The sequence below is a fragment of the Sphingobium anseongense genome (assembly GCF_037725245.1).
GTDB lineage: Bacteria > Pseudomonadota > Alphaproteobacteria > Sphingomonadales > Sphingomonadaceae > Sphingobium.
The window spans coordinates 230,687-286,211 of record NZ_JBBJUL010000002.1; the positions used below are offsets into that span (position 1 = coordinate 230,687).

Annotated in this window: 59 protein-coding genes, 1 tRNA gene and 1 pseudogene (2 of these 61 cut by a window edge); 15 read left to right on the forward strand and 46 right to left on the reverse strand. The window is 63.4% G+C overall.

Annotated elements, in window-relative coordinates; translation table 11 throughout:
- The 4 genes in view from WG908_RS03345 to WG908_RS03360 are tightly spaced (at most 4 nt apart) and all read left to right on the forward strand, a layout consistent with a single transcriptional unit that may run on beyond the window.
- A protein-coding gene (locus WG908_RS03345) for a monovalent cation/H+ antiporter subunit D (protein ID WP_340185154.1) crosses the window boundary here: on the forward strand, positions 1 to 87 show its final stretch. Its footprint begins 1,437 nt before the window's first position; 87 of the gene's 1,524 nt are visible here — the last part of the coding sequence; the start codon falls outside the window, past its left edge; its stop codon occupies positions 85 to 87.
- Between the two features lie 4 nt (positions 88 to 91).
- Positions 92 to 583, forward strand: coding sequence for a Na+/H+ antiporter subunit E (locus WG908_RS03350; protein ID WP_340185155.1), 492 nt, complete (start codon positions 92 to 94; stop codon positions 581 to 583).
- The gene (locus WG908_RS03355) at positions 580 to 849 is read left to right on the forward strand and encodes a K+/H+ antiporter subunit F (RefSeq protein WP_340185156.1); all 270 of its coding nucleotides are present in this window, start codon (positions 580 to 582) and stop codon (positions 847 to 849) included. The genes WG908_RS03350 and WG908_RS03355 overlap by 4 nt, the downstream gene beginning before the upstream one ends.
- Positions 846 to 1,295, forward strand: coding sequence for a Na+/H+ antiporter subunit G (locus tag WG908_RS03360; protein WP_340185157.1), 450 nt, complete (start codon positions 846 to 848; stop codon positions 1,293 to 1,295). The genes WG908_RS03355 and WG908_RS03360 overlap by 4 nt, the downstream gene beginning before the upstream one ends.
- Here the strand turns inward: WG908_RS03360 and WG908_RS03365 are convergent.
- The 4 genes from WG908_RS03365 to WG908_RS03380 are packed head-to-tail and all read right to left on the reverse strand — an operon-like array spanning position 1,273 to position 6,845.
- Entirely contained in the window at positions 1,273 to 2,787 is a 1,515-nt protein-coding gene (locus WG908_RS03365; protein ID WP_340185158.1) for a Ppx/GppA phosphatase family protein, read from the reverse strand. The two genes, WG908_RS03360 and WG908_RS03365, sit on opposite strands and share 23 nt — an antisense overlap.
- Before the next feature lie 4 nt (positions 2,788 to 2,791).
- The gene (locus WG908_RS03370) at positions 2,792 to 4,927 is read right to left on the reverse strand and encodes an RNA degradosome polyphosphate kinase (RefSeq protein ID WP_340185159.1); all 2,136 of its coding nucleotides are present in this window, start codon (positions 4,925 to 4,927) and stop codon (positions 2,792 to 2,794) included.
- Between the two features lie 17 nt (positions 4,928 to 4,944).
- Positions 4,945 to 5,571 carry a P-loop NTPase family protein gene (locus WG908_RS03375; RefSeq protein ID WP_340185160.1) on the reverse strand — a complete coding sequence of 209 codons (627 nt, stop codon included), beginning with the start codon at positions 5,569 to 5,571 and terminating at the stop codon, positions 4,945 to 4,947.
- A complete protein-coding gene (locus tag WG908_RS03380) occupies positions 5,568 to 6,845 on the reverse strand; it encodes a heavy-metal-associated domain-containing protein (protein WP_340185161.1) in 1,278 nt (425 codons plus the stop codon). The genes WG908_RS03375 and WG908_RS03380 overlap by 4 nt, the downstream gene beginning before the upstream one ends.
- 90 nt (positions 6,846 to 6,935) lie before the next feature.
- On the opposite strand from WG908_RS03380, the gene purM reads away from it, so the two are divergent.
- Together purM and purN are read left to right on the forward strand one after the other, a co-directional pair.
- Entirely contained in the window at positions 6,936 to 8,027 is a 1,092-nt protein-coding gene (gene purM / locus WG908_RS03385) for a phosphoribosylformylglycinamidine cyclo-ligase (protein ID WP_340185162.1), read from the forward strand.
- A 93-nt stretch (positions 8,028 to 8,120) separates the two neighbouring features.
- Positions 8,121 to 9,071, forward strand: coding sequence for a phosphoribosylglycinamide formyltransferase (purN, locus tag WG908_RS03390; RefSeq protein ID WP_340185163.1), 951 nt, complete (start codon positions 8,121 to 8,123; stop codon positions 9,069 to 9,071).
- On the opposite strand, the gene dapE is transcribed toward purN, so the two are convergent.
- A complete protein-coding gene (gene dapE, locus WG908_RS03395) occupies positions 9,068 to 10,204 on the reverse strand; it encodes a succinyl-diaminopimelate desuccinylase (RefSeq protein ID WP_445326653.1) in 1,137 nt (378 codons plus the stop codon). The genes purN and dapE overlap by 4 nt on opposite strands.
- Positions 10,205 to 10,260: 56 nt before the next feature.
- On the reverse strand, positions 10,261 to 10,404 hold the full coding sequence (locus tag WG908_RS03400) for a hypothetical protein (RefSeq protein ID WP_340185165.1): 144 nt from the start codon (positions 10,402 to 10,404) through the stop codon (positions 10,261 to 10,263).
- A 49-nt stretch (positions 10,405 to 10,453) separates the two neighbouring features.
- Between WG908_RS03400 and WG908_RS03405 the strand changes: the two genes are divergently transcribed.
- A complete protein-coding gene (locus WG908_RS03405) occupies positions 10,454 to 11,239 on the forward strand; it encodes a hypothetical protein (RefSeq protein ID WP_340185166.1) in 786 nt (261 codons plus the stop codon).
- A gap of 97 nt (positions 11,240 to 11,336) precedes the next feature.
- On the opposite strand, the gene WG908_RS03410 is transcribed toward WG908_RS03405, so the two are convergent.
- On the reverse strand, positions 11,337 to 11,858 hold the full coding sequence (locus WG908_RS03410) for a MarR family winged helix-turn-helix transcriptional regulator (RefSeq protein WP_340185167.1): 522 nt from the start codon (positions 11,856 to 11,858) through the stop codon (positions 11,337 to 11,339).
- 169 nt (positions 11,859 to 12,027) lie between these two features.
- Between WG908_RS03410 and WG908_RS03415 the strand changes: the two genes are divergently transcribed.
- Positions 12,028 to 12,102, forward strand: a tRNA-Gln gene (locus tag WG908_RS03415).
- Between the two features lie 612 nt (positions 12,103 to 12,714).
- Here the strand turns inward: WG908_RS03415 and WG908_RS16525 are convergent.
- Both WG908_RS16525 and WG908_RS03425 read right to left on the reverse strand, forming a co-directional pair.
- Positions 12,715 to 13,776 (reverse strand): annotated as a pseudogene (locus WG908_RS16525) (recombinase family protein); the annotation flags it as partial.
- Positions 13,773 to 13,982: a hypothetical protein gene (locus tag WG908_RS03425; RefSeq protein WP_340185169.1), complete on the reverse strand. Its 210-nt coding sequence runs from the start codon at positions 13,980 to 13,982 to the stop codon at positions 13,773 to 13,775. The gene WG908_RS03425 and the pseudogene WG908_RS16525, both read right to left, overlap by 4 nt.
- A 160-nt stretch (positions 13,983 to 14,142) precedes the next feature.
- Between WG908_RS03425 and WG908_RS03430 the strand changes: the two genes are divergently transcribed.
- Together WG908_RS03430 and WG908_RS03435 are read left to right on the forward strand one after the other, a co-directional pair.
- Complete coding sequence (locus tag WG908_RS03430) at positions 14,143 to 14,919, forward strand: hypothetical protein (protein ID WP_340185170.1); 777 nt, start codon at positions 14,143 to 14,145, stop codon at positions 14,917 to 14,919.
- A gap of 33 nt (positions 14,920 to 14,952) precedes the next feature.
- The gene (locus tag WG908_RS03435) at positions 14,953 to 15,801 is read left to right on the forward strand and encodes a hypothetical protein (RefSeq protein WP_340185171.1); all 849 of its coding nucleotides are present in this window, start codon (positions 14,953 to 14,955) and stop codon (positions 15,799 to 15,801) included.
- A gap of 5 nt (positions 15,802 to 15,806) precedes the next feature.
- Here WG908_RS03435 and WG908_RS03440 read toward each other — a convergent pair whose 3' ends face one another.
- From WG908_RS03440 to WG908_RS03460, 5 genes are all read right to left on the reverse strand, one after another.
- A complete protein-coding gene (locus WG908_RS03440; protein WP_340185172.1) occupies positions 15,807 to 16,814 on the reverse strand; it encodes a phage exclusion protein Lit family protein in 1,008 nt (335 codons plus the stop codon).
- A gap of 59 nt (positions 16,815 to 16,873) precedes the next feature.
- A complete protein-coding gene (locus tag WG908_RS03445) occupies positions 16,874 to 17,905 on the reverse strand; it encodes a Fic family protein (RefSeq protein ID WP_340185173.1) in 1,032 nt (343 codons plus the stop codon).
- Positions 17,906 to 18,042: 137 nt separating this feature from the next.
- Complete coding sequence (locus tag WG908_RS03450) at positions 18,043 to 18,969, reverse strand: hypothetical protein (RefSeq protein ID WP_340185174.1); 927 nt, start codon at positions 18,967 to 18,969, stop codon at positions 18,043 to 18,045.
- Between the two features lie 27 nt (positions 18,970 to 18,996).
- Complete coding sequence (locus WG908_RS03455; RefSeq protein ID WP_340185175.1) at positions 18,997 to 19,305, reverse strand: hypothetical protein; 309 nt, start codon at positions 19,303 to 19,305, stop codon at positions 18,997 to 18,999.
- Between the two features lie 56 nt (positions 19,306 to 19,361).
- Positions 19,362 to 19,514 (reverse strand): hypothetical protein, encoded by a 153-nt coding sequence (locus WG908_RS03460; RefSeq protein ID WP_340185176.1) that lies wholly within the window; start codon positions 19,512 to 19,514, stop codon positions 19,362 to 19,364.
- Between the two features lie 145 nt (positions 19,515 to 19,659).
- Between WG908_RS03460 and WG908_RS03465 the strand changes: the two genes are divergently transcribed.
- Positions 19,660 to 19,887, forward strand: a complete 228-nt coding sequence (locus WG908_RS03465) for a helix-turn-helix domain-containing protein (RefSeq protein WP_340185177.1) — start codon at positions 19,660 to 19,662, stop codon at positions 19,885 to 19,887.
- Between the two features lie 227 nt (positions 19,888 to 20,114).
- Positions 20,115 to 21,404, forward strand: coding sequence for a hypothetical protein (locus tag WG908_RS03470; protein ID WP_340185178.1), 1,290 nt, complete (start codon positions 20,115 to 20,117; stop codon positions 21,402 to 21,404).
- Positions 21,405 to 21,421: 17 nt separating this feature from the next.
- On the opposite strand, the gene WG908_RS03475 is transcribed toward WG908_RS03470, so the two are convergent.
- From WG908_RS03475 to WG908_RS03535, 13 genes are all read right to left on the reverse strand, one after another.
- The gene (locus WG908_RS03475) at positions 21,422 to 21,787 is read right to left on the reverse strand and encodes a hypothetical protein (RefSeq protein WP_340185179.1); all 366 of its coding nucleotides are present in this window, start codon (positions 21,785 to 21,787) and stop codon (positions 21,422 to 21,424) included.
- Between the two features lie 30 nt (positions 21,788 to 21,817).
- Positions 21,818 to 23,506, reverse strand: a complete 1,689-nt coding sequence (locus WG908_RS03480; RefSeq protein ID WP_340185180.1) for a type IV secretory system conjugative DNA transfer family protein — start codon at positions 23,504 to 23,506, stop codon at positions 21,818 to 21,820.
- 25 nt (positions 23,507 to 23,531) lie between these two features.
- Positions 23,532 to 24,785: a relaxase/mobilization nuclease domain-containing protein gene (locus WG908_RS03485; protein WP_340185181.1), complete on the reverse strand. Its 1,254-nt coding sequence runs from the start codon at positions 24,783 to 24,785 to the stop codon at positions 23,532 to 23,534.
- The gene (mobC, locus tag WG908_RS03490; protein WP_340185182.1) at positions 24,782 to 25,093 is read right to left on the reverse strand and encodes a plasmid mobilization relaxosome protein MobC; all 312 of its coding nucleotides are present in this window, start codon (positions 25,091 to 25,093) and stop codon (positions 24,782 to 24,784) included. Before mobC ends, WG908_RS03485 begins: the two co-directional genes overlap by 4 nt.
- A 12-nt stretch (positions 25,094 to 25,105) precedes the next feature.
- Positions 25,106 to 25,282 carry a hypothetical protein gene (locus WG908_RS03495; RefSeq protein ID WP_340185183.1) on the reverse strand — a complete coding sequence of 59 codons (177 nt, stop codon included), beginning with the start codon at positions 25,280 to 25,282 and terminating at the stop codon, positions 25,106 to 25,108.
- Positions 25,283 to 25,544: 262 nt separating this feature from the next.
- Positions 25,545 to 26,357: a pyrroline-5-carboxylate reductase family protein gene (locus WG908_RS03500; RefSeq protein WP_340185184.1), complete on the reverse strand. Its 813-nt coding sequence runs from the start codon at positions 26,355 to 26,357 to the stop codon at positions 25,545 to 25,547.
- Between the two features lie 6 nt (positions 26,358 to 26,363).
- Positions 26,364 to 26,870, reverse strand: a complete 507-nt coding sequence (locus tag WG908_RS03505) for a type III secretion system chaperone family protein (protein WP_340185185.1) — start codon at positions 26,868 to 26,870, stop codon at positions 26,364 to 26,366.
- A 154-nt stretch (positions 26,871 to 27,024) separates the two neighbouring features.
- Positions 27,025 to 27,336 carry an accessory factor UbiK family protein gene (locus WG908_RS03510; RefSeq protein WP_340185186.1) on the reverse strand — a complete coding sequence of 104 codons (312 nt, stop codon included), beginning with the start codon at positions 27,334 to 27,336 and terminating at the stop codon, positions 27,025 to 27,027.
- A gap of 42 nt (positions 27,337 to 27,378) precedes the next feature.
- Positions 27,379 to 27,927: a TspO/MBR family protein gene (locus WG908_RS03515; protein ID WP_340185187.1), complete on the reverse strand. Its 549-nt coding sequence runs from the start codon at positions 27,925 to 27,927 to the stop codon at positions 27,379 to 27,381.
- A gap of 21 nt (positions 27,928 to 27,948) precedes the next feature.
- Complete coding sequence (locus tag WG908_RS03520; RefSeq protein WP_340185188.1) at positions 27,949 to 31,053, reverse strand: efflux RND transporter permease subunit; 3,105 nt, start codon at positions 31,051 to 31,053, stop codon at positions 27,949 to 27,951.
- A 9-nt stretch (positions 31,054 to 31,062) separates the two neighbouring features.
- Positions 31,063 to 32,094, reverse strand: coding sequence for an efflux RND transporter periplasmic adaptor subunit (locus WG908_RS03525; protein ID WP_445326654.1), 1,032 nt, complete (start codon positions 32,092 to 32,094; stop codon positions 31,063 to 31,065).
- A gap of 107 nt (positions 32,095 to 32,201) precedes the next feature.
- On the reverse strand, positions 32,202 to 32,942 hold the full coding sequence (locus WG908_RS03530) for a TlyA family RNA methyltransferase (protein WP_340185190.1): 741 nt from the start codon (positions 32,940 to 32,942) through the stop codon (positions 32,202 to 32,204).
- Positions 32,942 to 34,978 carry a protein-disulfide reductase DsbD family protein gene (locus tag WG908_RS03535; RefSeq protein WP_340185191.1) on the reverse strand — a complete coding sequence of 679 codons (2,037 nt, stop codon included), beginning with the start codon at positions 34,976 to 34,978 and terminating at the stop codon, positions 32,942 to 32,944. The genes WG908_RS03530 and WG908_RS03535 overlap by 1 nt, the downstream gene beginning before the upstream one ends.
- A gap of 77 nt (positions 34,979 to 35,055) precedes the next feature.
- On the opposite strand from WG908_RS03535, the gene WG908_RS03540 reads away from it, so the two are divergent.
- Positions 35,056 to 36,690 carry an alkaline phosphatase family protein gene (locus WG908_RS03540; RefSeq protein ID WP_340185192.1) on the forward strand — a complete coding sequence of 545 codons (1,635 nt, stop codon included), beginning with the start codon at positions 35,056 to 35,058 and terminating at the stop codon, positions 36,688 to 36,690.
- Between the two features lie 5 nt (positions 36,691 to 36,695).
- Here WG908_RS03540 and WG908_RS03545 read toward each other — a convergent pair whose 3' ends face one another.
- Positions 36,696 to 37,967: an ATP-binding protein gene (locus tag WG908_RS03545; RefSeq protein ID WP_340185381.1), complete on the reverse strand. Its 1,272-nt coding sequence runs from the start codon at positions 37,965 to 37,967 to the stop codon at positions 36,696 to 36,698.
- 80 nt (positions 37,968 to 38,047) lie between these two features.
- A complete protein-coding gene (locus WG908_RS03550) occupies positions 38,048 to 38,758 on the reverse strand; it encodes a response regulator transcription factor (protein WP_340185193.1) in 711 nt (236 codons plus the stop codon).
- Positions 38,759 to 38,972: 214 nt separating this feature from the next.
- Between WG908_RS03550 and WG908_RS03555 the strand changes: the two genes are divergently transcribed.
- A complete protein-coding gene (locus WG908_RS03555) occupies positions 38,973 to 40,376 on the forward strand; it encodes a porin (protein ID WP_340185194.1) in 1,404 nt (467 codons plus the stop codon).
- Between the two features lie 80 nt (positions 40,377 to 40,456).
- Here the strand turns inward: WG908_RS03555 and WG908_RS03560 are convergent, their stop codons facing one another.
- From WG908_RS03560 to WG908_RS03600, 9 genes are all read right to left on the reverse strand, one after another.
- Entirely contained in the window at positions 40,457 to 41,299 is an 843-nt protein-coding gene (locus tag WG908_RS03560) for a TorF family putative porin (protein WP_340185195.1), read from the reverse strand.
- 271 nt (positions 41,300 to 41,570) lie between these two features.
- On the reverse strand, positions 41,571 to 43,064 hold the full coding sequence (locus WG908_RS03565) for a SulP family inorganic anion transporter (RefSeq protein WP_340185196.1): 1,494 nt from the start codon (positions 43,062 to 43,064) through the stop codon (positions 41,571 to 41,573).
- A gap of 5 nt (positions 43,065 to 43,069) precedes the next feature.
- Entirely contained in the window at positions 43,070 to 43,768 is a 699-nt protein-coding gene (locus tag WG908_RS03570) for a carbonic anhydrase (protein WP_340185197.1), read from the reverse strand.
- A 126-nt stretch (positions 43,769 to 43,894) separates the two neighbouring features.
- On the reverse strand, positions 43,895 to 44,614 hold the full coding sequence (locus tag WG908_RS03575; protein ID WP_340185198.1) for a winged helix-turn-helix domain-containing protein: 720 nt from the start codon (positions 44,612 to 44,614) through the stop codon (positions 43,895 to 43,897).
- Positions 44,615 to 44,808: 194 nt separating this feature from the next.
- A complete protein-coding gene (locus WG908_RS03580) occupies positions 44,809 to 45,354 on the reverse strand; it encodes a hypothetical protein (protein ID WP_340185199.1) in 546 nt (181 codons plus the stop codon).
- Between the two features lie 148 nt (positions 45,355 to 45,502).
- Positions 45,503 to 46,201: a CHAP domain-containing protein gene (locus tag WG908_RS03585; protein ID WP_445326655.1), complete on the reverse strand. Its 699-nt coding sequence runs from the start codon at positions 46,199 to 46,201 to the stop codon at positions 45,503 to 45,505.
- Positions 46,202 to 46,261: 60 nt separating this feature from the next.
- On the reverse strand, positions 46,262 to 46,798 hold the full coding sequence (locus WG908_RS03590) for a CHAP domain-containing protein (protein ID WP_340185200.1): 537 nt from the start codon (positions 46,796 to 46,798) through the stop codon (positions 46,262 to 46,264).
- A 94-nt stretch (positions 46,799 to 46,892) separates the two neighbouring features.
- Positions 46,893 to 47,963: a DNA replication/repair protein RecF gene (gene recF, locus WG908_RS03595; RefSeq protein ID WP_340185201.1), complete on the reverse strand. Its 1,071-nt coding sequence runs from the start codon at positions 47,961 to 47,963 to the stop codon at positions 46,893 to 46,895.
- Between the two features lie 85 nt (positions 47,964 to 48,048).
- On the reverse strand, positions 48,049 to 48,528 hold the full coding sequence (locus tag WG908_RS03600; RefSeq protein ID WP_340185202.1) for a hypothetical protein: 480 nt from the start codon (positions 48,526 to 48,528) through the stop codon (positions 48,049 to 48,051).
- A 104-nt stretch (positions 48,529 to 48,632) separates the two neighbouring features.
- Between WG908_RS03600 and WG908_RS03605 the strand changes: the two genes are divergently transcribed.
- The gene (locus WG908_RS03605; RefSeq protein ID WP_340185203.1) at positions 48,633 to 49,166 is read left to right on the forward strand and encodes a peroxiredoxin; all 534 of its coding nucleotides are present in this window, start codon (positions 48,633 to 48,635) and stop codon (positions 49,164 to 49,166) included.
- Here the strand turns inward: WG908_RS03605 and WG908_RS03610 are convergent.
- The 8 genes from WG908_RS03610 to sufB all read right to left on the reverse strand — a co-directional run.
- Positions 49,123 to 49,962: an SDR family oxidoreductase gene (locus tag WG908_RS03610; RefSeq protein ID WP_340185204.1), complete on the reverse strand. Its 840-nt coding sequence runs from the start codon at positions 49,960 to 49,962 to the stop codon at positions 49,123 to 49,125. The two genes, WG908_RS03605 and WG908_RS03610, sit on opposite strands and share 44 nt — an antisense overlap.
- Positions 49,963 to 49,977: 15 nt before the next feature.
- On the reverse strand, positions 49,978 to 50,337 hold the full coding sequence (locus WG908_RS03615) for a HesB/IscA family protein (protein ID WP_340185205.1): 360 nt from the start codon (positions 50,335 to 50,337) through the stop codon (positions 49,978 to 49,980).
- Positions 50,337 to 50,798 carry an SUF system Fe-S cluster assembly protein gene (locus WG908_RS03620; protein WP_340185206.1) on the reverse strand — a complete coding sequence of 154 codons (462 nt, stop codon included), beginning with the start codon at positions 50,796 to 50,798 and terminating at the stop codon, positions 50,337 to 50,339. Before WG908_RS03620 ends, WG908_RS03615 begins: the two co-directional genes overlap by 1 nt.
- The gene (locus WG908_RS03625) at positions 50,795 to 52,003 is read right to left on the reverse strand and encodes a cysteine desulfurase (RefSeq protein ID WP_340185207.1); all 1,209 of its coding nucleotides are present in this window, start codon (positions 52,001 to 52,003) and stop codon (positions 50,795 to 50,797) included. The genes WG908_RS03620 and WG908_RS03625 overlap by 4 nt, the downstream gene beginning before the upstream one ends.
- Positions 52,000 to 52,752, reverse strand: a complete 753-nt coding sequence (locus WG908_RS03630) for a SufD family Fe-S cluster assembly protein (RefSeq protein ID WP_340185208.1) — start codon at positions 52,750 to 52,752, stop codon at positions 52,000 to 52,002. The genes WG908_RS03625 and WG908_RS03630 overlap by 4 nt, the downstream gene beginning before the upstream one ends.
- Complete coding sequence (gene sufC / locus WG908_RS03635) at positions 52,749 to 53,495, reverse strand: Fe-S cluster assembly ATPase SufC (protein ID WP_340185209.1); 747 nt, start codon at positions 53,493 to 53,495, stop codon at positions 52,749 to 52,751. Before sufC ends, WG908_RS03630 begins: the two co-directional genes overlap by 4 nt.
- 3 nt (positions 53,496 to 53,498) lie before the next feature.
- On the reverse strand, positions 53,499 to 53,954 hold the full coding sequence (locus tag WG908_RS03640; protein WP_340185210.1) for a hypothetical protein: 456 nt from the start codon (positions 53,952 to 53,954) through the stop codon (positions 53,499 to 53,501).
- 91 nt (positions 53,955 to 54,045) lie between these two features.
- A protein-coding gene (sufB, locus tag WG908_RS03645; protein ID WP_340185211.1) for a Fe-S cluster assembly protein SufB crosses the window boundary here: on the reverse strand, positions 54,046 to 55,525 show its 3' portion. Its footprint extends 8 nt past the window's final position; the window shows 1,480 of its 1,488 coding nt (coding positions 9-1,488); its start codon lies beyond the right edge, outside the window — the gene reads right to left on this strand; its stop codon occupies positions 54,046 to 54,048.

A 55,525-nucleotide genomic window follows, 5' to 3' on the forward strand; every position in this document is an offset into this window, starting at 1 on the left:
ACCGCCTTTGCCGACATGGCCGCGACCCAGCTGTTCACGCCGCAAGCCTATATCGACGCCGTGCTCGGCCAGGGCGGGGGTGGATGAAGCGATGCTGAGACGGCTTTTCCCCCATCCCGGCCTGACCGTGCTGCTCGTCATCGTGTGGATGCTGATGCTCAACAGCATCAGCATCGGCGGCCTGCTCCTCGCCGCCCTGCTCGGCACGCTGATCCCGATCTTCACCGCGCCCTTCTGGCCGGACCGGCCCCGATTGCATTTCGGCTGGCCGATCGTCGACTATTGCGCCGTGGTGATCGGCGATATCGTCATCGCCAATTTTCATGTCGCCCGGATCATCCTGTTCCGGCAAAACCGTGACCTGCGCTCGCGCTGGCTGGTCATCCCGCTGGAACTGCGCTCAACCGAAGCGATCACCGTGCTTGCCGGTACGATCAGCCTGACCCCCGGCACGGTGTCCGCCGATGTGTCCGCCGATGGCCGGTTCCTGCTGGTCCACGCGCTCGACGTGGCCGACGCCACCGCCGAAGTCGCCCGTATCAAGCAACGCTACGAGGCGCGGCTGCAAAGGATTTTCCGATGATCGGACTTGCCCTTTCCATCGCATTCGCCTGCCTGGCCGCAGCCTTTCTGCTCGCGTTGTTCCGCCTGCTCGCCGGGCCGACACGCGGAGACCGCATCCTGGCGCTCGACACCATGGTGATCGATGCGATCGCGCTCATCATCCTGTTGGGCATCCATCGGACAAGCACGACCTATTTCGAGGCCGCCCTGCTGCTCGCCATGGTGGGCTTCGTGGGCACCGCCGCCTACTGCAAATTCCTCCTGCGCGGGGACATCGTCGAATGAACATGGTCGCCGAAATCGCCATCGCGTCGCTGATCGTGCTGGGCGGCGCGTTCGCGCTGATCGGCAGCGTGGGGCTGGTTCGCCTGCCCTCGCTGATGACGCGGCTGCACGGCCCGACCAAGGCGACCACCCTGGGCGTGGGCGGCTGCCTGATCGCCTCGATGCTCTATTTTCCGGCGATAGGCGCGACATGGTCAGCCCATGAATTGCTCGTCACCCTGTTCCTGCTGATCACCGCGCCGGTGTCGGCGAACATGATCGCCAAGGCCCATCTTCACCGCCAGCGGTGGCGGCTGGACGATGACGCGGCGGACGGTATCGAGGAAGACCTGCCCGAACCGGGGGCCGATACCGGCTGGGCAACATTCTGGGAGCCGGAATCGGCGGCGCCTTCCGCCAACCCGGCAGGGCGCGGGGCTTCCGCTATCCCACCATCCGACATTTGACGCCCATCGCCTGCGCCAGCTGCTTCAACCGCCGCTCCACCGCTTCGCCATAGAGATCGACATCGCGATCGCGCAGCGCCAGCGTCAACACGCCATCCCTGACATCCAGCCGACCGGTCGCCAGCGGCCCCTCTACCCCGCCCGACAGGCGCTGGCCCAGGCGAATGGCCAGCCCCCAGAGCATCGCGCGGCGCAGCATGTCGGGCGACGCGAGCTTTTCGAGCGGGGCGGGCGTGGTCGCGCCGCCGCCGAAATTGCTGTGCAGCGCCTGCGCCAGCATCGCCCGTTCCGGCGCGCTGATGCCGACCCAGTTGCCATGCAGCGCGATGTCGACGCCACGTTCGGCGCGAAAATCGGGATTGGCGCGCCAGCCGACATCGGCGAGCAGGCACGCGGCCCTGCGGATGCGCCGCCACGCGCCGGCATCGTCCTGAAAGATCGGCGCGATCCAGCGTTCGATCATATCGCCGTGCCCGGCGAACCGCGCCTGCGCCTCGCCCTCCGCCTCGGCGGCGACCAGCAGCGGGTCCTGATCGCGGATCTCGGGCGACAGCTCCTCGAACAGCAGCCCCTCGCGCAGGCCATAGGCCGACACGACCAGCCGTTCGCTGCGCAACTGGCGCACAACCACCGACAACAGCGCCGCCGCGTCGGGCAGGGTGGGCACGCGCGACCCGGTCATCGCCGGGATATCCTTGAGCCGCGCGCGCCCGACATGCGACACGATTCGGGTCAGTTGCTCGGCGCGGCTGGCGGGCATGTCATATTGATGCACCACCGGCAGCGGAAAGCTGGTCAATTGCATGTCGAAGCGGGCCAGCGCGCGCCATGATCCGCCGACGAGGTAAAAGGGCAGGTCCGGCGACGCACGCCATCCCGCCTTGTCGAGCATCTTCCTGACCTGTCGTTCCAGCGCGCCGCGCCCGCGGCCACGTATTTCCGGCAGGCGCAGCACACCCAGCGGGAGCGAAATCGTCTGATGCACCGCCCCGTCGCGGATGCGCGCCAGCTCCAGACTGCCGCCGCCCAGGTCGCCGACGATGCCGTCGGCGCCCGGAATGCCCGACAATACGCCCCGCGCCGCGGCGATCGCTTCCTGCGATCCCGACAATAATTCGACCGTCAGGCCCATGGCGCCGGCGCGAGCGATGAAATCCTGGCCATTGGTGGCATCGCGCACGGCGGCGGTGGCGACGCAGCGCACATTGTCCACCGCCATCTCGCGGCACAGATGGGCAAAGCGGGCGAGCGCGCGCAGGCCGCGTTCCATCGCTTCGGGTTCGATTTGCCCGGTACGGCCCAGCGACGCTCCCAGCCCCGCCATCACCTTTTCATTGAACAGGATGAACGGGATGCGGCGCGGCCCGTCATACACCACCAGGCGGATGCTGTTGGATCCGATGTCGATGATCGCGCTGCGCGCGGCTGCGGCTTCGGGCGTGGTCGCCATCGTCTGCGCGATCACGCGAACCCGGTTCAACATAGATGCCATCGGTTCAGGCCCGCAATCGCAGGCTGAGCGTCGGCACGACGACGCTGTCGAGCGCCGCGCCCCGGCCCGACAGCGACGGGTTGGTCATGAAATAACGGTGCAGGTTGAACGGCTTTTCGCCCGGTTCCAGCCGTCGGTAATGACCATCGCTTTCCAGCTCCCAGCTTTGTTCGGTGTCCATCAGGTTGGCGACCATCACCTGGTCCAGAATCTGGTCATGCACCGTCGGATTGCCGACCGGCAGCAGGAATTCGACGCGCCGGTCGAAATTGCGCGGCATCCAGTCGGCCGAGCTGATGAATACCCGCGCGCCATTGTTGGGCAGCGGCTTGCCGTTGCCGAACACGGTGATGCGGCTGTGCTCCAGGAAGCGACCGACTACCGATTTCACCCGGATATTTTCCGACATTCCCGGAACGCCGGGCCGCAGGCAGCATATGCCGCGCACGATCAGTTCGATCTGGACGCCGGCATTGCTGGCGGCATAGAGCTTTTCGATAATCGCCGGGTCCACCAGCGAATTCATCTTCGCCCAGATCGTGCCCGGCCGCCCGGCGCGGACATGGGCGATCTCCGCTTCGATCAGGTCGCACAGGCTGTTGCGCAGATCGCGCGGAGACATGACCAGCTTTTCCAGGCCCTGCGGTTCGACATAGCCCGTGATGTAATTGAACAGCGCGGCGGCATCGCGGCCATAACGCGGATCGGCGGTGAAGAAACTGAGGTCGGTGTAGATGCGCGCCGTCACCGGATGATAATTTCCGGTGCCGAAATGGCAGTAGGTTCGGAACTGCTCGCCCTCCCGCCGCACCACCATCGATATCTTGGCGTGCGTTTTCCAGTCGATGAAGCCATAGACCACCTGCACCCCGGCCCGCTCCAGCGCGCTGGCCCACAACAGGTTCTGCTCCTCGTCGAACCGCGCCTTCAACTCCACCACGGCCGTCACCGACTTGCCCGCTTCGGCGGCGTCGATCAGCGCGCGGATGACCCCCGACTGCTTGCCCGCGCGGTAAAGCGTCTGCTTGATCGCGACGACGTCGGGGTCGATGGCCGCCTGTTTCAGGAAGGCGATGACGACGTCGAAGCTTTCATAGGGGTGGTGGACAACGATGTCCTTGGCGCGGATCGCGGCGAAACAGTCGCCGCCATATTCGCGGATTCGCTCGGGGAAGCGCGGCGCATAGGGTTCGAACTTGAGGTCGGGCCGATCTTCGTCGACCAGTCCCGCCAGGTCGCCGATACCCACGAAGCCCTCGACCTCGGCAATGATCGCCTCATGCCCCTGGAGCATGTCCTGGAGCATTTCCTCGACCGGTTCGGGAATGCGCTCCTCTATCTCCATGCGGATGACCCGGCCTCGCCGCCGCCGCTTGATTGCGCTGCGGAAATAGCGGACCAGATCCTCGGCTTCTTCCTCGATTTCGATGTCGCTGTCGCGGATGATGCGGAACACGCCGCTGTTGCGCACCTTGTAACCGGGGAACAGTTCGCCCGACATCCGGCGGATCACCGCTTCCAGCGCCATGTAGCGCACCGTTTCGCCGGGTATCCGCACGAAGCGGGCCAGCGAAGAAGGGATCATCACCAGTTCGCGGATCGGCTGCTTGTCCGACAGCCGCTCCAGGTCGAAGACGATCGACAGGCCCTGATTGGGAATGAAGGGAAAGGGATGCGCCGGGTCGAGCGCCTGGGGGGTGAGGATCGGGAATATCTGGGTGCGGAAATGCTCGCACAGCCAGTCGTGCGTGGCCTGGTCGATGTCGGAACTGGCGCCGATGACCTCTATTCCCGCCGCAGCGATTTCGCCGTGCAATATGCCCCATACCTTTTGCTGGGCGCTCATCAGGCGGGCGGATTCCTCGGTGATCGCGGCAAGCTGCTGCCCCGGCGTCAGCCCGTCGATCGACCGCAGGTCGACATCCTGCAACTGCTGGCCCTTCAGCCCCGCGACCCGCACCGAGAAGAATTCATCGAGATTGGCCCCGGAAATCGACAGGAAGCGCAGCCGCTCCAGCAGCGGGTGAGCGCGGTTCATCGCTTCTTCCAGCACCCGCTGGTTAAAGCTCAGCCAGGACAGTTCGCGATTGAAATAGCGGTCGCCGGTCAGCGTCAGGGAAAGGGGATCGGCTTCGGCCAAGGACGCGCTCGCTTTTTTCAGAAGGGTCGGTCAGGCTGGACTATAGGCAAAAATCCCGCGCCTTGCAGGACTTCTTTCGCTCTTGCGGTCGAAATCTTGCGTCCCGATGACAGTGCATCGCCATTCAGCAGCCCGGTGACGGTCGCTATCGCGCCATAGCTTCGCTCGATCCGGCGCAGCAGCCAGTCGGCCAGATCCGGCGTGAAGGCGGTGCCGGCAACCGCCAGCCGCTGCTCGATCAGCGCGCGGGCCAGCGCCTCGTCGGGTTCGGCGATAGCGACATGCGGCGCGGCCGCCAGCCGCGAACGCAGGTCCGGCAGCGCCACCGTCCAGCTTTGCGGGGAGCGGCGTCCCACCAACAGCAATGGCACCTGCTCGGTCTGCGCCCGGTTCCAGGCGTGGAACAGCCGATGTTCGTCCGCGCCCTCAGCCTCGTCGATCACCTCGCCACCGGACGCGCGGGCGAAATGTCGGGCCAGCGTCGACCGGCCCGATTGGGGCGGGCCGGTCAATATGCTGGTCATCACCGGCCAGTCGCGCCATTGTTCCAGGTGGCGAACCGCCAGCGCATTGGCCTCGCTCAGCAGGAATTCGTCGCGCTCGCCGCCGCCCGCCCAGTCGAACGGCAGGCCGATCTGGTTCATGGTGCCCCGTTCGTCGCCGTCCGGCGAGCGATGCGCAGCGTCGTGCCCGATGCGGTGACGCTATAGCCGCGCGCCGCCAGCCCCGTGCGCAGCATCTCGACCGACCCTTCGAAACTCACCTGCATCACCGACATGCCGCCCAGCGCCAGGCTGCTGGTCGCGGCCGACCGCACGCCGGGGATCGACCGTACCAGCGCTTCGGCCTGGCCGATGGCCGACACGTCCGGGGTTTCATACTGGATCGAAAAGCTGGTGGCGCTGCTGGCGGCGCCGGGCAGGTCGAGACTTTCGATCGGCAACTCGGACGCATTTTCCATTTCCAGCGTGGCGGGATCGACCGGCTCCTCGATGATCAGCGACGGATCGGGGCGCAGGCGCCCGTCGTTGAGCGCGGCCACATAGATCTGGTTGATTCGTCGCAGCGCTTCGTCCAGCATCGCCGGGATCGCGCTGTCGGCCGATGCGCGCAGCTTGAACCCGCCCAGCAGCATATTGTCGGGACCATAGCGCGCGGTGAAGCTGCCCGTTACCGGGCCGCCCGGCCATTGCCGCTCCAGCCGCGCGATCGGGATGACCACGTCGGCAGCGCCATATTGATCGAGCAGCACCCGCCACCACAGCCGCCCGCGCCGCCCGGTCTGGCCGGCGTTCAGCAATATGGGGTCGGCGATCGATCCGGCGACGCGGACATAGTCGATCGCGCTTTCGCCGGTGCGGTATCGCGCCCAGGCCCTCTGCCATTCGTTGGTGCGTTCGTAGCTGACCGCCGACCCGCCGTCCCACAGGACCGGGATGACCAGCAACGGCGGCGATCGCAATGTCTGCCCGCTCACGCCCAGCAATTGTCCGGTCCGCGCCCGGTCGAACAGCACGCCCAGCGTCGCAATATACCGATTGGGTCCGGGCTGTTCATATTGAATCTCGATGCCCGAAACCATCGCGCTCAGTTGCGAATCGGTTAGCGCCGGCGCGCCCGCGCCGCCATGGGTGCGCGCCCACAGCATCCGCCACGCCTGCCGCTGCGCCAGGCGCCAGCCGGCCTCGCGCGCGCTGTCGCCATCCTTGGCGAACACATCGACCTTGACCCCGCTCACCTCGAAATCGCCGCCGCTCGCGATGGGGGGGACGCCCCGCTCGCCTTCCATCTGGGCATAGAGGCCTGCGGCCGCGACGCCGATCGCAATCGCGATCAATATCTGGCCGGGACGCGCGAGCGCGCGCAAAAAGCGCGAGATCGGCAGGAAAGGGCGGGAAGATGGCGGGGCGGAATTCACGGGCGCTCTTTTGGCGGGATTCGCTGCATATGCCAAGCATCCTAATTGGACGTTTCACTTTCGCGTCGCTTTGCTCTAGGCGCACAGGCCATGAGCGAAGAATCCTACAGCTACGCCAAGGCTGGCGTCGACATCGCGGCGGGCAATGCGCTGGTGCGCGCCATCGCCCCCCTGGCAAAGGCAACGCGCCGCCCCGGCGCCGATGCCGAACTGGGCGGGTTTGGCGGCTTTTTCGACCTCAAGGCGGCGGGCTATGACGATCCGTTGCTGGTCGCGGCCAATGACGGCGTGGGCACCAAGCTCAAGCTGGCGATCGACCATGACCGGCATGACGGCGTCGGCATCGATCTGGTCGCCATGTGCGCCAACGACCTGATCGTTCAGGGGGCCGAACCCTTGTTCTTCCTCGACTATTACGCCACCGGCAAGCTGGAAAGCGGCGTCGCCGAGCGCGTGATCGCCGGCATCGCCCAAGGGTGCCGGATTGCCGGCTGCGCGCTGATCGGCGGGGAAACCGCGGAAATGCCCGGTATGTACGCGCCAGGCGACTATGATCTTGCGGGCTTCTGCGTCGGTGCGGTCGAACGCAGCAGGGTGCTGACCGGCAGCCGGGTGAAGGCGGGCGACGTGCTGATCGGCCTTGGCTCGTCGGGCGTTCACAGCAACGGATTTTCCCTCGTTCGCCGGCTCGCCGCCGACAAGGGCTGGAAGCTCGACCGGCCGGCGCTGTTCGACAATGAAGTGCTGCTGATCGACGCGCTGATGGCGCCGACCCGCATTTATGTGAAAAGCCTGCTGCCGCTGGTCCGCGCGGGGATGATCAATGCGCTTGCCCACATCACCGGCGGCGGCCTGCTCGAAAATATCCCGCGCGTGCTGCCGCAGGGCTGCCATGCCATGGTCGATGCCGACGGATGGGAACAGCCGCGGCTGATGGCCTTCCTCCAGGCGCAGGGGCAGATCGAGCCGGAGGAAATGGCGCGTACCTTCAACTGCGGCGTCGGCATGGTGCTGGCGGTCGACGAAAGCCATGTCGCGGGCGTGACCACCGCGCTCGAAGCAGCCGGCGAAACCGTGGTGAGCCTCGGCAGGGTAGAGGCGGGCGAAAAGGGTTGCACCGTCTTTGGTTCGGCCGAAAGCTGGAGCGCGCAAGCGGACTGGCGCGCGACGCATCTGGGCTGACGGCCTGCCCCCTCTTCCCTCCGTTCGGTTCGAGCCTGTCGATAACGGAGCGCGGCGTTCTCGACAGGCTCGAACCGAACGGGGATGGGATTCATGACCAAAGCCAAAGTCGCAGTCCTGATTTCCGGTCGCGGGTCCAACATGGCCGCGCTGCTCTACGCCGCAAAGGCGCAAGACTGTCCTTATGAAATCGTGCTGGTCGCCGCCAATGATCCGGCCGCACCCGGCCTGACGCTCGCCGCCGCAGAGGGAATCGCGACCTTCGGCCACAGCCATGTCGGCATGAAGCGTGCCGAATTCGACGCGATCATCGACGCCGAACTGCGCAAGGCCGGCGCGCAATATGTTGCGCTCGCGGGCTATATGCGCCTGCTCTCGCCTGGCTTCGTCGCGCAATGGGACAACCGGATGCTCAACATCCACCCCAGCCTGCTGCCCAAGTACAAGGGCCTCGATACGCATCAAAAGGCGCTCGACGCCGGCGACACGCATGCGGGCTGCTCGGTTCATATCGTCACCGCCGCGCTCGACGATGGCCCGGTGCTGGGGCAGACGCCGGTCGCGATCCTGCCCGGCGACACCGCCGATACGCTCGCCGCGCGCATCCTGATAGCCGAACATCAGCTTTACAGCCGCACGCTCGCCGATTTCGTGATGCGCGAACGATCGCCGCAATGGTTGCTCGCCCAGGTCCGCGCCCATGCGCTCGCGCTGCCGCAGGCGGACGAGACCATTTCCCACGGCATGCCCTGCTTTGGCATTACAAAGGGCAAGAAGTTCGCCTATTTCTCGCACGACCATCATGGCGACGGCGTCATCGCCGTCATCGTCAAGACGACCGCGCCGGAAGAACAGGCGATGCTGATCGAGCGCGATCCCGACCTTTATTATCGCCCCGCCTATTTCGGCAATGACTGGGTCGGCATTCGCCTGGCAGGCGGCGACACGGACTGGGATTTGATCGCGCAGCGCCTGGCGCAAAGCTGGCGCGAGGTCGCTCCGCGCAAGCTCACTTCGCTCATCGACGCAGCGGACGAGTTTTAGCCCGCCAGCGCGCGCCGCACGATCGCGCCGTAAATCGCGGTCAGCGCATGCAGGTCGGCAATCGCCACCGCCTCGTCCAGCTTGTGCATCGTCGCGTTGGTAAGCCCGAACTCGACCACCGGGCACAGCCGGGCCAGAAAGCGCGCGTCGGACGTGCCGCCGCTCGTCGACAGTTCGGGCTTCAGGCCGGTCACATCCATGATCGCGTCGGACACCTGCGTCGACAGCCGCCCCGGTGCGGTCAGAAACGGCTCGCCGCTGATCCTGGCCTCCACCGTCCCGCCCTCGGCCACCGCCAGCGCGCTGATCCGTTCGGCCAGCGCCGCGCCGCTGTGCCGGTCGTTGAAGCGGATCGAAATGCGCGCGGTCGCAGCCGCCGGAATCACATTATGCGCGACATTGCCGACCTCCAGATCGGTGATCTCGATATTGCTCGGCTGGAACCAGTCGGTCCCTTCGTCCAGTACGAGCGCGTCTATCGCCGACAATATGCGGATCAGGCGCGGGATCGGGTTGTCGGCAAGATGCGGATAGGCGACATGGCCCTGAGCGCCGGCGACCCTGATCCACATATTCACAGATCCGCGCCGACCGATCTTCACCATGTCGCCCAGGCGCGTGACCGACGTCGGTTCGCCGACCACGCACAGGTCGGGCCACAGTTCGCGCGCCGCCATCCGCTCCATCAGCGCCAGCGTGCCATGCACCGCCGGCCCTTCCTCGTCGCCGGTAATGATCAGGCTGATCGTGCCGGACAGGTCTTCGGGCAGGCCAGCCAGCGCCGCGACGAAGCAGGCGATCGCCCCCTTCATGTCCACCGCGCCGCGGCCATAGAGCAAATCGCCGCGCACTTCAGGCACGAACGGATCGCCGGTCCAGCCGCTGCCGGGCGGAACCACGTCCAGATGGCCGGCAAAGGCGAAATGCGCCCCGGCCCCGGTGGTGCGGTGCGCCAGCAGATTTTCGACCGGCCCATCGGGCGCTTCGCCGGCGATGAACCGCTCGACCGCGAAACCCAGCGGCACCAGCATCGCTTCCAGCGCGGCAAACACCTCGCCCCGCGCGGGAGTAACGGATGGACAGGCGATAAGGCGCGTTGCGAGCGCCACCGGGTCGGCAACGGAGCTGGTCATGGGCACATGCGTTAGCGAAGGCTGAAAGATTTGGCCAGCGGCAGGAGGATGGGTTCCTATGCATAGGCCTTTGAAAGCACCATCGGTCGCGGCCGCGCGTCGCGCTGCCCCACTTTCGTCCCGTTCGTCAGTGTGCGTTCATCTTCGGCCCGCCGAAGGAGGGAGGTGAGGAAATTGCCGCCGGGATCGTCGAACGTCATGGCATCGCCATGCGTGTGCGCGTTCGGGCGGGCCGGAACGATGGAGATTATGATGCGGGATGCCCGCCACCTGTTATCCTATGCCTGGGTGGCCTTCGTCCTCCTGCTCGCCAGTTGCGCGACGCCACCGCCCTATGTGCCGCCGCCGCAGGTGATCCCGACGGTCATGCCGTTGCCGCCCATGGGTGCAGCGGAGAATATGGACCTTCCCGACGCGGACGAGCAAGGACGCTATATCACGCCCAACCGGGGCATGACGGGGCAACAGGCGTTGTGGCACGTACGGATGGCCCTGAACGTCGCGGCGCTCAGTTGCCATGGGTCGGACCGGGCGATGGCCACGCAATATAATCGCATGCTTCACACTCACTCGCTGGCGCTGTCGCAGGCGAACATAGCGGCGGATGCGATCTATGCTCTCAAATATGGTGTCAACGCCACGCTGATGCGCGAAAAGGTCAATACGATCGTCTATAATTATTTTGCTCTGCCGCCCGCGCAAAAAGCCTTTTGCCAGACAGCCCTGGCGGTCGTGACCACCATCAACGGCCTGACGCCACAGGCGCTGTTCGCCTATGCACCGCAGGCGCTCGACATGCTGGAAAAGCCTTTCCAGCAATTCTGGGAAGCCTATGCCGATTATCTGCGGCGGCTGGAGGAATGGCGTCGGCGCTTCGGCCGACCATCGGTCAAGGTCCTGCCGTGCCCGGACAGCGACCCGGACTGCACCGGCACCAGTCCGCCGCCTCCGCCGGCCGCGCCCGCAGGCGCCTACCCGATTCCGCCCGAACAGCTTCAGGCCGTGCCGCCGTCCCGGATGCCAGCGGCAGACTGAATGCGATACGCACCGGCCCGCGCCCCGCCCGAACAGTGGATGCGATGACTGTGAACCTCACATTTTGCCCGAAACGCTGAAAATGTCGCGCTTCGCGCTATCCGCCTTGCAGGCCCATCACCATGGAACGATCCTGTTCGGGAATCAGCCCGTCGAGGACACGCCAGAAGCCGGTCACCGATCCCTGGCCCGCCTGCGCATAGGCAGCGCCCATTTTTTCGCGCAGCGCGCGGAAACATTCCGCTTCGAGCGCCGCGCCCTCGGCGGTCAGCCGCAGCAGCTTTTGCCGCCGGTCGCGAACGCCAGGCCGCGCCTGGACATAGCCGCGCTCCGACAGGTCGGTCAGCACGCGTCCGAGCGACTGTTTGGTGATCGCCAGCAACCGCAGCAGATCGCCAACGCTGAGGTCGGGCTGGCGCGAGATGAAATAGAGCGCGCGATGGTGGGCGCGGCCCAGGCCGAGCGTCGCCAGTCGCTCGTCGATGGACCGGGTCAAGGCGGAATAGCCGAAATACAGCATTTCTATGCCGCGCCTGACTTCGGCCTCGCGCAGGAACAGGGGCGATGCCGCCGCCATTTGCGCGGGGGCCGGGGACGATGACGTAACGGGGGCAGTCATGACAGGGCAGGATGATCCGATGCGGCAGACGATCCTGCCATCATGCCGCCCGCAGGCCGCCGTGGCTACAGCTTTTCGCCCGATCGGCTCAGCGGGCATCGTCCACGCTCTTTCCTTTCGCGCATCAGCCGCTATATGGCGCTCTCGATCGTCCGGAACGGGCGTATGCTGGGGCGTCGCCAAGCGGTAAGGCAGCGGCTTTTGATGCCGCCATGCGCAGGTTCGAATCCTGCCGCCCCAGCCAACGATTCCTACTATTGAGTTCCTCGCTGACGGATTGGGTGCGGCTATTCGCTACAAGCCTGATCTGCTGAATCTCGGAAAGTTCAGTGAAACTAAGCCTTTCCGAGCGGTTGACGTTCTTCCCCGATCCTCTGTTCGCCGACACCTGCAAGATGCCTGCAAGGTCGCCGAACAAGTCGATGCTCAGGGCGCTTGCGTCCTCATTTGGCGTGAGGACGATCTTTTCAATCAGCGTCCTGATGAGCTTCACCGATTCTTCGCGATGCTCGGACTGATTGATAGATTGGATAAGGCGTTGTACCTCTTGATGATAACGCTCCGCCATTCGGGGATGCACATAGACAGGTGATTCCTGTGCATTCGACAGGATATCCTGCAAAGACAGTTTCCGCTGCTGAAGGCCGTTGATCTCATCGCGGATCAGGACGGGATCAATGCCATTTTTGATGGCGGTCACTAACTTGGCGATCGAGCGCTCGACCCGCTCCAACTCTGCACGGCTTGCAATGGCTGAGGCATTTCGTTCCATGCGAAGGCGATTGATATGGGCGGTATATTCTTCGCAGAATATTTTGCAGAGGTCGGAATTCATGAGGCGCGTGCGAAGCGCGCCGAGCACCGCTTCCTTTAATTTGCGTTCACTCATAGTCAAACGATTGGTGCAGGTGCCCTTATTGCGTGCGCCGGCACACCCGTATTGGGTTTCGGAAACTTTCGCGAAGCCACCACCACAGCATCCGCATTTCAGAAGGAAGGAAAAGAGCTTTTGAGGGCGGCGTTGGGCGGTGTGATTGCCCTTTGCGTCCAGCTTCTTTTGCATGTTCCTGACCTGTTGCCAAAGGTCATCACTGATGATGCGAAGTTCCGGCACATCCGCACGGACCCAAGTGGATTCATCATTCAGTCGGCCGTTTTCCCTGCCTGTGTCTGGGTCTTTCGTGAAAGTCTGCTTTCCCCAAATCTGGCGTCCGACATATAATTCGTTGTTCAATATTCCTGTTCCGAGACGGCGGTTTCCGATGATCGTACTGGCGGCCCATGTGCGCCCTCCTTGCGCCGGAATGCCTTCGGCATTGAGTTCGCAAGCGATCTTTCGCGGTGATTTACCCTTCACGTACTCCAAGAAAATACGATGGACGACGGTCGCTTGATCTTCATTGATTTTACGCAGGCCGCTCACGCGGTTTCCCTTGGTATCGTAACGGGGTTCGATGTCGTAGCCGTAGGATTTTCCGCCAGCGCTCTCACCATTCAGCGCACGTTGCTGGGGGCCCCGATGCGTTCGCCGGGAAAGGTCTTTCAAATAGAGGGCCGACATCGTGCCTTTCAGCCCGATATGCAGTTCAGAAATTTCCCCTTCTATAAGGGTGATGATTTGAATGCCCCGGTGCCGACAGCGTTTGTGAATATGCGCGATGTCTTCTTGGTCACGGCTCAGGCGGTCGATCGATTCGGTAAGAAGGACATCGAACTGTCGATCCATCGCGGCTGACAGGAGCGATTGCAGGCCGGGGCGCATCATGTTCGCGCCGGTCAATGCCTTATCTTCAAACTTGCCCACAATTTCCCAGCCTTCAGCCTCCGCTCGTTGGCGAAGCAGACGGAACTGCTGTTCGATGCTGCTGTCCTTTTGGTTCTCGGAACTGTAGCGAGCGTAAAGCGCGGTTTTGATCATGATGAAGTCCCTCCTTGGGGAGCTTCATTATAACCAAAGCTGGCTTCGTTGACGAATACGTTGTAATCGTTTTCCGCAGAAATCCGCGCTAGATGACGAACGATTTCAGAAAGCTTTCCGAAATATACATCTGAACCAGTGTGCTGAATTGCATCACGGCTCGTGTTTTTTTGGCGGTCGTTTTGGGTTTTGTTGATATCGTACATGAAGGAATTAAATCCTAACATAACTCCCGCCAATTCGTGCCGCTCTTTTGTTGTGCAGCGCACAATCTCAGGGTGGAGAATGGCGGAAAGCCTTGCTGAACCCTGACGTAGCGGGCCAAAGCCTGTAATACCCGGACAGAGGCAGGGTACATGCGGGGGTATGATGGCAATCGACTGGCTCACGGCAACGGTCGAGCAGCGCAAGACGCTCTATCGCGTCGTCAAACGCCTTCTGGCGGAAGAAGGCCTGAACTGGAATGATTTCTATTCGTCCGTGTTGGGCAAGGACGTGCGTGTCGGCGGGGGGTATGAGGACAATTTCCGCGCCGGGCGGATCGGGCGCGATAAGGCGCAGCGGATTGTTCGGTGGCTTGCAGCGGAATACCCGCATCATGCGGCTCGGCTGAAGCAAGATGCGAACGCGGGCGCGCCATCCGGTGAACGCTGGCTATCATTTGTAGCACGGCATCGCCGTTTTGAACGCGTGGCGGCAGTATTGCTGCCAGAACCCTCCATCGGGATCGTGGCCTTTGCAAAGCCCGAACCGCTAGCCCGTCCGGTCATACCGCTGGGCGCGCCATTTTGTTTCGAGGTTGAGAGCGACAGGCAAGGCGCGGTGATCGCGTTTCAGAGCGTCGGAGATGAATGGTATGCACTACCGTTGCGACCGGACGGTTTGAGCGAGACCATCGCCGGAGGTCGTCAGTTCCTGCCGCGTCAGGCGAATGGTGAACCCATACCCTTGTCCGAGGATGTGCAGGACGGGCGGCACGGTTTTCTATTCCTGATCGCCTCCATTGAGATGATCAACGCGGTTTTGGATGTGATACCCGCAGGGGTAATTTATCCTCCATCTCTCGACCGGATCGCTGACATCGCGGCAGCAGGGCCATGCGTTCCATCGCTCCTGCGTATCAACCTGCTGTTTGCCAAGTAGGCGTATGGCGGCAAGAGATATGCGGAGTAGCCGATGATAGACGCCGTACAACTTCGCCCGATCGCGGGCGATCCATGCATTATGTGGACCGGTATTGAGGATATGCAGCGGCCCATACGCCGAATTTTCAGATTGGAGGCCTTTCGCGAAATCTTGCGCTCAGGGCAGATGACGTTGACGGCCCCGCATGTTTGGGACGATCCGCAGGAAGACCCTGTTGCGCACTGCATGATGGACGGCTTACGCATCGGCAAGCATCCTCAGCAATCATTGTCAGCTTACCTGGCCCCGGCATGGGCACAATGCTGGTCGCTCAATCCTGGCTCGGATACGTTGCTTCGCGCCTATTCGCGAGTGCGAATCGACAATGACACGCGGCGAAATCGGGGTCAGGACGAAGAAGGCGTCATCGTGAAGACGACGCCTCATCGGATGATTCAGGCGATGAAGGGCTGGCATCAAGCCAAGCTTGCAGGCCATTTGGTCATCGGCAAAGTTCAGTATAATCCGGCGAACGCCATCGGTGACCAGATCGTTCGCATAGTGCATAGCGATTACGGCCCGCAGTATTTCAGGACGGTGCAGGGTCGGGCCGACTCGCTCATTTGGAAGCGCGATTATTTTGCCCACGAGCAAGAGGTGCGGATTCTCAATATCGTTGCTGAGCCGGGAGATGTCCGTCCGGATTTTTTGCCGATGCCCATCAATCCTAATGAGGTGTTTGAGGAGATCAGCTTTGATCCACGGCTGATTTCCTTCGAGCGGATGGAAAGGGAGAGAGAAATCAAGGAGCTTGGGTTTGCAGGCAGCATCACCCATGACCTCAGTTATATGCGGACAGAGTATCTCATTCCAATGGAGCGGGAATGGGCTGCACCGTAATCTGTTCAGATTTTTGGCATCGCTGGTAGCGCGTTCGTCAATATATTGAACTGAGCTTTGATCTCCGCATGAAGACCATTGAAGCCGTCGATGGTGCGGGCATATTCGGCATCCAACACCGCCACCAGATGCAAGAGCCGATCGCGCGGCATGGGATGCGTCATCTGGTTCAGCGTGTCCATGTGCCGCTGATATTCTTCAAACAGCCAGGTCATGATGTACGCACCAAGGATCGAGAGCGCGAGGCGCAGGGGTAGTTCCATTGCGGCAATACCGGGCAGGTTTTCCGCCCCGGCAAATTGCAGGCCGATGCATTCGCGAAGGGCGACGGCGTCGGCTTCCAATTCCATGGTGTGCCGCATCGCGCGCGTTTCGTTACCTTGCCCCGATGATCGCCGAAAGCCCACCAGTTCGAGCCGCTCCGGCACTTCATGCAGCCGCGTGTCATGGCCGTCTTGTTGCAGGCGCAGGACATGGCCAAGCCTGCAATGCGCCAGCTCATGCAGCCAGACAAAGCGCGTCATCAGCATGGCGAGATACACCGCCGTGATATGACGCTCGGCGTCCTTGGGGACGCGGTGACGATCAACGTCAGGCGTGATCGTGCCGCCTGCCAGTGTCCGGTCGAGCAGGAACAGGCCGGGCGCTTCACCGCTCATGGGCGGAGGTGAGTCTTCCCCGGCGGCGTTGCCGATCATGGGCAGGAAGGCGCTTTGCGTGAAGGCATAGAGGGCGAAATCCATCATCGTCACCAGAAGCGCCTGATGCATGGCGATGTAGTGAATGCCGTCCATATGGTCGGCAAACGCGCCGGGCGTCATCTTCTCGATGAAGCCGGGCACGATGATCAGATCATCGTCGCTGCCCGTCGCCAGCACACCCCCGCGCAGCAGAGCTGTGAAGCTGTCAAGCGATGCGGCGAAGGCCTGTTCCTCCGGGTTGCCGAAGTCTGGGGCAAAAGGCGTGCCACCCAGATGATCGCAAACATAGCTGTTGAAGGTTTGCATGAGCATCAGTCTGCCGAGTGATCATTCCTGCCAATGTGTCTCAGGCCGCCTCAATGAGGGTGGCATTATGCCCGGCCATACCATGTCCCCTTGCCCATGCCGTGCTGCGTAAGATGATTGGCGGCCACTAAAGCCTGCAAATGCTTTTTGGTCGTGTGCCGATTGGCATTGGTCAGTTTAATAATCTGACCAATGGTCAGCCGCCCATGCGCTTTGGCCAATTCAAGAATCTGAATGGACAGGTCGGGCAGCGTTTCGATCATGATCCGTTCGCGCTCGATCTTTTGTTGAAGCCGCGCTTTTTGCTGTTGTAGGGCGCGCAGAAAGAAATGAACCCACGGCGCCCAGTCGGGCACATCGCTGCGGATCGTGCCCTGTGTCCGGCGCAGGGCCATGTAATAGCCCTCTTTGCTTTGCTCGATCACGCTTTCAAGGGAGCTATAGGGAACATAGGCATAGCCGCTGCGAAGCAACAGCAGGGTGGTCAATACCCGCGACAACCGCCCATTGCCGTCTTGAAACGGATGGATTTCAAGAAACACCACCACAAAAATGGCGATGGTGAGCAGAGGATGCAATGACCGCGCGGCCAGTATGTCATTGTACCACGTCACCAGTTCGGTCATGAGATGCGGCGTGTCGAACGGCTTTGCCGTTTCAAAAACGATCCCGATTTCCTTACCGTCCGCATCGAACGCGCTGACACGGTTGGGATTGGTTTTGTAAGAGCCGCGATGCCATGCGTCCTTGGTGCTGTGAACCAACAGATCGCGATGCAGTTGCTTGAGATGGTTTTCGGTCAGGCTGATGGCGTCGGCGTTGGTGAAAACCAAATCCATCACGTCGGCATAGCCCGCCACCTCTTGTTCGTCGCGGGTAGCGAACTGGCGGATTTCCAGATTGGACAGCAGCCGTTCGACTTCCTTGTCCGACAGCCTGCTTCCCTCAATGCGGGTGGAAGAGCCGATGCTTTCGATCGTGGCGACGCGGCGCAACGCCGATAGGCGTTCCGGGGCGAGAGTTCGCAATGCCGTCCATGCGCCTTTGAACTCATCCAGTTCGGCGATGAGCGAAAGCGTCTCGGTGGTGATGGTCAAGGCGTCGATTCTGAACGGCATAGCTATAAATATAGCCATAAATATCCAAAAAGACAATTATCAGTGAGCCATAACCTTATCCATAAATATCCATATAGCTTAATGGGTGATCCGTCACCTTCGCAAGGAAGGTGGCTCTATAAATCAGGCAACTGCCCACCGATTTTCGCATCCTCTGTCTCTGCCTGCTGCTGGGCATCCTGCGCGGCTTGCGCTGCGCTGTTACGCTGATCGCGCAAACCAACAGCGATGCGCGGATTGCCGAGCCGGTAATGCGCGACACAGGCGATGTTCTCATTGGTGCCGTTCGGAATCACTTCCAGCGTCATGAACAGGCGAAGGCGCTCTCGTGTGGAGAAGGCTTCCGGGTCTGGCGCTCTGAACCCCCGGATGAGAATTGTAGGGTCAATGCCCATCATGGGCTTGAGCGGCGACCCATAGCACAAGGCTGTCAATGACAGGCCGAGATCGCTGCTGTCATCGATCGCGACAAAATCATCCGCCGAATACCACTCGTCGCTGAACGAACTGACTTTCGGTCTGCCCTGCGGCGTCACCAGCGCGCCTCGCGCCGGGCCGCCGTCTTCCATCATTCCCACCAAGGGTTCATCTGTGGTCGTGCGAGGCTTCAATGCGCCTTGCTGGCTACGACCCACGGCCTTGCGAACCAGAGTGCCATCGAAGGCACAACTGCGCCCGTGAAAATAGCCGCAGCTCTTTTCGCTGACAGTCAGTCTGGTCCCGTTCTTGCGATAGGTCATCACGCATGTTTCCATCCTTTCAAGGACGGGTATGCGCAGTTCCATGACGTTGCCGCTGGCGCTGGCCGCGCCGCGAACCGAGCCCCCGCAGCCGCTGGGAGACCCGTAGATGGTGTGATCAATTGTGTAATTGCCGGGACTGGTTTGCCGGATCGTCGCGACGGCTTTGCCGCCGTCCGACGTGCCGCCATATTCTCCTGCAAAACCGCCACCCGTCTGCGCATCGCCGCGCTGGGCGAGATTGACGGCTGCAACGGTGGTGCAGATCAAGGCCGCACCGATCATCATCCTATGCTTCATCATATCTGTCTCCATCAAGTTTGCGGGCTGCTACTGCGCGCTCTGCGCAGCGCGTTTCTGACGCGCGGCCTCGAACGCCGCCGCCTTTTTGGCTCTGATCGCGTCGGTCTGACGGTTTTGTTCTGCCGCGCGCGCGTAGCGGGCATTGCAAACCTGTTCTGCTTTCTCATACCGGAGCTTGCAGACGGGCAAGGCCTGGGCGGACAAGCCGATGCAATGCTCGGCGATCAGTTCGTTCCGCTCCTGAACGCATTCCCTGAAAACGATGTGCTGGGCCGAAAGGGGCGCAGCCGATCCCATTGCGACGGCCACGGCCGCCACGCTTCCAAACCTCTTCATGATGATGGTCCCCTGATAAAAATGCTTCCGGTCATCAGACCGGAAGCCCAGAACGATCAGCTCTTCTTCTGCGTGGCTTCCTGCTGCCGCTTCGCAGCGGCAACGGCCTCATTGGCGTGATCGTGGCTCAAGCCCTTCGACCGCCAGTCGGTATAAGAATTAGCGGGTGAAGCTGCGCCTTGCTGACCAGCCCAGTTGCTTTCCGTCATTTGCTGTCTCCCTCAATGCGGTCCCAAGCGACCGCATTCGAGAACTACACGTATAAGTGCGACTCGCCGCTGAACGGAACTTAAAAGTGTGAATCACACTTATGAGATGTGGTGATTTGGTCAGCGGGAGGCGACCCCACAATATGTGGAAACCGATCAAGACCTTGTTCCCTTGGGAGAAGCCGTGCGGCGGTTGCGCAAAGAGCGCGGCCTGACGCAGGAAGATTTGTCCGGCCTGACCGAACTGCACCGCAATCATATCGGCGGGATCGAACGCGGGGAGCGGAATATCACCGTAAAGACGGTACTGGCGCTGGCGCGGGCCTTGGCGGTTTCGCCTGATATGCTGTTTATTGAATATCAAGTTATCTAGATGAGTGCCGCTTTTGCTAAACTAGAACAGAACTCAAAAGCAAAGATGGATAATTACTTGAGCCTGTTACAAATCGCAGTGATATTTTGAACTGGGTTGTCAGAGAAGATTTTTGACCTTGACCAGCTGGGATATGAAATAGCTGAAGCGACGAGCGCGCCAGCAAGCACGACTGATGTATTCAAAATAATTTCATTGGCAATTCTAAAGGCATTTTTGGGGGCGTCATGATTGAAACTCATTCAAATAAGAACTCATTTTCCAGAAAAATGCTATTATTTAAGGTTACTGGGTATATAATTTCAACAATTACTTTAATAATAAGTTTATATTCCTTAAAAGAGCCTAAATATATACCGGGAAAAGACCTTACAGAATCTAGCATCAGTATTTTACATACTGGCCTTGTGCAAAATCAAGCAGCGCTAGTAGGGGCTTTATCTGGATTTGCTATTTTCTTGCTTATAGAGATGTGCGGGAGTTTGCTTGAATCTAAAGCAAGGGAGGAAGATCAAATAAATCTTCATAGAGATATCAAGAATATAGTAGAAGCATCCGCTCATATTAAATACGTTGGCCCTAGTAATTTAATAAACCCGATTATAAGAGAGGCTGTTTCAAGGGCAACACATATATCTAATACATTTATGAACATGGGAGAATTTTCTAAACTAGACGATAAGATTGAAAAACAGATTGTATCTGTCTATGAAATGTTTCTAAAGGATAGGTCTGGAAATCAATGGACTGATATCGTTAGCGCAAACGAAGTTCATGATTTTAGGCATAAAAAGATATTTGAATACGGTTATAGTGATTTTGGCATACATGAAATTTATTTGCTGAGAAGCAATATGCCAATAATCAACTATGTTATATTGAGGAACCCATCACTGGGATACAAAGAAGTATTTTTTGGATGGATAAACGATTCATCTTCTATGATTTCACAGATTTACAGGAGCACTCATTCCGGAATAGTGGATATGTTCCAACGTCAGTTTGACGCGATGAAAGATGGGAAGCGGCATGAAAAATGGGTGCAAAATTACAGTATGCCTGCATCTGAAAGGCGCCCTCATAATGGCCATATGGTCGATAAAAAGGGACTTTGGGCCACCAAGTTATATGATCTCTCGGGTTCGTTCCGCAGTAACGGTCTAATTCAAATTAAGTTTGAAGATGGAAAAGCAATAATAAGAGGGCTACTGCAAAAGGGAGGAAATTTGCAAGAGGTGAGACATTATAAAAATGTAACCGTAGATGGAAGTAAAATATATTTTGATTATACTGAATCAAGAGGAGTGAACGAGGGTAAGGGCCTCTGTGAATATAATTTTTTCATAAACTTTTCAATAGAGTGTATTAATGGGTATATTTATGAGCATCCAGCCGAAGGATCAGGTAGAATTTTCGGTGTCAGAGTCGATGAAGAATTTGATTTTGACAAAAGGGATATATCAAAGTTCAATACGTTAGCTAGAAAGTATGCAGCGATTATTGAAAAAGTTAAGTAGTGTTTGTAATAATAACCCTATTTTGATCGAAACATATCGGGTCGTTCGACAAGAGATTTGAAATCCCGCTCGGCTTTCCCCTGATCGCCAAGCCGTAGATTCTCTCTGTGGAATGTTAGCCGCTCATGCATCTGTGGTTGATCCATCCGCACGTTCACATTGATGTTGATGTCAAGATTCTGTTTCGCGCTCACGGTGCGCGTGATCCCCTTCATCCCCGGCGGCGCAAGCCGGGGATGGTCGAGGCGGAATAGCTTGGGTGGCGTCGGTTTCGGCGCGGCGTTGTCCTGATCGCGGATTTGCGGCGCTTTCAGATCGCGCATGGTGAAACTGGTCTGCCCAACATCGAGCGCGAACGGCTTTTTAGGTTTGCCATCGGTCATGGTGACTGACTCCGTGACTGGAGGGGGAGATTACTTACGGTGTAGGTTGACGCCCTTGGCGCTTAATTCTGGATCGGCGAACCATGGCTGTTTCACGCCTATGATCGGGTTGTAGGCGTCGATGAAGGCGAGTTGCTGATTGGGTTTCAGGCGCATCAGTTCATCGGCATAAGCAAGATTGCGCTGGCTGGCCGCGCTGGTGTCCGTGGACGTGGTGGAATTTGACGAACTGCCGCCGTTCGGGCCGGTGCTGGTACTGAACGCACGGGCCACGGCGGAACTGAGATTCCAGACAGTGGTGACGCCGCAAAGGCTGGAGAAATACTCCGCCGTCATCTTGTCGCGCGAACCGTAATAGAGAATGCAACCGCTGTTGCTGATCAGGCTTTCATAGCCGCCCTCGCCGTAAATTTGCTTCAATTTTCCAAGGTCTTGCGCGATTGCAAACATCTGCATCCCAAACCCGGCCATCAACGAAAATGCCGTTTCCACCGACGCTAATTTTCCCAGCGCGGGCAGTTCATCGAGCACGAACAGGATCGGCTTGGCGGGTTTTATGGCGATGTTCCGGGCGTTCACGGTGATTGATTGCGCGATGAGAAGCCTTAACCACCTTCCGAACGCATTCAGCCTGTCAGCTGGCAACACCAGATAGATGGACATCGCTTTCGCCTTCATGTCCTCGAACTTGAAATCGCTGGCCGCGAGTGAATGGCGCAAACGGCTTGAATCCAAGAAATTCGTCTGCGCTTGTGCGGAGGCGATCACGTTGGCGAGAACCCGTTCCTCTTTTTGAAGGCAGCGCGCGCCCGTGCTGACCACGATATGATGCTCACTGTCCAGCATACGCTGCCAGAGCAGTTTCATTTCATCGCCATCGAGCAACAGGAGATCACGCACACGCGGCAGGTGGCGATGATCGGCCTCACGCGGGTCGGTCGCTACATAAAGAATGTAGCCCTGGAGCAAGGCCTTGGCCTCTTCCGTCCAGAACATATCCTTCTCATTATATTGGAAAACCAAGGCGTCCGCCAAGATCATCGCGTTTTCGGTTATGTCGGGATCGGTAGGATCGAGCCAGTCGAGCGGGTTGAACCGCGAGGACCGGCCACCGGAGGCGATGTCCCATGGATCGACTATATGGACTTCCTGCCCCATCGCTATGCGTTGGCTGGCAGTGATCAATGCGTCCTCACCCTTGGGATCAAGGACGAGGACGGAGCCGGATTTTCCATCCCCAAAGGTCAGAAGATTGGGAATGATCGCGGTCGTCCCCTTGCCCGAACGGGTCGGGGCGATGGTGAGCAAATGCCTGTCACCCGTATAATGGATCGGATGGACATCATCGTTGGCAGCAAATCCACCCAGCCGAATACCGCTCGACCCGATGAGGCCATGCTCCTGCAAATAGGGAAGCGTTGCCCATTCAGCCGAACCGAAGGTGGTCGGCTTGTGGTTGAAGAAGTTACGCAGCGTAGAGCCGAGCCACAGGCCGAGCGCGATCTTGATCGCCGCGCGAAACGCTTTAGCCTGCGGCGACAGGAACCAGCCCAGCGCGTAACCTGCGGCTGTGGCAATGGCGATGGTCACCACCTGGCTTAAGGTGGAGGCAGCGACAAAACGCCCCTGCGTCAATTTGAACAGGATGATGGCACAAAGGCCGAGGGTCAGCACGGTCTGAGCATTGTTCAGTGGCTTGGAAAATTTAGGCAGAGTCATGACGTCAACTCCTTGAAAGAGGAAATCAGAGATCGAGTGAAAAGCCGCGCTTGCGCATCGGCGGGTCGATGTCCTGCGCAGGACGGCGCAGGCGTTCGATCAGTTCACGGTTGAGAGTGCGCCTGCTTTCCACATGGCGAAGGCGCATCTTGTCGAGCCGCTCTTGCAAACGGCGGCGCTCGTGCATCTGGTCGATGACAAGGCGATCACGCTGGACGCGATCCCGACGCAACGCATCCCATGCCTCCACCTGGTTCTGTTGATGGATGGCGGTGGCTTTGCCCGTCACTTTGTCGATCAGGCCCATCAGGCCGGAGCGCAGGCGCCGCGCGCGGGCGGCGGTTTCTTCCTGCTGGCGTTGTGCCTGCCGCTCGGTCAGGCGGGCGCGCTGCGCCCGGTGCTCGGCAGTGAGTTCAGAGCGGCGCGCTTCCAGCGGACGGCGTTCTGCTTTCTGGGCATCGCGCGTTTCTGTGAGGTAGGATTTAAGCTTGTCGGTGACTTTCTGTTTGATGTCTGCGGACACCATGGCGACGGAAGGAAGTCCGTCGCCATCTCCATATCGCTGGCGAAGCTCTTTCGTTTTGATCCCGGCATAACGGGCGAGGGCGTAAACATTGCCGTCCAGATCGAGCGCGCCCATGCCGCGTCGATCCCCTTGAGCGAGGAAGTAGCCGCGATCTTCCAGCGCGGCACCCAATGCCTTGAGGCTGTCGGCCTGTTTATAGGCAGACTGGAACGCATCCTTGATCTCGCGTGGATCGAGGCCGAGGCGCTTGGCCTGTTGCCATTCGGCAAGGGTGAAGTTGAGCGGGGATTTGCCGCCCATACGGCGCAGGCCTTCCGGCAGTTCCCAGCCATGCTCAAGATAGAGTTCCTTGGCCAGACCGTTCAGCTTGGTCTTGAAGTGCGACATATTGACCGCGCGCATCTCGTCCGCGTCGATCCGGGACCAGACGACATGGGCGTGCCGCCTGCCTTCCTTCTCGTGCAGGATGACGGCACGGGGCTGGCCGAGGCGTTTTTCTGCTTCGTCCGCCGCCCGCTCAAACTCTGCCTCACCAACCTCTGCGCCTTTTGGCGGGTTGAGACTTAGCGAGAACAGATATTGCTGGCAGCGTGTGCCTTGCGCGATGGCCTGGGCTTCATGAAACGCGCCGTGCAAATCGCTGGCGACAAAGCCGCGCAGTTCCAGAACGGTGACATGATCATTGTCGCGGTCATTGAGCAAATGCGCGGCGAGTTGCGCCGCGCCCGCCCGTTGTGAGCCTTTGAGGATCATATGCTGAACCTCTTGCCGTCAGTGAGGGAAGGGCGGCCCGCGCGGGTGAATCCTTGCGACACGGTTTCTTTGGGCGGCGGCGGGGCATCCGATGGCGGCGCAGGCTGGGGTTTATAGCCCAATGCCCGCATCAGCATGTCGCGCATGGCCGCGATATCGGCAGCGGCGCGGTTCAGATCGCGCTTCGTTCCATCATCGAAATACAGGTCGCCAATATTGGCGGCCTTGGCGAGTTGGTTGAGATTGTTCGCCAGACGGCTCGCGCCGAGGCAGGCCAGCACATCGGCCAGCGCCTTCTGATCGGCCACGGGCGGCTTGCGTCAGGCGCGATAGGTTGGCGCATCGCCTGCGAACAGGACGGACTTGATATAGGACGCCAGCGGCATTGATCCCGCGCGGCGTTCCAGTTCGGTGCGTTCTTCCTTGGTGAGACGAAGAGAAAAGGGCGGGACGCGCTTGGGCTGTTCGCCTTCGCGCATATGGTAGGTAATGGTCATCGGAGGCTCTCCAGCCACCGATATCGACAAACATCATGGCCCAGCTTGCGCCCGGTTAGGGGCGTAAGCGTGGCAGTTTTCCTTTGCTCATGACGTTGTTGATATCGTAGGCAGTAAAGAGCAGGCCTAGCCCGTAGGAATCGTCACCTGCGCCCCGCCCCAGCCAGTCGAATTCCATAAGGTCGGCATCCGCGATATGGCGCGGGGCCGATTTCATGCGGCGTATTTCAAATCCACCTGATCCGCGCCGTCACCGACCGGATCAGCCGTTGCGCGCCATCGCCTCGCCACGATCGCGCGCGGCACGCAGCGTGGCGGTCAGCAGGTCCAGGAGCCGGTCATCCTTGTCCAATATGTTCAGGCCCTCGCGAGTCATGCCGCCGGGACTGGCGACTCGGTCGGCGAGCAGCGCCGGGGCCGCGTCGCCCCGCGCGGCCATGTTTGCAGAGCCCTGGATCGTCGCCAGCGCCATGCGCGCGGACTGGTCGGCGGGAAGGCCCAGCGCCTCGCCCGCTCGCGCCAATGCGTCGATGAACCGGAACAGGAAGGCCGGCCCGCAGCCCGACAGCGCCGTGACCAGATTGAACTGATCTTCCGCCGACAGCCATTCGACCAGCCCCAAGGGGGTAAACAGGGCGTCCATCGCGCCGCGCACAGGCGCATCGGCGGCGCCCTCCATATAGAGCGCCGTCACCCCCTCGCCGATGCCGACGGGCAGATTGGGCATCGCGCGCAGAATATCGGCGGTTGCGGGGAAGCGCGCACGCAAGGTCGCGAGCGGAATGCCGGCCAGGATCGACATGATCGGCATGGCAGGGGTGCAGAGCGGCGCGAGCCGTGAGCCGACATCATCGAGCTGATAAGGCTTCATGCCCAGCATGATCGTGGCCCCGTGGGGCAGCACGGCCGGGAAATCCGTCAGAACGGTCACGCCCGGCGCGACGGGGCGTCCACTCGGGCGGACCACGGTCACGCGCGCAGGCTCCAGTCCGCAATCGAGCCATCTCGCCAGCATCTGCCCGGCCATGTTGCCGCAGCCAACGAGAAAGAGATGCGCGGGCCAGCGGTCAGTCATGCACGATCAAGCCTCGCCGCGGGTTTCGATCAGGCTGGCGCTGATCGCTTCGGTCGGGCTTTTGCCGCCCCACAAGACGAACTGAAACACGGGATAGAAACGCTCGCACTCGTCGATCGCGGTTTCGACCAGCATCTGCGCCTGATCCAGCGTCAATGTGCCGCCCTGCCCGAGCAGCGCGCCGTGCCGGAACAGGATGATGCCGCTCGACGACCAAAGTTCGAAATGGCCGAGCCAGAGCTGTTCGTTGATCAGCGCCAGCGTTTCGTAAATCGCTCCGCGCTTCTCATCGGCAACGCGGATATCGGGCAGCGCCAGCAATTGCAGCACCTGGTCCTCGTCGCGCCAGATCGCACGCAACTCATATTGTGCCCAGCTGCCCTGCGTGCTGCCGACGATTTCGTCATCGCCGACATGGTCGAACGCCCAGCCATTGGCCTCGAAATAGGCGGCGAGCATGTCGATCGGCGCAGCCTCATGGCCGGCATTTTCAAATTCGTCGCTATCCATCATTCCACAAGCTTGCCGCCGTTCAATCGCCGGGCCTTAGAGCATTCTGCGGGCGGCTGGAACAGCCGACGGCTCATCGAAAGCGAAAAACCGGGAATGCACAGGCCTGCGGACGACGATTCCACGCCTGTTGCGGCGGCGGCATCGCGGCGACAGGTTATTCGGTGTCGCCGGGAGGCGCGGCCTTGGGCGCACGCGGCGTACGGACGCTGCGGGTAACGACGGCCGGGGCCTTGCCCTCCAGCGCATCGATCCGCGCCTTCAATTCCTCGACCTCCTGCCGGGCGGCGGCGGCCATCGTCTTGACCGCCTCAAATTCCTCGCGGCTGACGAAATCCAGCCCGCCCACCATCTGCTTTGCCTTTTCGCGGGCGCTGGCTTCGAACTCGCGGGTCATGCCCGCGACCGTGCCGGCCGCACCGTTCACCAGCTTGGCGAGATCGTCGAAGAAGCGATTTTCACTTTGCATGGCGGCCTTCTCACATTGGAGCGCCGCAAGCGGCGCGAGAGCCTATATCTGGGTGCGCAGCGCCGGGGCTACAAGAGTTTCCGCACGCGGATTGAGACGCGCAATCTCATAATTGAGCAGCGCGGCAAAGCCCAGCCAGGCGAGATAGGGGAGCATCAGCAGCCCGGCCGCCCGGCGAATGCGCCGGAACAGCGCCAGCGTGGCTGCGACCAATATGATCAGGACAAGGATCAGGATCAGTGCAGTGTCGACCTGATGCGCGCGAAAGAAAAGCGGGGACCACAGCAGGTTGAGCGCGAACTGCAACACAAACAGCATCACTGCCGGACCGCGCCAGCGCGCGCCGCGCGCGTGCAGCACCATCGCCAGCGCCAGCGCCATCAGCACATATAATATCGTCCACGCCGCGCCGAACGCCCATCCCGGCGGCATGAAAGCGGGCTTGGCGAGCGAAGCGAACCAGCGATTGTCATAGCCGCTATTGGCGATCCGGCCCGACAGGAAACCCAGCAGGACGACGGCCGGCACGGTGAACAGCGCCCAGCGAAGATAGGCGAGGCGCAACTGACCTTGGGACGCGATTTCATTCATCGGCAGGGGCCTATCACAACGTCATTCGGCCGGATCGGGCGACTCCCTGAGCGCCGAATCCAGCTTGCGACCCACGGTTTGGGGAGAAACCGTGCGCTTGGCAACGCGCGAATAGAGAATAGGGATCAGGAAAAGCGTGATGAGGGTCGCGAAACTCACGCCAAAGACGATCACGACGCCGATACTGTTGCGCGACGCGGCGCCCGCCCCGCTGCGGACCACCAGCGGCACCGCGCCGATGACGGTCGCGATCGAGGTCATGAGGATCGGGCGCAATCGCCGGGTCGCGGCCTGGCGGATCGCATCCATGACCTCCAGCCCTTCGTCGCGCAGCTGATTGGCGAATTCGACAATCAGAATTCCGTTCTTGGCGGCGAGGCCCACCAGCATGACGATGCCGATCTGGCTGTACAGGTTGATCGTCCCTGCCGTCAGGGCAAGGCCGATCACCCCGCCCGCCACTGCCAGCGGCACGGTCATGATGATCACGCCGGGATGGATGAAGCTTTCGAACTGCGCCGCGAGCAGCAGGAAGATGATGACGATGGTCAGGCCGAATACGATCCAGATAGAGCCGCCCGTCTCGCGCAGCGACTGGCTTTCGCCGCGATAGCCGATTGCCACCACTTCGGGCGACTGGCGCGCCTGGTCTTCGAGAAAGGCGAGCGCTTCGCCCAGCGACGTTCCCGGCGCCAGCCCCGCCGTCAGCGTGATCGCGCGCAGCTTGTTGAACCGGTTGAGCTGGCGTGGCCCTGCGACTTCGCGCACGCTGACCACCGCCGACAACGGCACCAGCACGCCGGTTCGGCTGCGCACCTGTATCCGCTCCAGGTCGGCCAGCGTCTCGCGTCCCTCGCGTTCGGCCTGCAACAAAACGCGATATTCCTCGCCCCGGTCGACATAGGTGGTCACGCGCCGCGATCCCAGCAGCGTCTGTAACGCCTGGCTGATGTCGCTGGGCGACACGCCCAGGTCGCCGGCGCGCTGCTGGTTGACCTCGATCCGCATCTGCGGCTTGGTTTCCTTGTAATCGCTGTCGATGTTGACGAGGCCGGGATTGGTGGCGGCGGCAGCCATGATCCGGTTGCGCGCGGCGACGAGTCCCTCATATGTCGATCCCGCCAGCACGATATTCACCGGCAGGCCGCGGCCACGCCCCAGGCCCGATCGGGGGGCGACATTGCCGCGCACGCCGGGCTGGTTGGCGATCGCCTTGTTGATCGCGTCGGCGACCTGCGCCGTCGTAATGGAGCGGTCTTCCCAGGGCCGCAGAAAGGCGATGATGCCGCCGCTGTTGAAATCGTCGCTCGATCCGAAAGTACCTGGCGTGCGCAGGTTGAGCACCTGGATCGAGCCATCCTTGCGAAGCGGCTCCAGATCGTCCTCAAGGTCGCGCATATAGGTCATCATGCGCGCGAACCCGGTTCCCTCCGGCGCGGTCACCTGGCCATCGATCGCGCCTGTATCTTCCGCCGGGGCCAGTTCGGTAGGCAACAGCGTGAACAGTCCGCCCGCTGCCGCCAGGAAGATCAGGACCGCGAGCGAGGGCACCAACGGCCGGGCGAGAGCGCGCGCGAGCCAGCCCGAATAGCGCTGCTCGAACCGCTGGAAACGATCATCCACCCACCGGGCGAGGCGCGACCGCTCCGAATGGCGAAGCAATTTGGAACATAGCATCGGCGCCAGGCTGAGCGAGATGAAGCCGGAAAAGGCGATCGCCGCGATCATGGCGATGGCCAGTTCGCGGAACAGCAGCCCCGACTGCCCGGCAAGGAACATGACCGGCACGAACACCGCGCACACGACAAGCGTTGTCGAAATGATCGCGAAGCCGACCTGCCGCGTGCCGAGATAGGCCGCGAGCAGCGGATCTTCCCCCTGTTCGATCCGATGATAGACATTTTCCAGCACGACGATCGCGTCGTCGACCACCAGCCCGATCGCCAGCACGAACGCCAGCAGCGTCAGCAAGTTGATCGACAGCCCCAGCATCCACATCACCGCGCACGTGGCGAGCAGGCAGATCGGCACCGTGATCGCGGGGATGATGGTGGCGCGCAGCGACCCCAGAAACAGGAAGATGACCAGGATGACGAGGACTGCGGCTTCCAGCAGCGTATCGTACACATTGTCGATCGCCCGGCTGATGAACAGCGATTCGTCCGAACCGATCGTAACGGTCATGCCCGGCGGCAGGTCAGGCCCCAGCTGCTTGATCAGCGCCTTTGCCTTGTCCGCGACTTCCAGGGTGTTGGCGCCCGACTGGCGGATGATGCCGACGCCGATGCCGGTGCCTGCGTTCGATCGGAACGATGTATAGGGATTTTCAGGCCCCAGTTCGACACGGGCCACATCGCCAAGCGTGATCTGATAGCCATTTTCGCCGCGTCCCACGATCAGCCGGGAGAATTCCTCCGGCGACCTGAATCCCCGTTCGACGCGCAGGGTCTGGTTCTGGTCCTTCGATTCGAACCGGCCGGCCGGCAATTCGACATTCTGGGCGCGCAGCGCGTTTTCGACGTCGGCCGGCGTCACGCTGAACGCGGCCAGCCTTTCCGCATTCAGCCAGATGCGCGCCGATGGCCGCTCCTCGCTGCCGCCCTGCACGCGCGCCACGCCGTCGATCGCCGAGAAGCGGTCGAGGAGGTTCCTGTCGATATAGTCGGCGATCCGGGTGGGGGGCCATCCGGGCCGCCGGAACACCAGGAACAGGATCGGGCGGGCGTCGGCATCGACCTTCCTGATTTCGGGCGCGAGCGCGTCCTCGGGCAGATCCTCGATCACGGCGCCCACCCGGTCGCGAACATCGTTGGCGGCGGTATCGACATCGCGTGACGGATCGAATTCGATACTGATGGCGGACGTGCCGTCGCGCGAGGTCGACGTGACCGTCCGAATACCCTGGATACCGGCGATCGAATCTTCCAGTATCTGCGTGATGCGCGTTTCGACGACCGATGCAGCCGCGCCGGTATAGCCGGTTTCGACCGATACGATGGGCGGGTCCGTATCGGGATATTCGCGTACCGACAGGCTCATGAAACCGACGATGCCGACGATGCACAAAAGTATGGCGATGACGGCGGCGAAAACCGGACGGCGAACCGAAAGGTCGGAAAGCTGCATGGCCCGGCCCTAGCGCGGCGATGCGGCGGGCGGGCCACCGGGCGAGGGCTTTTCGCCGGGCAAGCGAACCGGCACGCCGTCCGACAGCTTGACCACCCCCTCGGTCACCACCGGCTGGCCGGCGCGCAGGCCGTCCAGTATCTCGACCAGTCCATTTTGCCGGATGCCCGTCTTGACCTCCACTCGCCTGGCCTTGCGATCCTCGACGACGAAGACGAAGCTTTGCTCGCCATCGCCGACGATGGCCAGTTCGGGCACCGCCAGCGACCGGCGCTGACGCGCCTTCACCGTGACGGTCATCAACATGCCGGGCTTCAGGCTGCGGTCGGGATTGGGCAGGATCGCGCGGACCCTGACGGCCCGAGTCGCGGGATCGATGACCGGATCGATCGTTGCGATCGTACCGTTGAACGGACGGTCGGGCCAGGCGGCCGATGTCGCTTCGATCGGCTGACCCTGGGCGATAAGCGGCAACCGGGTTTCGGGCACGGTGAAATCGAGCTTGATGCGCGAAATGTCGCTGACGGTCGCGATCTCGGTGCCCGCTGACACCACCGCGCCCGCCGATATCGTACGCAGGCTGACCCAGCCGCCAAAGGGCGCGCGAATGACCCGGTCGCCGATCGAGGCGCGCGCCAATTGCGCGTTGGCGCGGGCGGCATTGGCCGTGGCGACCTGGGTGTCGAGGCTGGCGGTCGTCGCAAATCCACGCGCCTTGAGCGCCTGGACACGAGCAAGCTGCTGCCCTGCGGCCCGCGCCTGCGCTTCTGCGGCAGCCAGTTCCGCGGTTTCCTGCCCCTGCGCCAGCGTGGCGATAATCTGGCCGCGAGCGACATAGCCGCCATCTGCGAAGTTGATCGACGTGATCCGCTCGGTGACCGGCGCCGACAGCACCACCTGTTCATTGGCAAGCGCGGTGCCGACCGCTTCGACGGCATCGGCGAAGGTCGCCGCCGCGACCGGCTGCACCTCCACCAGGGCGGGCGGGCGCGGCTTTTTTTCCTCGCCCTTGCTGCAACCCGCGAGGGCGAGGGCGATCATGACTGGGATGAAGGAAGACCGCATGGGGAAGCGCCGACGAACCTTTCGCTGCGACATAATGAAAGCAATTGCCGCAATATCTATCCTCTAGCCGAACGAACGCCGATCTAATATCCGCCAAGCCTTGCAACCAGCAGAAACTCGACATTGCCCTGCGGCCCGGTGATCGGGCTGGGGACGATGCCGGTAACCGTCCAGCCCAGTCGTTCGATCCACCCGCGCACGTCGTCGCATACACGCCGATGCACGTCCGGGTCGCGCACCACCCCGCCCTTGCCCACTTCCTCGCGCCCCGCCTCGAACTGCGGTTTGATCAGCGCGATCAGCAGGGCCTGGGCGGCGGCGAAGGACAGCGGCCGCGCCAACACCTTTTCCAGCCCGATGAAGCTCGCGTCGCACACGATGACGTCGATCGGCTCGGGGATATGGTCGGGCGTCAGGATGCGCGCGCTGGTCTGCTCATGGACGATGACGCGCGGGTCGGTGCGTAATTTCCAGGCCAGCTGGTTGGTGCCGCTGTCGATCGCATAGACGCGCGCGGCCCCGTGCGTGAGGAGGACATCGGTAAAACCGCCGGTCGAACTGCCCACATCCATCGCCACCCGCCCGGTGACGTCGATGGCGAAATGGTCGATTGCATGAGCCAGCTTCAGTCCGCCCCTCGACACCCAGGGATGGTCGCGCCCGCGCACATCCAGCACCACATCGTCGGCGATCTGCTGGCCGGCCTTGTCGATCCGCCGATCGCCGGCATAGACGAGGCCCGCAAGGATCAGCGCCTGCGCCCGCGCCCGGCTTTCCACAAGGCCGCGGTCGACGAGCAACTGGTCGGCGCGCGCCTTGCCCATCAGCGAACGAGGTCCGTCAAGGTCGCGGACGTCAGCAACTGGGGCAGCACCTGGCCTTCGCGCCCCGGCGCATACCACAGATAGAGCGGCACGCCCGACCGTCCCTGCCCTTCAAGGAAGCGCGTGATGGCCGGATCGGCGCTGGTCCAGTCGCCCATCATCACCTGGACGCCCGCCCTCGCGAAGGCCGTCCGCGTTTCCGCCCGGTCGATCGCGGCGGCTTCATTGGCCTTGCAGGTCAGGCACCAGTCAGCCGTGAAATAGAGGAAGACCGGCTTGCCCGTTCGGCGCAGATCGGCCAGCCGCGCGTCGTCGAACGGGATGGTCGCATCGCGGGTGGCGGCCAGCGCCGGACGCTCCGTCGGCAACAGCGCCAGGCCAAGGCCCAGGACCGCCAATGCCGACAGCGCCGCGACAAGGCCGCCGCCACGCGCCGCGCGCTGCCGCAGCCCCAGCCACCAGAGCGCAAGCGCCAGCGCAAGCGCGCAGGCAAGGCCCACGGTCATCCCCGCCACGCCGCGCTGCTGCCCGAGCAGCCATGCAAGGCCGATCGCGGTCGCGAACATGGGCAGCGACAACAGCTTTTGTGCACGGATCATCCACGCGCCCGGCCGGGGCAGGCGCGCGCGCAATGGCGGAACATGGGCGATGATCAGGAACGGCAGCGCCAGCCCAAGGCCAAGGCCCGCAAACACCGCCAGCGCATCGGCCAGCGGCAACACCAGCGCCGCCCCCATCGCCGCGCCCATGAAGGGTCCGGTGCAGGGCGTGGCGACAAACGCCACCAGCGCGCCGGTCCAGAAAGCGCCCGTCATGCCGCCCCTGCCCGCCAGCGCCTCGCCGCCGCCAAAGCCGCGCAGGTCGAACAGGCCGGCCAAGTTGAAGGCGATGGCGGTGACCAGCAGCAGCAGCAGCAGGATGATGCGGGGGTCCTGTAACTGGAATGCCCAACCCGCCGCGATCCCCGCCGCGCGCAACGCCAGCAACGTCGCGCCGAGCGCGACGCATGCCAGCATCACGCCCGCCGCATAGGCCAGCGCCTCGCGCCTGACCGCGCGCTCGTCGCCGCCCGCACGCGCCAGCTTCATCGCCTTCAATCCCAATATCGGGAACACGCATGGCATGATGTTGAGCAGCAGCCCTCCCAGCAGCGCAGCGCCGAGCGCGATCAGCAGCGTCTGCGCGCGGTCCTGCTCGACCGCTGCGACCTTTCCGGGCGTCGCGGCAATCAGGAAGCCGCTGTGCGCGCCGGTCCGCAAAACCGCCTTGACCGGCCCCGACGCCCCTGCGCCCGCCACCGTCTCGATTAGCAGGCGGTCCCCATTACGGATCACCTTCTGATCGGCGGCATAGCGCGCAAAGCCCTCTGTCAGCGGAAAAAGATGCACCGCATTGGCCTTCGCTTCCGCCGGGAACGGCACTGACAGCCGCAGCCTGCCACCTTCCACGGCATAGATCGCCTCGCTGCCCAGCGGACGCGGCAGGCGTGCGCGCCAGGCGTCGAAGCGCGCCACGTCGCCCGCCCCGGCCGCGCCTTCGCCCACCACCAGGTCGATTGCGAGGTCGGCGCCCTCGGGCACGCAAATCGTGTCGGTGCAGGCCAGCCAGTCGGCGCGCGCCCGGATCGGCAAGCGCATTCCCTTCGCCAGGCCCGGCGCCAGCGTCAGCGCCGACAACACGGCATAAGGCCCCTCATAAACATGATTCATCAGGCCCGCGATCATCAGCGTTTCGGGCACGGGATAGCGCAGCGCGCGCGCCGTGACGCCGGGGGGGAGCGTCCATTTGACGGTCATGCCGAGGCCAGCATCGCCCGGATTTTCCCAATAGCCGTGCCAGCCCGGCGCGGGGGCCATGGCAAAGGCGATGCTGACGTCCCGTCCCGCTGCCGGCGCATGGCTCTGGGCGACCAGTCGAGCGGCGATGTTGGGTGTGCCGCTGCCGAAAGCCCCCTGCGCCCTGGCGCTCGTCGGAACGGACAGCGCGGTTCCCATGATGAGGGCAAGCGTCATCAAAAGGACATGGAATATCTGCATCGGACCTCTGTTCGCGCGCATCATCGGGGGCTAGGTCCGGGTGCATCCGCCGTCAAGGTCGAGGAGTGTCCCGTCCCATGTTCCGCCCCGCCGTCGCCCTGTTGCTCACCAGCCTCGCACCCGCCGCCGCCGCGCAAGACCAGGTCGCCCCGCCCAGGCTGATCGTCGCGATAGCGGTGGACCAGTTTTCCGCCGACCTGTTCAGCGAATATCGCGCCAGCTACAGCGGCGGCCTCAAGCGGCTGACCCAGGGCGTGGTGTTCCCGCATGGCTATCAAAGCCACGCCGCGACCGAAACCTGCCCCGGCCACAGCACGATATTGACCGGCAGCCGCCCGTCGCGCACCGGCATCATCGCCAACACATGGTTCGACCTGTCGGCCAAGCGCGACGACAAGGCGATCTATTGCGCCGAGGATGAAAGCCAGCCCGGCAGCAGCAGCGACAATTATGTCGCTTCCCCCGTCCACCTGCGGGTGCCGACACTGGGCGACAGGATGAAGGCGGCCAATCCCGCCACCCGCGTCGTCGCGGTCGCGGGCAAGGACCGCGCCGCCATCATGATGGGCGGGCGGACCGCCGACCAGGTCTGGTGGCTGGACGGGCCGCGCGGCTTCACCAGCTACAAGGGGGTGGCGCATCCGCCGCTCGTCGCCAGGATCAACGACGCGTTCGTTCAGCGGCTGGCCGCGCCCAGCCCGGCGATGGAACTGCCGCCCCAGTGCGCCGCCAGGGATTTCGCCGTGAATGTCGGCGCGGGCAAGACCGTCGGCACCGGCCGCTTCGCTCGCGCCGCCGGCGATTTCCGCGCTTTCCGTGCCTCGCCCGAACTGGACGCGATGACGCTGGTGCTCGCCGCGGCCGCCATCGAAAGCATGGGGCTGGGCAAGCAGGCACAGACCGACCTTATCGCCATCGGCCTGTCGGCGACCGACATGATCGGCCACACCTACGGCACGGAAGGCACCGAAAGCTGCATCCAGATCGACCGGCTCGATCGCGAACTGGGCGCGTTCTTCGACCGGCTCGACGCGCTTCAGATCGATTATGTCGTGATGTTGACCGCCGACCATGGCGGCCGGGACCTGCCCGAGCGGCACCGGCTGAACGCCATGCCGATGCAGGAGCGCGTCGACATCGCGCTGACGCCCAAGGCCCTGTCCGCCGCCGTCGCGCAAAGGACCGGTATCGTCGGCCTCACGCCGATCAGGGGCGACGGGCCGCAGGGCGACCTCTATTTCGACACGGGCTTGAGCGCGGCGCAGCGTGCCAGGGTCGAGGCCGAGGCGCTCAGGCTGCTGCGCGCCCACCCGCAGGTGCACGCCGTGTTCACGAAGGCGCAGATCGCCGCCACGCCCATGCCATCCGGCCCACCCGAAAACTGGAGCCTGATCGAGGAAGCGCGCGCCGGTTTCGATCCCCGGCGATCGGGCGACCTGCTGCTCCTGCTCAAGCCCCAGGTTACGCCGATCGTCGATCCCGGCGCGGGCTATGTCGCGACGCACGGCTCGCCCTGGGACTTCGATCGCCGGGTGCCGATCCTGTTCTGGCGCAAGCAGCTTCGCGGCTTCAAGCAGCCGATGAGCGTCGAAACGGTGGACATCATGCCCAGCCTTGCCGCGCTGATCGGCCTGTCCGTTCCCCGCGATGACATCGACGGGCGCTGTCTTGACCTTGTCGCCGGCGCCGGCGACAGTTGCGGCGGCCGCTGATCCGGTCAGGTCTTGCGCAGCGGCAGACGTATTTCCGCGCGCAATCCGCCGTCCTCGCGGTTCATCAGGGTCAGGACGCCGCCTTCCCGCTCGACCGCCTGGCCGACAATCGCCAGCCCCAGCCCCAGGCCGCGGGTGTTGCGCTGGCGCGCGAAATCGAGACGGGCGAACGGTCGCAAGACCTCGGCCATCGCCTCCTGGGCAATGCCCGGCCCGTCGTCATCGACCCGGATCACCGCCACATGCCCTTCCCGCGCCAGCGAGATGCGCGCCCTTTCGCCGTAATGAAGCGCGTTTTCGACCAGGTTGCCGATCGCCCTGCGCATGTTGAACGGGCGCAGCGGCAGGTCGAGATGGGCCGGCCCCGCATAGTCGACGTCGTGCCCCTGATCCTGAAATCCGTCGGCAATGGTCGCCAGCGTCACGGCCAGGTCGAACTGAACGACCGGTTCGGGATCCTTTTCACCGCCCAGGAACGCCAACAGCGAATCGATCATCGCGGTCATTTCGGCGATGTCGGCCTCGATCGTTTCGCGCAGATCCTCCGCATCCAGATTGTCGAGCCGCAAACGCAGCCGTGACAGCGGCGTGCGCAGGTCGTGCCCGACATGCGCCAGCGTTTCGGTACGCTCCGCGATCAGGCGGTGGATGCGTTCCTGCATGATGTTGAAGGCATGGATCAGTCGGCGGACATCGGCCGTTCCGGCTTCGGGCACCTCGACCCAGTCGGACAGGCCGATCCGCTGGGTCGCCTGAGCCAGGTCGCGCAACGGGGCCAGCGTCTTGCGGATCAGCAGGCCGCCCACCAGCAACAGGCCGATGACCGGTATCAGCGCCAGCCCCATGCGGCCGATGGTGAATTCCCACTTGCCCGCCGAATGGTGCATGCCGAAATACAGCCAGCTGCCGTCGGGCAGTTGCAGCGCGCCGCTGATTTCCGATCCGCGCCCTGGCGACGCCAGCTGTAGCCGCAAATTGGACTGTGCCAATGACGGCTCCCACGCCAGGATCTGGCTGCGCATCTTGTCGAGTTCGGGCGCAAGGCGCGGCGCCGCCAGCGAAGGCGTCCAGTGAATATCGTAGCGATCCGTGGTCAGCTGGCCGGCCAGAGCGCGCCGCTCCTCGCCCGCCGATTCGTTCACCAGCTTGCGCGCGATGATCAGATGCTCGGCCAGGCGACGGGCCTCATCCTCCTGCAACGACAGATGGCTGGCGCGTTCGTAGATCAGGGTGCCGACCGCAAATTCCAGCAATACCGTCAGAAACAGGATGCCCATGATGCGGCCGACCAGTCCCAGCGACCGGTGGAAGCGCCGCCGGCGCGGCGGGGGCCGCCCGCCATCGACCGCCTCGCCGCTCAAGCGCGGCTTACGGTCGCGTTGAACATATAGCCGATGCCGCGCACGGTGGTGATCGGCGCCACGCCCTCGGCGGTCGACAGCTTGCGGCGCAGGCGGCTGACCAGCACGTCGATGCTGCGGTCGGACGAATCGCCCATCCGCGTGCGCGACAGTTCGATCAGCCTTTCGCGCGCGATCACCCGCTGGGGATGGCTGATGAAACTGCCCAGCAGGTCGAATTCGGCCCCGGTCAGGTCGACGATAGCGCCGCTGGGGGATCGCAGCTCGCGGCGGGGGAAATTCACGATCCATCCGTCGAACCGGGCTTCGCTCTCGCGCGCTTCGTCAGGACCTCGTTCAAGCCCGGCCCGTCGCAGGATCGCCCGGATGCGGGCGATCAGTTCACGGGTGCCGAACGGCTTGGCCAGATAGTCGTCAGCGCCCAGCTCCAGGCCGACGATGCGGTCGGTCTCGCTGCCCTTGGCACTGATGAAGATGATCGGCACGTCGTTGGTGCGCCGGATCTGGCGGCACAGATCGATGCCGTTGGTGCCAGGCAGCATCACGTCGAGCACCACCAGGTCGGCCGGGCCAGCGTCGAACGCGGCCCACATTTCGGGACCCGAAGATGCCGGGCGCACCTGATAGCCATGTTCCTGCAACGCACGCGCAGTAAGCGTGCGCAGCGGCGGATCATCTTCAACCAATATGATCGTCGGGGCAGTCAAGGCAGGTCGATCCGATCCTTTGGCCGTATGCGGGCCGGAGATAGGACGGGCGCACCCCAGGGTCAACCAAAGGCCGCCCGGCACCGGCGCTGTCACGCAATTGGAATATTTATGTCTTAAAAAGGAAATACAAAAGCAATAATTGCCCGCAGCCATGGTCCCATCGCGTGGACGGACCGCTTTGGCGGTTGACGAAATTATGAGGATGATGGTGATGATTGCGATGCGCCGTGCCGCCGGCCTGCTGCTTGCGGGAACCTGCTTCAGCCTGGCTGTCCCGGCCTCGGCCCAGGTGCCGCAGGCAGAGGCGCAGGCGCTGCGCGACCAGATCAAGGCATTGACCGCGCGGCTCGACGCGCTGGAAGCGCAACTGGCGGCCCGCCCGCCAGCGGTCGCCGCATCGACGCCACCGGCAGCGCCGCACCTGGCCAATGCGCAGGGCGCCGCTCCCAAGGCGTCGGCCGACACCACCACGATCGGCTGGAAAGGCGGGCCGCAGTTCAAGTCGGGAGAGCGGCTGTTCAAGCCCAAGGGCCGCATCCAGTGGGATGCCGGTTTCGTGTCCTCCCCGCCCGGATCGAACGATCGCGGCTTTGGCATGTCGAACGAGGCGCGTCGCATCCGGCTGGGGGGCGAGGGCAAGCTGGGGGCGGGCTTTGGCTACAAGCTGGAACTCGAACTGTCCGACAACAGCGTCGACCTGGTGGATACCTTCGTCACCTATGAAAAGGGCGGGCTGCTGCTGACGCTGGGCAACCATAACCAGTTCCAGTCGCTCGACGAACTGATCGGCGATACCACCGGATCGACGATGGAGCGCGCCGCCTTTACCGATGCCTTCAACTTCGAACGGCGACTGGGCCTGTCGGTGCAATATGCGACCGGCCCCTGGCTGGCGCAGGCCGGCCTCTTCACCGACGATGTCACCGCATTGTCCAACAGTTCAGATGGTCCCAATGGCGGAGATGAGAATAACAGCTATGGCCTGGACGGCCGGATCGTGTTCGCGCCCAAGTTCGGCAAGACGCAGTTGCATTTCGCCGGGTCGGGCCACTGGCGGCAATTGGGCCGGTTGAGCGAGGCAGGCACCCGCTATCGCCAGCGCCCCTATCTGCACAGCAGCAACAGCCGCGTCATCGGCACGCCATCGCTGGGCGTGACGCAGGAAGCGCATTATGGCGTCGAACTGGCCGCCGTCCGTGGCCCGTGGCATTTCGCCGGCGAAGGGCACTGGCTGACGGCCTACCGGCCCGGCGACCATGATCCGACCTTCTTCGGCGCCTATGCCGAGGTCGGCTATTATCTGACCAAGGGGGACAGCCGCAGCTATGCCAAGGGCATTTTCGGCACCGCCGATCCCAAGGCGCCGATGGGCGGCGGCGGCATCGGCGCGGTCCAGATGAACCTGCGCTACGATTATCTGTCGCTCAACGACGGGGTGATCCAGGGCGGCAAGCAGAACGGGTTCATCGGCGCGCTGGTGTGGACGCCGATCCAGTATCTGCGCTTCAACCTCAATTACGGCTATCTGCTCTATTCGGACGTGCCGGCGGCGACCAGCGCGGACGCCGATTTCGGGCTGCATACCGGCGGCGTTCGCGTCGAACTCGATTTCTGAAGCAGGCAGTGGCGCGGGCATGAAAAAGGCCGGGGACGATGATCGCCCCCGGCCTTTTTTCTTTCAAGAGGCGTGGCTGTTTAGAAAGCCGCGGAGATCGAGAAGACGACCTGGCTGCGCGCGATCGACTTGCCGGCATTGTCGCCGTCCACCACCGAGAAGTTGGGACGGATGTAGTTTTCCTCGACGCGCGAGATGTCGGTGTCGACATAGGCGATGCCAACCGTCAGCGGCGTGCCCGGAATGGCGACGTCGGCGCCGATCAGCCAGTCGAGATATTCGCCGGTCGGGGCGACGCTGGTGCCGTTCGGGCCAAGGCCCGAATTGCCCTTCGACCAGCCCAGATGCGCCTTGAGCGAGACGGGCGTGCCCGGCACGCCGCCGCTGATGTCGCCCCAGATATACAGATTGTCTTCCTTGTCGCCCGGATCGAACACGGTGCACGCCGCGTCGCTGCACCACTTGCCCAGTGCTTCCTGCTTGGGCGCGTAGGCGACGCCGACCAGGCCCTTGACCGGACCGAGCTGGCTCGACAGCTTGATATAGGGCTCGGCGAAGTCGGTCTTGTCCGCGCCGCTCGGATACATGTACCAGGTCAGGCCGACGTCGAGCGTCGCGCCGCCCAGGGGAACGGTGTAGCCCGCGAAAAGGTCGAGTTCCATGCTGGCGCCGCCGAAGGTACCCCAACCGGCGAGGTTGGACGCCCAGGTGCCGGCATAGAGGCCGCTTTCATGCGTGGCGGTGAGACCGCCCTGAATGGCCATGCCCTGGTCGGTCTGCGACACGCCACGGAAGCGATAGTCGGACACGAGGGCTACGCTGCCGGTGACGGTAACGGGGCCTGCGGGTTCTTCCTGGGCGAGCGCGGGAGCGCTGGACATCAGCGCCAGGGCGGCGCAAGCGATACGAAATTTCATGAACATTCCCCTTATGAAAGAATGTTCCGTCCTGCGTCGCCGCGCTCGGAAATCTGCATGGCGTTTCCGATGCCGGCGTGTGGTCAGACTGCTAAAAGCTCATGGCGCGCCGCACAATATCTAATCCCGCGCCTGCGAAAATATTGCATTCACCTGTGATATTTGGCCCACTGTTCATGTCTGTAATATAAACAAAATGTTTCTATATTGTTTCTAGTGATAGGCTAAAAAATCCCGCCACGCCTGGGGGAAGGCGCGGCGGGCAGGTCTTTCCGTGTCAGGCCGCGAAACGCTCCAGCCGCCCGGTCGCGCCGAACAGTTCGACCGGCGCGCCCGCGCTGCGGCGGCGATCGACCCACTCACGCAGCATTTCCGCGCATGTATGGTCGATATGGCTCAGCCGCTCGACATTGAGAATCACCAGCCCGCGCGCGGGCAGCGATTCCAGCTTGGCCGACAATTTGGGCAGGGTGAGGAAGGTGGCGGCGCCATTGAACGCGACTTCATGTGCGTGGTCGGTGCGGCCTTCCTCCATCTTCAACCGCAGGCGGCGGGCATGGGGGATCAGTTCCAGCAGAGACAGCGCCAGGCCCACCAGCACGCCGGTCAGCAGGTCGGTCGTGACCACCATGATAAGCGTCGCGGCCCAGACGATCGCGGGCAGCGGGCCATAGAGATGGAGCAGGTGCTTGACATGCGTGAGGCTGACCAGCCGCACGCCGGTGATCACCAGGATGCCGGCGAGCGCCGCCATCGGAATTTCGCGCAGCAGCCAGGGCAGCAGCGCGACGAAGCCCAATATCCACACGCCATGCAGGATCGTCGACAGCCGCGTTACCGCGCCCGCCTGCACGTTGGCCGAACTGCGCACGATGACGCCGGTCATCGGCAGCGCGCCGGCCGCGCCGCACAGCAGGTTGCCGATGCCCTGCGCGCGAAGCTCCTTGTTGTAATCGGTGCGCGGACCGTCATGCATGCGGTCGACCGCCGCCGCCGACAGCAGCGTTTCGGCGCTGGCGATGAAGGCGATGGCAATGGCGGTCGTGACGACCGTGGGATTGAGGAACTGCGACAGGAAGCCGCTGTCGGGCAGCGCCACCGCCGCGACGATCGATTCGGGCACGACGACCCGCGCCACCGGCAGGCCGAGCACGAAGGCCACGAGCGTCGCGAGCACGACGCCCACCAGCGCGCCGGGCACCAGCCGCATCGACGCCGGCCGGAACTTCTCCCAGCCCAGCATGCCGCCGATCGTCACCAGGCCGATGGCAAAGGCCATGGCCGCCGGTTGGCTGTCGAGGCCAAACAGCTGGCCCGGCATAGCCAGGATATTGGCCAGGCCGTTGGGCAGCGGACGGTCATCGAACAGGACATGAAACTGGCCGACGACGATCAGCACGCCGATGCCGGCGAGCATGCCATGGACCACGGCGGGCGAAATGGCGCGAAACCATCCGCCCACACGCAAAATCCCGGCCACGACCTGGATCGCGCCGGCGAGAATGAGGATGGGACCCAGCGCCGAAAGCCCCTGGTCCCTGACGATTTCGAACACGATGACGGCAAGGCCCGCGGCCGGACCGCTGACCTGAAGCGGCGATCCCGCCAGCGCGCCGACGACGACGCCGCCGATGATGCCGGTGATCAGGCCCTTTTCAGGCGGAACGCCCGACGCGATCGCGATGCCCATGCATAGCGGCATGGCCACCAGGAACACGACGATCGACGCGGTGAAATCGCGCGAAAAACTGGCTGGCAGGAATCTGGTCATGGCGATTACTCCGCCGCCTGCGCATGCGCAACGTCGGCCGCGAGCCGCCGCGCGTGCGGCAGGGCGACCGGCAGGGGCACGTCGGCGCGCAACGGCACGAACCGTCCGGTGTCGCCGTCGAGGCCGAGCACCATGCCGGCATGGATGTCCACGAACCAGCCGTGCAGCGCGATCTCTCCCCGCGCGATGCCCGACGCAACCGAAGGATGGGTGCGCAGATGCGCGAGCTGGGCAACGATATTTTCCAGGCTGACGTTACGGATCTTCTCCGCGTCGGGCAGGTCCGACGGATAGCTTTCGCGCGCCACCTTCTGCGCGGCGTGGGCATGGCGCAGCCAGGCCGCGACATTGGGCATGGGGGCCAGCGCCTCTTCATGCACCAGCGCCTTCATCGCTCCGCAGTCGCTGTGACCGCACACGATGATGTCGCGCACCCCAAGCGCCATCACCGCATATTCGACCGTGGACGACACGCCGCCGTTCATGTTCGAATAGGGCGGCACGATGTTGCCCGCATTGCGGCATACGAACAGGTCGCCGGGGTCGGCCTGCATGATATGTTCGGGCACGATGCGCGAATCGGCGCAGGATATCATCAGCGCCTTGGGGCTTTGGCCATCGCTGGCCAGCCGGTTGTAAAGGGCGCTCTGGTTCGGAAAAACATGCTTTTCGAAGCTGAAGACGCGGCCGATCAGTTCGTTCATATGCATCGATCCTTTGCGTTGGGCCGGTCGGGGGAGGACCGGCGGATGATGCATGAATAGGGATGCGGCTTTGCTGCGGTGCAGCGCCTTTGTAAAAAATCATGTCTGGCGACGAATGGTGCCGCTTCAGCGATATTCGACCGCGGCGCTGAACATGTAGCCCACGCCACGGACGGTCACGATCGGCGCGACCCGGCCCGGCTGTGTCAGCTTGCGGCGCAGGCGGCTGACCAGCACGTCGATGCTGCGATCCGACGACTGGGCGGATCGACCGTTCGACACATCGACCAGCCGTTCGCGCGCGATCACGCGCTGGGCCTGCTCCATCATCGCCGTCAGCAGCGCGAATTCCGCGCCGGTCAACTCGACGGGCGCGCCGGCGGAATCGCGCACCTCGTGCCTGGTGAAATCGACGGTCCAGCCATCGAAGCGCGCCTGCTGGCGTCGGGGCGCGCCGACCGCATCGTCCGGGCCGCCGTGCGTGCCGCGCCGCAGGACCGCGCGCAGCCGGGCCACAAGTTCGCGGGGGGCGTAGGGCTTGGACAGATAGTCGTCGGCGCCCAGTTCCAGCCCGACGATCCGGTCGACCTCGCTGCTGTTCGCGCCGACCAGGATGACGGGCAGGTTGCTGCGCTGCCGCACCTCCTGGCACAAATCCATGCCGCCCGGCCCGCGCAGCGCGGTGTCCAGAACCAGCGCGCGGGGCGACAATGTCTCCATCGCCCGCCACATTGCGGGCACGTCTTCTATGATATGGGCGCGAAAGCCGCTATCTTGCAGCGACTGGACAACCGATGCGCGCAATTCGGGATGCACTTCGGCCACCAAGATGAGCGGCGGTGTCACCGGCCTTTGCGCCCCGACATCGCCAGGCCGCCGTGCCCGCGCGAATGCCGCCCGACAGGTGGCGCGACAGCGGCGATGGTCGAAATCATGGCGGCAACTCCTGATGAACCGGATGCCCGGTCTAGGAATACCGAATGTCTCTCAAATTTTCCGATCGCAACAAAATGTTGCTGGGAGTGGGAAGTGCGCCGGCATCATCGGGCCGGGATGGCCGCCGGCGCCGCCCGGCGCGACGATGCGGGAACGGGCACCGGCGCCAGGACATGCTCGATCACGGCCGAAAGCCACCGTGCGTCGTCCGAAGCGCGGTGGCGAGTCGGGTGGCGTCCGTCGGCCTTGGCCACGGCATCGGCGATCGCCTGCTGCCCCGCGCCCGCCTCGTCCATGACCAGCGAGACATGGTCGATGGTGAAGGGACGCGGCATTCCTGCCGCCTGCGCCAGCGTGTCGAGCCAATATTGGTCGATCAGGCTGTCGGCAACGACGCGCGATCGGCCAACCGCGATCGTCAGCTCTTCCAGCACATGCGCCACCGGCCAGCCCTCGCGCTCGATCCGGTCACGGGACAGGCCGTGAAGCGACTCGGCCTCCTGGGTCCAGTCCCATTGCGCCCAGTCATCATGCGGGCGGATGATCCAGCTTCGGGTCCACAGATAGCAGGACACACCGACTTCAATCGGGAACGACCGGCCATGCCGAGGCAGGCACGACGCTTCGAAATCGATAGCAATGATGGACAAAAGTCCGCTCCAGCATCATTTACCGGCTCGTTGGCCGGTCTCGATCGTGCGTCCCTTGGTCCTCCATTATTGCATGGCGGCGTCATTGGCGATTCTATTCGGCCAAAATGAGACGAATTGATGGTCCGGGCGGCACGAACCACCGCTGTCAGAGCGACGCTTCGCGCTTCAGGTCATTCACGATGTCGCCCAGCGAGCGGTTCGACGCCGATTCATATTCGACGATGAAGGGATCGGCCGGTGCCGCCTTTGCCGGCGCGGCCATTCGGCCTGGCTCGGCGTGACCGGTCGTTCGCACCGCGCCCATCGTGCCGCGCCCGGTGGGGCTGCCATTGCTGGCGAGGCGCACGCTCGCGCCCAGCGAATCGTCGGGGACGAAGGCATGCAGCGTCGACTTGACCGGGTAGATGAAGCCGAAGGTCGGATTGGTGCGCGCGCCCATCTGGCCGGTCGGGCTGTGCCAGACGCGCACCGCGCTCCAGTCGCCCTGTTCCGAAACATCGATCGCCAGCACATCTTCCTCGATCGCGCCGGGCGCCGACCAGTTGGCGTGGCGCACCAGCACCTGGCGGTCGCCCAGCACCTTGCTGACCACCGCGACATGCCCCAGCGTCATCGGCCCATAGGGACGAAAGGCGAGCACCGCGCCCTTTTTGGGCTTATGCCCGCGCTTGAACCGATTTTCCGCCTGATCCCACCAGGTCAGCGCGTCGCCGCGCAGGTCCACCCCGGACACGGTGCGCGCATAGGGCACGCATTGCAGGACATCGGCTGCTCCCGCGCGCAGCGGCAGCATGACAATACCAGACAGCAGCAACGGCAGCGTCCAGCGACAAAAATAGCCCATTAATGCGATCCTGATCCCGTCGGAATCGCCCCACCGGGATCGACCCTAGGACCGCAGCTTTTAGAAAGACGTTAACGCCGCGACAGGCGTGACGCGCGCGTCCAGAGCGGCGATCCGCACCGGCTGAACCGGCGTCGTTTGCGCAGGGGCCTGCGCATAGATGAAGCCGCGCGCCGGATTGGAGCGCAGGCCAAGCCCGCCGATGGGACCGTACCAGACGCGCACGTCGGTCCAGTCATTGTTAGGCGACACGTCGATGGCGCGGACATTGCGTTCGATGCCGCCGCGATAGGACCAGTTGGCATGGGTCAACAGCACTTCGCGCGCGCCCACGACCTGGCTGACCATCGCCACATGCCCGACCGGCATCGATCGGCTGGCGGCGAAAGCGAGGACGGCGCCGACGCGCGGTTCATTGCCACGGTCATACCGGCCCTCGGCCTGGTCCCACCAGCTATGGGCGTTGCCGAACAGCTGGATGCCCGACGCTTCGCGCGCGAACGGAACGCATTGCAGGGTGCGGGCGGCGGCGGGGGCGGCAAGTGCGGCGGATGCAAGAAGAAGCGTCGCGAAAAACGCGCGAAAAACCGATAGCATCTATGCGACCCCAAAGCTCTTTTGTCCCGCCGCCCTTAGGAAGGAACCAGGGCGAAATGAAAAGCAGCGAGCGGCGAAGCGTTGCTGCATCACGTCATGTCGCGGAACCGATGGGCGCTCCCGACGTGATATGAACATGGCTCATGTCAGCCAAACCACTGAAAAGAGACAATTCCGTGCCGGTCATCCAGATCTGGCTGCCGGTCCCGGCAAGCCGCTCGAACAGGGCAGCCCTTCGCATCGCGTCGAGATGCGCGGCGATCTCGTCAAGCAGCAGGACCGGCGGCTGGCCCCGGTGGCCCGCGATCAGCGCCGCATGGGCAAGGATGATCGACAGCAGCAACGCCTTCTGCTCGCCGGTCGAACACAGCGCCGCCGCCTGGCCCTTGGCCACGTGCAGCACATCGAGATCGTCGCGATGCGGCCCCAGCAATGTTCGTCCCGCCGCCGAATCGCGCCTGCGCTCGCTCGCCAGCCGCTGCGCCAGCGCGTCGCCGGTCCAGCCGGTCAGGGTCAGGCGGGGCCGCGCGAACGGTTTTTCGGGCTGGCGTTCCAATTGCGCATTCAGCCCCGTGACAAGCTCCGCCCGCGCGGCGGCAATCGCCGCGCCATGTTCGCCCATCTGCGCTTCGAGCGCGGACAGCCAGGCGGGATCGGCGCGGCGCGGATCGGCCAGCAGCCGGTTGCGCCCGCGCATCGCCGCTTCGTACCGAGCGCTGTGCATGGCGTGTGAAGGGTGGAGCGCCAGCGTCAGCCGGTCGACGAAGCGCCGCCGCCCGCCGGGGCTGTCCATGAACAGCCGGTCCATCGCCGGCGTCAGCCAGATGATCGACAGATGCTCCGCCAGTGCATTGGCGGAACTCGCAGCCCCGCCGATCCGCACCTGCCGCCGGTCGGGCGCGCTCGCCAGCACCCCGGTGCCGAGCATGACGCCGCCCACTTCCGCAGCGACGGCAAAGCCCCCCGGTCCGTCCTGCCGCGGCATCGCCGAAAGCGCCGCGCCACGCAGCCCCCGCCCCGGCGCGAGCAGCGAAACCGCTTCCAATATATTGGTCTTGCCCGCGCCATTGTCGCCGGTCAGCACGATCGCGCGCGCGCGCGCGCGCGGCACGATCAGCGCGTCGCCATGATTGCGAAAGTCGCTGAGCGTGAGGCGGCCGATCATCGCCCGGCTCTAATGTTTTTTCCGCTGGCGTGGAAGCGGCACCGGCCCCGTACCCATGGCCGCCCCCCCCCCGCGCTTCAGGATATCAGCGCGGGCACCGCTTGCGCGCAACGCTCATCCCGTCTCCCACGACCGTCAGCAATCGGCCGTCGGCTGAAAGGGTCAGGGCAAGCGTCCGGTTCCAGCTTTCACCTTCCCCGGTAAAATGCGCCGCGACCCGTGCGCCGCCGTGCGGCAGCGGCTCGACCGATGTCACCGTGCCGGCGCTTTCGTGGAACAGCAGTTCGCGGGGCGCGATCGTAAGCTCCATGTCGGATGGAGGATCGGCGCAATCATCCTTCTGGTCCGTCCATCGCCCCTGCAACGCCACCGGCAGCGTCGCTGCCTCGCCCATGGCGGCCGCATTGTTGTCCAGATGCGCGGGGCTTGCCAAAGGCGCGGGTTGCGGCGCCGGCGCGGGCACAGCCGCGGGCGATGGCGCCTGCCCGGTCGCTTGAGGCGAGTCGGGTGCTTTCCCGCACGCGCCGAGCAGCAGCAGAGGGAGGAAGAGGGTGGAGCGCATCACGGACAAACCAGCGGACCCATCGCCGAGTTCCGGGCTGACGCGACGGCGCGGCCATGATAGCAATGTGCATCCCCCTCGCCATGTCGCCAGAAGGAACTCCGCTCATGAAAGCCCTCGCCGCCGCCATCCTCCTTGCCGCCAGCGCCATGACCGCACCACCCGCCATGGCCGCGCTCGCGGTGGGGGCGATGGCGCCCGACTTCACCACGCGCGGGGCGATCGCGGGCAAGACCTTCACCCTGACGCTCGCGCACCAGCTCAAGCGTGGCCCGGTGGTGCTCTATTTCTTTCCCAAGGCGTTCACGCCGGGCTGTTCGGCCGAAGCGCGCGAATTTGCGGAGAATATCGACAGGTTCAAGGCGGCGGGCGCAACCGTGATCGGCATGTCGGCGGACCCGGTCGACGATCTGGTTGCCTTTTCGACCAAGGAATGCGCGGGCAAGTTCGCGGTCGCTTCGGCCGGGCCGGCCATCGTGTCCAGCTATGACGTGGCGCTCAAGCTGAGGCCGGGGATGACCGACCGCACCTCCTATGTCGTCGCGCCATCGGGCCGCATCGCCTTTGTCCATTCGGAAATGAACTATGCCGGCCATGTCAAGAGCACGCTGGCGGCGGTGGAGGCGATGAAGGCCCGTTAGCGCCCAGGCAAGCGCGCAGGCCGTGGCGATAGGTCGGATAGCGCGGCGACCAGCGCAGCAGGCGCCTCGCGCGTCCGTTCGCCACCCGGCGATTCTCGGCATAGAAAGACCGGGCCATGGGCGACAGGGCGGCCTGTTCCAGCGGCAGCAGCGGCGGGAATGGCTGGCCGAGCAGGTCGCACGCGGCCTCGACCACGCGGTTCTGGGCGCAGGGCAGGTCGTCGGCCAGATTATAGACGCCCGGCGGACCGCCGAACGACGCGCACAGCCCGGCCACGATGTCGTCGACATGGATACGGCTGAAAACCTGATCGGGCAGGTCGATGCGGTGCGCCTTGCCCTCGCGCACCCGGTCGAGCGCGCAGCGGCCGGGGCCATAGATGCCGGGCAGACGAAAGCAGCGCACATCTGAGCGAAGCGCGCGCCACGCAGCATCGGCCTGCGCACGGGCCGAACGGCGTCCGGTGCCGATCGGGCTGGCTTCATCCACCCACGCCCCGGCGGCATCGCCATAGACGCCTGTAGACGACAGGTAGCCGACCCACTGCGCCGGCGCGGCGGCCATCGCATCGCCATAGCGGGTCAGGACGGGATCGCCATCGCCCTCCGGCGGAACAGACGACAATATATGCGTCGCCCGCGCGATCGCGGCGCGCACGGCGCCCTCGTCGTCAAAGGCCAGGATGCCCGCCTCGGCGCTGCGGCGGACGGCGATGACATCCCAGCCTTCGGCCCGCAGGCGCGTGGCGAAACGCGAAGCGCTATATCCCAGCCCCAGGACCAGCATCAGGGACATAGGGGCGTACGCGCCCTAGACCGTGAAGCTTTCGCCGCAGCCGCAACTGCCCTTGGCATTGGGGTTGGCAAAGGTGAAACCGGCGGTGAAATCATCCTCCACCCAGTCCATCGTCGACCCGATCAGGTACAGCACCGATGCGCCGTCGATATACAGAATGCCGCCCGGCGTTTCGATCTTCTCGTCGAACTTCGCTTCCGCCGTCACATAATCGACCGAATAGGCCAGGCCCGAACAGCCCCGCTTGGGCGTCGACAGCTTGACGCCGATCGCGCCTTCGGGCGCGCTCGCCATCAGCTCGGCGATGCGCGCCTGCGCGCTGTCCGTCAGGATGACGGCGGCGGGGCGGGCACGGGTCTTGGTCTCGGTGGTCATCACAGCATTCCCAGTTCCAGCTTCGCTTCGTCGCTCATCTTGGCCGGGTCCCATGGCGGGTCCCAGACCAGATTGACCTCGGCATCGCCCACGCCCGGCACCGCGCCGACGCGCAGTTCGACTTCGCCCGGCATAGATTCGGCGACCGGGCAGTGGGGCGTCGTCAGCGTCATGGTGACGGTGACATGGCCTTCATTGACATCGACGCCGTAGATGAGGCCCAGGTCATAGATGTTGACCGGAATTTCGGGATCGAAAATCTCCTTGAGCGCCTCGATGACGCTGTCGTAGATATCGCCGCCCGGCTCGCCTGCCTCGACCTGCGCCGGCTTTTCCGCAAGAAAGCCCTCCAGATAGTCGCGCTGGCGCTCGCCGCCCGACGCGGGGGCTTCGACGCGGGCCTTGGGCGGCATTGCGACCGCGTCCACTTCTTGCACCATGATCTTGCGCTCTTCACTCATCCGAAAATCTTCCTCACGCGCCCTATCCCCCGGACCAGCGCATCCACATCGCTGTCGTCGCTATAGACGCCAAAGCTGGCCCGCGCCGTGGCTTCCACGCCCAGATGCCGCATCAGCGGCTGGGCGCAATGATGTCCGGCGCGGATAGCCACGCCGGTTTCGTCCAATATGGTGCCGACATCGTGGGGATGCACCCCCCCGACCTCGAAAGACAGGATGCCGGCCGAATCCTCCGGCCCAAAGACGCGGACACCGTCGATATCTTCCAGCGCCGACCGTGCCTTGGCCAACAGCGCGCATTCATGCGCGTGGATCTGGTCCAGCCCGATCGCCTGCACATAGTCGATCGCGGCGGAAAGCCCGACGACGCCGGTGATATGCGGCGTCCCCGCCTCGAACCGCGTCGGCGGCGGGGCATAGGTCGTCTTTTCGAACGTCACCTTGTCAATCATCGACCCGCCGCCCTGATAGGGGGGCATGGCGTCCAGCAGTTCCCTGCGCCCCCACAGCACGCCGATGCCGGTCGGGCCATACAGCTTGTGCGATGAAAAGACATAGAAGTCGCAATCGAGCGCCTGCACATCGACGGCGATGCGCGGCACCGCCTGGCAGCCGTCGATCAGGATCTTCGCGCCCGCGCCATGCGCTATGTCGGCGGCGCGGCGGCAATCGAGCACCGATCCCAGCACGTTCGACACATGGGCGAGCGCAACCATTTTATGTGCGGGCGTGATCATCGCCGCCATCGCATCGAGATCGATCCGGCCATCCCCGGTCAGCGGCACGACGTCGATATGCGCGCCCACGCGCTCCGCCGCGATCTGCCACGGCACGATATTGCTGTGATGTTCGAGCATGGACAGCAGGATGCGGTCGCCGGCCTTCAGTTGCTCCCCCGCCCAGCATTGCGCGACCAGGTTGATCCCCTCGGTCGCGCCGCGAACATAGACGATCTCGCCGTCCGACGCCGCGCCGATGAACCCCGCGACCTTGCGGCGGGCCGCCTCATAGGCCAGCGTCATGTTGGCCGACCGCTCGTAAACGCCGCGATGGACGGTCGCATAGTCGGCGCCATAGGCGCGCGCGATCGCATCGATCACCGCATTGGGCTTCTGCGCGGTCGCCGCGCTGTCGAGATAATGCCAGTCGAGAACGCCGGGGAAATCGGCGCGCGGCGACAGGCGTTCGGACGCGAACACGCTCATACCAGCGTCTCCAGCTTGGCGATCGCCGCTGCCTCGAACCGGTCGCGCAGCGCCTCGTCGGCCACATCGTCGAACACGCCGGCAACAAACGCCTTGAGCAGCAGCGTCTTGGCCGTCGCCGGATCCATGCCGCGCGACGCCATGTAGAACAGCGCCGCCTTGTCCAGCTCGCCCACGGTCGCGCCATGGGCGCATTTGACGTCGTCGGCGTAGATCTCCAGCTCCGGCTTGGCGTTGGCCGTCGCGGTCCGATCGAGCAGCATCGCCTTGACCGACTGGAAGGCGTCGGTTTTCTGCGCGCCGCGCGCGACGTTGATGGATCCCAGATAGCTGCCGGTCGCGCGGTTGGCGAGCACCGAGCGGATCGTCTGGCCGCTGGTCGCGTTCGCAAGCGCGTGGGTGACCGACGTGACGATTTCCAGCACCTGTTCGCCGCCGCCGATGATCGCGCCGTTCAGCTCGAAATGCGCGCCCTCGCCCAGCGTAACGGCAAAGGTCACGCGGCCGAGCCTGCCGCCGATGTTGAGCAGGTGGAAATCGCAGCGCGCGCCGTCGGCGATGCTGACGACATAATCGTGCACCGCCACCGCGCCATCGGCCGCATCCTGCAACAGATGATGATGCGCGGTTTCGCCGGCGGCCACGGCGATGCGGGTCGGCGCAGGCACGGGCCAGACGGTCGCGACCGCATCGAGATCGCTATAGCGCCACGCTTCGTCCTTGCGCGTCGGAAGGGCAATAGCGTTCACGCCGCCACCACGTCCGCATAGCCTTCGCGCTCCAGCTCCAGCGCCAGGTCCGGTCCGCCCGACTTCACGATCCGGCCGCCCGCCAGCACATGCACATGATCGGGCTTCACATAATCGAGCAGCCGCTGATAATGGGTGATGAGCAGCACCGCCTTGTCGGGCTTGCGCATGATCGCATTGATGCCCGCGCCGACGATCTTGAGCGCGTCGATGTCGAGCCCGGAATCGGTTTCGTCGAGGATCGCCAGTTTCGGGTCGAGAATGCCCATCTGCACCATTTCGGCGCGCTTCTTCTCGCCGCCCGAAAAACCGACATTCACCGGACGCTTGAGCATGTCCATGTCGAGGCCGAGCAGCGCCGCCTTGTCCTTGGCCAGGCGGATGAACTCGCCGCCGTTCAGTTCCTTTTCCCCGCGCGCGCGCTTTTGCGCATTGAGGCTTTCGCGCAGGAATTGCAGGTTGGATACGCCGGGGATTTCGACCGGATATTGAAAGCCCAGGAAAAGCCCGGCGGCGGCGCGCTCGTGCGGGTCCAATGTGAACAAGTTCACACCGTCCATGGTCGCACTGCCGCCGGTCACCTCATAGCCGGGCCGCCCGCCCAGCGTATAGGCCAGCGTCGATTTGCCCGCGCCGTTCGGCCCCATGATCGCATGGATTTCGCCCGCATTGATGGCGAGCGACAGGCCTTTCAGGATCGCCTTGCCGTCGATTTGGTTGGTCAGATTGTCGATCGTCAGCATGGTTTATCCTTTATGCGCCCGTTCGAGCGTCCGCGCGGTCCAGAACGCCATGTCGCGCACCTCGCCGGGCGCCGGGAACAGCGTGTCGATATGGCGCTTGACCGGCATATAGGGCCACCAGTCGGCCTCGCCCTTGGGCGGCCCTTTTTCGAGCAGCGCGACGACGAATTCGCTGACCGGACCCATGCGGGCGAGGTTGGGCGCCTTCGCCTTGTGGAACGCCTTGTCGGTGCGCAGACGCTCGGTCATCACGGCGTCCGCCTTTTCCAGCGTCGCGCGCGCTTCGGCCTCATAGGCGTCGAGATCGCCGAACTCGGCGCGCGCGCGCGGCTCCAGCTCGCCCTCTTCCAGCTCATAATCCTCGGTCAGGATGCGGATCGCGGCGGTCCATGACTGGCCATTGCCGACATCCTCCGCGAAATCCGCGAGGGCATCCTGGATATCGTCTTCGTCGCTCATTTAATCGCTCGTCTTCTCGTTGATCTCAAAAAGCCCCTCCCCTTCAGGGGAGGGGAGTTGGTTTGCCTCGCCTGATCGCGGAGCGTCCAGTTCACCCCACGCTCCCCTCAAGGCTGATCCCCAGCAGCTTCTGCGCCTCGACCGCGAATTCCATCGGCAGTTGTTGCAGCACTTCCTTCGCAAAGCCGTTGACGATCAGGCCAACGGCGCTTTCCTGGTCCAACCCGCGCTGCATCGCGTAAAACAGCTGGTCGTCGCTGATCTTGCTGGTGGTCGCCTCATGCTCGATCTGCGCGCTCGGGTTCCGCACCTCGATATAGGGCACGGTGTGCGCGCCGCACTGGTCGCCCAGCAACAGGCTGTCGCACTGGGTGAAGTTGCGCACCCCTTCCGCCCCCGGCGCCACGCGCACCAGCCCGCGATAGGTGTTGTTACTGCGGCCCGCCGAAATCCCCTTGGACACGATGGTCGACCGCGACCCCTTGCCGTTGTGGATCATCTTGGTGCCGGTATCGGCCTGCTGCATGTTGTTGGTCAGCGCGACCGAATAGAATTCGCCGACGCTATTCTCGCCGTTCAGCACGCAGGACGGATATTTCCAGGTGATCGCGGACCCCGTCTCCACCTGCGTCCACGAAACCTTGCTGTTCTTCCCCTGGCACAGCGCCCGCTTGGTCACGAAATTATAGATGCCGCCCCTGCCGTCCGCGTCGCCCGGATACCAGTTCTGGACGGTCGAATATTTGATCTCGGCATCGTCGAGCGCGACCAGTTCGACCACGGCGGCGTGCAGCTGGTTCTCGTCGCGCATCGGCGCGGTGCAGCCTTCGAGATAGCTCACATAGCTGCCCTCGTCCGCGACGATCAGGGTGCGCTCGAACTGCCCGGTATTCTCGGCATTGATGCGGAAATAGGTGGATAGCTCCATCGGGCAACGCACGCCCTTGGGGATGTAGACGAACGTCCCGTCGGAAAAGACCGCGCAGTTCAATGTCGCGAAATAATTGTCGTGCATCGGCACGATCTTGCCCATCCACTTTTTCACCAGATCGGGATATTCGCGCACCGCCTCGCTGATCGAGCGGAAGATGACGCCCGCCTCCTCCAGCTCCTTGCGGAAGGTGGTGGCGACCGAGACGCTGTCGAACACCGCGTCCACCGCTACCCGGCGCGATCCCTTGACGCCTGCCAGCATCTCCTGCTCGGCGATGGGGATGCCCAGCTTCTTGTAGGTGGCGAGGATTTCCGGGTCGACCTCGTCCAGGCTGTCCAGCTCTACCTTCTTCTTGGGCTCGGCGTAATAATAGGCGTCCTGATAGTCGATCGGCGGCACATTGAGCTTCGCCCAGTCGGGCGGCGTCATCGTCTTCCACATCGCGAACGCCTTCAACCGCCAGTCGAGCAGCCATTGCGGCTCCTTCTTCTTGGCGGAAATGAAGCGGACCGTATCCTCGTTCAGCCCCTTGGGCGCGAAATCCTGCTCGATCGCCGACGACCAGCCATGTTCGTAGGTGGACGCGCGGTCTGCCGCCTCCTGCGCCTCGACATTACGGGCTTCTCGCGTGGTCGCT

Coding starts and splice junctions, on each gene's coding strand:
- purM (WP_340185162.1), top strand. CDS start 6,936: ATGAGCGAAGAATCCTACAGCTACGCCAAGGCTGGCGTCGACATCGCG.
- WG908_RS03365 (WP_340185158.1), bottom strand. CDS start 2,787: ATGGCATCTATGTTGAACCGGGTTCGCGTGATCGCGCAGACGATGGCG.
- WG908_RS03375 (WP_340185160.1), bottom strand. CDS start 5,571: ATGAACCAGATCGGCCTGCCGTTCGACTGGGCGGGCGGCGGCGAGCGC.
- WG908_RS03555 (WP_340185194.1), top strand. CDS start 38,973: ATGATTGCGATGCGCCGTGCCGCCGGCCTGCTGCTTGCGGGAACCTGC.
- WG908_RS03525 (WP_445326654.1), bottom strand. CDS start 32,094: ATGATCGCCCTCGCCCTCGCGGGTTGCAGCAAGGGCGAGGAAAAAAAG.
- WG908_RS03475 (WP_340185179.1), bottom strand. CDS start 21,787: ATGACCGATGGCAAACCTAAAAAGCCGTTCGCGCTCGATGTTGGGCAG.
- WG908_RS03435 (WP_340185171.1), top strand. CDS start 14,953: ATGATAGACGCCGTACAACTTCGCCCGATCGCGGGCGATCCATGCATT.
- WG908_RS03350 (WP_340185155.1), top strand. CDS start 92: ATGCTGAGACGGCTTTTCCCCCATCCCGGCCTGACCGTGCTGCTCGTC.
- WG908_RS03425 (WP_340185169.1), bottom strand. CDS start 13,982: ATGTACGATATCAACAAAACCCAAAACGACCGCCAAAAAAACACGAGC.
- WG908_RS03505 (WP_340185185.1), bottom strand. CDS start 26,870: ATGATGGATAGCGACGAATTTGAAAATGCCGGCCATGAGGCTGCGCCG.
- WG908_RS03615 (WP_340185205.1), bottom strand. CDS start 50,337: ATGACCACCGAGACCAAGACCCGTGCCCGCCCCGCCGCCGTCATCCTG.
- WG908_RS03530 (WP_340185190.1), bottom strand. CDS start 32,942: ATGGGCAAGGCGCGCGCCGACCAGTTGCTCGTCGACCGCGGCCTTGTG.
- WG908_RS03520 (WP_340185188.1), bottom strand. CDS start 31,053: ATGCAGCTTTCCGACCTTTCGGTTCGCCGTCCGGTTTTCGCCGCCGTC.
- WG908_RS03430 (WP_340185170.1), top strand. CDS start 14,143: ATGATGGCAATCGACTGGCTCACGGCAACGGTCGAGCAGCGCAAGACG.
- WG908_RS03355 (WP_340185156.1), top strand. CDS start 580: ATGATCGGACTTGCCCTTTCCATCGCATTCGCCTGCCTGGCCGCAGCC.
- sufC (WP_340185209.1), bottom strand. CDS start 53,495: ATGCTGACGATCGACAATCTGACCAACCAAATCGACGGCAAGGCGATC.
- WG908_RS03590 (WP_340185200.1), bottom strand. CDS start 46,798: ATGCTATCGGTTTTTCGCGCGTTTTTCGCGACGCTTCTTCTTGCATCC.
- WG908_RS03440 (WP_340185172.1), bottom strand. CDS start 16,814: ATGCTCATGCAAACCTTCAACAGCTATGTTTGCGATCATCTGGGTGGC.
- WG908_RS03450 (WP_340185174.1), bottom strand. CDS start 18,969: ATGATGAAGCATAGGATGATGATCGGTGCGGCCTTGATCTGCACCACC.
- WG908_RS03500 (WP_340185184.1), bottom strand. CDS start 26,357: ATGACTGACCGCTGGCCCGCGCATCTCTTTCTCGTTGGCTGCGGCAAC.
- WG908_RS03570 (WP_340185197.1), bottom strand. CDS start 43,768: ATGAACGAACTGATCGGCCGCGTCTTCAGCTTCGAAAAGCATGTTTTT.
- WG908_RS03400 (WP_340185165.1), bottom strand. CDS start 10,404: ATGACGTTCGACGATCCCGGCGGCAATTTCCTCACCTCCCTCCTTCGG.
- WG908_RS03605 (WP_340185203.1), top strand. CDS start 48,633: ATGAAAGCCCTCGCCGCCGCCATCCTCCTTGCCGCCAGCGCCATGACC.
- WG908_RS03565 (WP_340185196.1), bottom strand. CDS start 43,064: ATGACCAGATTCCTGCCAGCCAGTTTTTCGCGCGATTTCACCGCGTCG.
- WG908_RS03540 (WP_340185192.1), top strand. CDS start 35,056: ATGTTCCGCCCCGCCGTCGCCCTGTTGCTCACCAGCCTCGCACCCGCC.
- WG908_RS03470 (WP_340185178.1), top strand. CDS start 20,115: ATGATTGAAACTCATTCAAATAAGAACTCATTTTCCAGAAAAATGCTA.
- WG908_RS03625 (WP_340185207.1), bottom strand. CDS start 52,003: ATGAGCGTGTTCGCGTCCGAACGCCTGTCGCCGCGCGCCGATTTCCCC.
- WG908_RS03460 (WP_340185176.1), bottom strand. CDS start 19,514: ATGACGGAAAGCAACTGGGCTGGTCAGCAAGGCGCAGCTTCACCCGCT.
- WG908_RS03535 (WP_340185191.1), bottom strand. CDS start 34,978: ATGCAGATATTCCATGTCCTTTTGATGACGCTTGCCCTCATCATGGGA.
- WG908_RS03480 (WP_340185180.1), bottom strand. CDS start 23,506: ATGACTCTGCCTAAATTTTCCAAGCCACTGAACAATGCTCAGACCGTG.
- WG908_RS03515 (WP_340185187.1), bottom strand. CDS start 27,927: ATGAATGAAATCGCGTCCCAAGGTCAGTTGCGCCTCGCCTATCTTCGC.
- purN (WP_340185163.1), top strand. CDS start 8,121: ATGACCAAAGCCAAAGTCGCAGTCCTGATTTCCGGTCGCGGGTCCAAC.
- recF (WP_340185201.1), bottom strand. CDS start 47,963: ATGATCGGCCGCCTCACGCTCAGCGACTTTCGCAATCATGGCGACGCG.
- WG908_RS03585 (WP_445326655.1), bottom strand. CDS start 46,201: ATGGGCTATTTTTGTCGCTGGACGCTGCCGTTGCTGCTGTCTGGTATT.
- dapE (WP_445326653.1), bottom strand. CDS start 10,204: ATGACCAGCTCCGTTGCCGACCCGGTGGCGCTCGCAACGCGCCTTATC.
- WG908_RS03510 (WP_340185186.1), bottom strand. CDS start 27,336: ATGCAAAGTGAAAATCGCTTCTTCGACGATCTCGCCAAGCTGGTGAAC.
- WG908_RS03455 (WP_340185175.1), bottom strand. CDS start 19,305: ATGAAGAGGTTTGGAAGCGTGGCGGCCGTGGCCGTCGCAATGGGATCG.
- WG908_RS03560 (WP_340185195.1), bottom strand. CDS start 41,299: ATGTTCATGAAATTTCGTATCGCTTGCGCCGCCCTGGCGCTGATGTCC.
- WG908_RS03360 (WP_340185157.1), top strand. CDS start 846: ATGAACATGGTCGCCGAAATCGCCATCGCGTCGCTGATCGTGCTGGGC.
- WG908_RS03640 (WP_340185210.1), bottom strand. CDS start 53,954: ATGAGCGACGAAGACGATATCCAGGATGCCCTCGCGGATTTCGCGGAG.
- WG908_RS03410 (WP_340185167.1), bottom strand. CDS start 11,858: ATGACTGCCCCCGTTACGTCATCGTCCCCGGCCCCCGCGCAAATGGCG.
- WG908_RS03610 (WP_340185204.1), bottom strand. CDS start 49,962: ATGTCCCTGATGCTGGTCCTGGGGCTGGGATATAGCGCTTCGCGTTTC.
- WG908_RS03485 (WP_340185181.1), bottom strand. CDS start 24,785: ATGATCCTCAAAGGCTCACAACGGGCGGGCGCGGCGCAACTCGCCGCG.
- WG908_RS03545 (WP_340185381.1), bottom strand. CDS start 37,967: ATGGGCATCCTGTTTCTGACGGTATTGCTGGAATTTGCGGTCGGCACC.
- WG908_RS03620 (WP_340185206.1), bottom strand. CDS start 50,798: ATGAGTGAAGAGCGCAAGATCATGGTGCAAGAAGTGGACGCGGTCGCA.
- WG908_RS03495 (WP_340185183.1), bottom strand. CDS start 25,282: ATGACCATTACCTACCATATGCGCGAAGGCGAACAGCCCAAGCGCGTC.
- WG908_RS03405 (WP_340185166.1), top strand. CDS start 10,454: ATGATGCGGGATGCCCGCCACCTGTTATCCTATGCCTGGGTGGCCTTC.